This is a genomic window from Achromobacter sp. GD03932 (assembly GCF_029839485.1).
GTDB lineage: Bacteria > Pseudomonadota > Gammaproteobacteria > Burkholderiales > Burkholderiaceae_B > Achromobacter > Achromobacter bronchisepticus_A.
The window spans coordinates 56,937-113,238 of the sequence record NZ_JAOCAT010000024.1; the positions used below are offsets into that span (position 1 = coordinate 56,937).

Below are 56,302 nucleotides of genomic sequence, written 5' to 3' on the forward strand. Positions count from 1 at the left end.
CCTGTCGCAGGACGTCATCCTGCTGATGCGCGAGAAGGACGTTCCGGGGCTGGGCGAACTGGCCGAACGGGCTCCCGGGCTGCGTGCAGAGACCCTGAAGGCCCTGCAATTGCTGCCCAAGCTGTACGGCGGGCCGGAAGTGCTGAAGGAGGCGCGCCGTGAACTGCCCCTGCTGCCGGGCGTCGTGGCGGCGTTGGACGCCCTGCAATTGGTGGTCGACGCCATGCCCAATGTGGCGTTTGGCGTGGACTTGGCCGACGTCGGGGGCTATGGCTACCATTCCGGCGTGAAGTTCGCGCTGTATGCCGAAGGCTGGCGCGATGCGCTGGTCAGCGGCGGCCGTTATGACGATGTCAGCCGTGCGTTCGGCCGGGCCCGCCCCGCCACCGGCTTCAGTCTTGATTTACGCAAGCTGGCGGCGGGTTTGCCGCCGGCGGAAAGGGCGCGTGCGGTACGTGCGCCCTGGGGGCAAGCCCCCGCCCTGACCGAGGCGGTGCGCCGCCTGCGCCGGTCGGGGGAAATTGTCGTTCAGGTATTGCCCGGTCACGAGCAGGATCAGGACGAATTCGTTTGCGATCGCGAGCTGGCGCTGCAGGATGGCGCCTGGACGGTCAGAACGCTGTGACTAACCCCCTCTCGGCAACGAGAGGGCCGCGGGGAGATTTCCGGATTTCCCGAGAAACTCGATATTGATTCGTAACATGAGCAAGAACGTAGTCGTAATCGGCACCCAGTGGGGTGACGAGGGCAAGGGCAAGATCGTCGACTGGCTGGCGGAATCCGTCCAGGGCGTGGTCCGCTTCCAGGGCGGTCACAACGCCGGCCATACGCTGTGGATCAACGGCAAGAAGACGATTCTCCGCCTGATCCCGTCGGGCATCATGCATCCCGGCGTCACCTGCTTCATCGGCAACGGCGTCGTGCTGTCCCCGGAAGCCCTGCTCAAGGAAATCGAAGAGCTTGAGGCCGCCGGTCTGGACGTGCGTTCGCGTCTGCAGATTTCCGAAATCTGCCCGCTGATCCTGCCGTACCACGTCGCCATCGACAAGGCGCGCGAAGCGCGCAAGGGCGACGGCAAGATCGGCACGACCGGTCGCGGCATCGGCCCTGCCTATGAAGACAAGGTCGCCCGCCGCGCGCTGCGCGTGCAGGACCTGTTCAATCCCGCGCTGTTCGACGAAAAGCTGGCCGAAGTGCTGGATTACCACAACTTCGTGCTGACCAAGTACCTGGGCGCCGAGGCGGTTTCCGCCAACGAAGTGCGCGACCAGGCCATGGCGCTGGCTCCGGCTATCGCCCCGATGGTCAAGGACGTGTCGAGCAACCTGTATGCCATGCAACAGGAAGGCAAGCGCCTGCTGTTCGAAGGCGCGCAGGGCGCTTTGCTGGACGTCGATCACGGCACCTATCCCTTTGTCACCAGCAGCAATTGCGTGGCTGGCGCGGCGTCGGCTGGCGCAGGCGTCGGTCCGCAGCAGTTGGACTACGTCCTGGGCATCACCAAGGCCTACACGACCCGCGTCGGTTCGGGCCCGTTCCCCACGGAGCTGGTCGACGAGATCGGCACCCGCCTGGCCACGATCGGCAAGGAATTCGGTTCCGTTACGGGCCGTCCGCGCCGCTGCGGCTGGTTCGATGGCGCCGCGCTCAAGCGCTCGGTCCGCCTGAACGGCATCACCGGCCTGTGCATCACCAAGCTGGACGTGCTGGACGGCCTGGAAACCATCCAGCTGGGCGTCGGCTACCGCGTCAATGGCGAATTCCGCGACGTGCTGCCGTACGGCGCGCATGCCGTGGCGCAGGCGCAACCGGTGCTGGAAGAGCTGCCCGGCTGGAGCGAATCCACCGTCGGCATCACCGAGTACGACAAGCTGCCCCAGGCAGCGCGTCGCTACCTGGAGCGCGTGGCCGAAGTTTGCGGCGTGCCCATCGACCTGGTGTCGACCGGCCCGGACCGCAATGAAACCATTGTGCTGCGTCATCCCCTGAAGGGCTGACATCGGGTTATTATTCGCAAGGCCGCCGCCGGTCTCATACCGGCGGCGGCCTTTTCGTATTTATTAAGCAGGAGATGCTTGCCTATGAGCACGCCGACCAATGATGACAGCCATCTGTGGGTGACGTGGGACGACTACAACCGCCTGATCGAGCGCCTAACCTTGCAGGTGCATCAATCGGGTTGGAAGTTCGACAAGATTCTTTGCCTGGCGCGCGGCGGCATGCGCGTCGGTGATGTTATGTCCCGTATTTTTGACGTACCCCTGGGCATCCTGGCCACGAGCAGCTATCGCGAAGCGGCCGGCACCAAGCAGGGCGACATGGATATCGCCCAGTTCATCACCATCACGCGCGGCACCCTGTCCGGGCGAGTGTTGCTGGTGGACGACATGGTCGATACCGGCAAGACCTTCAGCAAGGTCTACGATCACCTGAAAAGCCAGTTTGCCGACATTACCGAGCTGCGCAGCGCGGTGTTGTGGTGGAAGGGCCATTCCCAGGCGACGCCGGACTACTACGTCGACAAGCTGCCGACGAATCCCTGGATCCACCAGCCGTTCGAAGATTACGACAGCCTGCGTCCGCATCAGCTCGAGGCCTGGATCCGCAAGGGCTCCAAGAGCTGAGCATGGCGTTCCGGCAGGAGAGGGCACTCTGGCCGCCCAGGGCGCCAGACTGTCCCTCCAGTAGTCAAAGTGGCCGTGACCATGCTAGAATCGCTGGTTATCGCTAAACCGAACTTGGCTTGTTACTCTTTGGGTAGTCTTTGGGTAACGGAAACAGCCAGCGGAAATCCGGGATGGGTCTGTGGTTCAGGGCTGCCAAGCAGCGCTGAAGCCGGTCCGGCGCCTGGATTGCGCTTTCAAGGTTCCCCGTTCGCGGTACCTGCCTCTGTTGGTATGATTTCAGTATCGACGAGGCCGTTTACGCGTACCTGGACCCGCGCAGCGTTGCTGGTAAGCAAGCCAGGTTTGTCATCAACTTTTGTTACCCTACAAGCAGGCCAATCACTTTATGCCTATCGTTCGACTGAAGGAAAACGAACCGTTTGAAGCCGCTCTGCGCCGCTTCAAGCGCACCATCGAAAAGACCGGTTTGCTCACCGAGCTGCGTTCGCGCGAGTTCTATGAGAAGCCCACGGCTGAGCGCAAGCGCAAGCACGCCGCCGCTGTGAAGCGCCACTACAAGCGCATCCGTAGCCAACAACTGCCCCCGCGCCTGTATTGATCTTTGATTCCCGAATCTATTGATTCCAGAATCATTCATCCAGGATTTGCTCGCCCGAGTCGACGTCGTCGACATAGTCGGGCGATACGTGCAGTTGAGAAAGGGCGGGGCCAACTTGCTTGGCCTGTGCCCTTTTCATAACGAAAAAAGTCCCTCGTTCACTGTCAGCCCCACCAAGCAGTTCTATCACTGTTTCGGTTGCGGGGCGCATGGCAGCGCCATCACCTTCCTGATGGAACACACGGGCGCCAGTTTCCCCGATGCCGTGCGTACGCTCGCGGCGTCGGCGGGAATGACGGTCCCCGAAGAAAATCGCAGTCCACGCCAGCAGCAGGAATCCGCGCGCCGCAAGGCCGAGGAATCCCGCCACACGCAGGTGCTGGATGCCGCCCAGGCGCATTACCTCAAGCAGTTGCGGGCTTCGCCCGCGGCGATCCGCTATTTGAAGCAGCGTGGCCTGACCGGTGAAATCGCAGCGCATTTCGGCCTGGGATGGTCGGGCACAGACCGCCATGGCCTGTCGCAGGTCTTTCCGAATTACGAGGACCCCGTCCTGGTGGAATCCGGGCTGGTCATCGAATCCGAGGACGGCCGCCGCTACGACCGTTTTCGGGAACGTGTCATGTTCCCGATCCGCAATGCGCGGGGCAGTCTCATCGGTTTCGGCGGACGCATCATCGGCAAGGGCGAGCCCAAGTACCTGAATTCGCCCGAGACCCCGCTGTTTTCCAAGGGGCACGAGCTCTATGGGTTGTGGGAGGCCCGTCAGGCCATACGCCAGGAAGGGCAGGTCATTGTGGTCGAAGGCTACATGGACGTGGTCGGCCTGGCGCAGCAAGGTATCGCCAACGCGGTAGCGACGCTGGGCACGGCCACCACGCCGGACCACGTCAAGAAGCTGCTGCGCGCCAGCGACAAGGTCATCTTCAGCTTCGACGGAGACGGCGCAGGCCGGCGCGCTGCGTGGCGCGCACTGCAGGCTTGCCTGCCGGTGCTGCGCGACGACATTGCGATCCGCTTCCTGTTTCTGCCGTCGGAGCACGATCCCGACTCGTATGTGCGCGAACTGGGCGCGGAAGCTTTCCGGGCATGCCTGGGAGAGGCCGTCGCGCTGTCCCGCTTCCTGCTGGACGAGCTGGCCTCGCGGCACAACATGAACGAAGCCGAAGGGCGGGCCAGTTGCCTGCACGAGGCCAAGCCCTTGCTGGCCGCCATTCCCGAATGCGCGCTGCGTGTGCAGATAGAGCGGGAAATGGCAAAGCTGGTGCAGCTGACGCCGGAGGAAATGGCTCAGGTGCTTGCTCAGCAGCCCGCCAAGCCCTTTGCGCCTGCGCCCAAGCCGGGCGCCGCGGGAGGCGATGCAGGCGCTGCTGCGGCGCCTGGCCACGAGCCGGGCTATCCGGACACGGGCTACGACTTCGCCGGACACGATTTTCATGACATTCCGGCCGATGAGTCCGACTACGCGGACCAAGTTCATCTGCCGTCCCAAAGTTCCGACTTTGGTGGGGCAGGAGCTCAGCGCGGCGGCGGCAAGCAGGAGTGGAAGGGTAAGAGCGACTGGAAGGGCAAGAGCGACTGGAAGGGCGGCAAAGGCGGTTGGAAAGGCAAGCGCGACAACGATGTGGGCGGGTTCGAAGGCCGCCGCACCATGCCGTCGCTGGCCAAGCGCCTGCTGGGATTGTTGCTGGCGCACCCCGAACTGGTCGACTCCATGGGTGACCAGCAGCTTGAAGTCATCGACCACGGCCCCCATCTAGGTCTTGTAAGAGACCTGATCATGCTGGCGCAATCCAGCGGCGCCCGCCACGTCGGCGCTTTGCTGGAAGCCGCGGAGCCGGATTCGGATCTGGCCACGGTGCTGAAGGGCCTGCGGGCCGACATTTTGTCCCAGGAAGACCTGCCTGATCCGCAAACGGAATGGGACGATGCCTTGAGGCGCATCGAGTTTGACTCGGCCAAGCTGGAAATGGCCAAGCTCGCTGCGGCGGGTCTGGCCACGGAAGATGCGCGCAAGCGCTATCAGGAGCTATCCAGCCGCATGGTAGTGCTGAAAGGTGCTGGCGTGCGCTAAATGCGCTAAAATCAAAGGTTGTCCGTTCGCAAAGCGTGTTTTTGGGAGCGGGGCGGATAGAACTGGGCGGGTGTGTGCATTGCGCGAACCTGGCTGATCTGTCTTTTGATGTACGCGGATTGTGGTGCTGGCAGTTGATTGCGGCCTGATTCTTGCTGAATTTGGCGGTAATCCTCGTGCCACGGTGCGCAGGCAACAAGAAATGCATTCGGCGGGCGGAATCTATTCCGGCAGCCGGAATCTAATGGATGTATAGGGTTTGACGCGGTACCGGCGATCCGGACGCGGCGGATGCTCCAGATAATGGAACGTTGGATGCGCAACGGCAGAAATAAAAGCGGATGCGCGCGTCAAATTTGTTACATAGTTAATTAATATAGCTAAGCGGTGAATCAAGCAGTCCGGCGGCGGTTATCTCCGCATGGCGTTAGTGGTTTGGGTGCTGTGTCTACTCAGCTGCTTGGGGCAAAGGCCCGATAAGCAAGCAAAGCCTATTTATAGGCAGGCAGCCCCCCCGACGCCCGGGAGCCTCCGCAGGATGAGGTCATGCACGCAAGGCGCAAGTACGGTATCGCACCGGAACGGCGCCAAGCGGGCTCGCAAGAGTTGGCGCTGCGAACAACGCAGCCGCGTGATCTCCGCTGATTCACCTGATTTACCCGTATAAGCGCCGTGTTGGGCTGCCGTCCAAAGCGGCTTCATGCGGTGCAACATGCCCGAACGGGTTGCGACGACCACGGAAGCGACTATGACCAAATCCACCGGCAAATCCTCCTCTGCAATTGATGCGGCCGAAACCAAGGCCACCACGGCCAAGCGCGTCGTAAGCATGGCAGCGGAAAAGGCGCCCGCCAAGACGGCGGTGAAGGTCGCCAAGCCCGCAGCCAAGACGGCCGCCAAAAAGGCGACCAAGGCTGCCGCGGCTGACAAGCCCGAGAAGGTGACCAAGGCTCGCGCCAAGAAGGCCGAAGACAAGCTTGCCGACCTGGTGGGCAGCGCGCGCCCCGCACCCAGCGGCCGCCGCCCGGGACGTCCCGCCAAGAACGCGAACAACGACTCCGACGGCTTTGACGACACCATGGACGGCGACGGCGAAGTTCTGCCTGATCTGAAGCCGCCCAAGCGCGGCGGCAAGCGCGGCAAGGCCGATCCCAAGGACCTGATCGCCCGCGGTCCCGTCACGCCCGAAGAATACGAAGCGCGCCGCAACCGCCTGAAGCAGCTGATCAAGCTGGGCAAGGACCGCGGCTACCTGACCTACGGCGAAATCAACGATCATCTGCCCGACGACCTGGTCGATGCGGAAGCGATCGACGGCATCATCAGCACGTTCAGCGACATGGGCATCGCGGTCTATGACCAGGCGCCCGATGCCGAAACGCTGCTGATGAGCGAAAACGCGCCGGTCGCGTCCAACGACGACGACGTCGAAGACGAAGCCGAAGCCGCGCTGACGACCGTCGATTCGGATTTCGGCCGCACCACGGACCCGGTGCGCATGTACATGCGTGAAATGGGCTCGGTGGAACTGCTGACGCGCGAAGGCGAAATCGAAATCGCCAAGCGCATCGAAGACGGCCTGAAGCACATGGTCATGGCCATCTCGGCCTGCCCGACCACGATCAACGAGATCCTGGCCCACATCCTTCGCGTGCGTGAAGGTCAGGCCCAGATCGACGAAGTGGTCGACGGCCTGGTCGATCCGGAAGACGGCGAAGAATACGCCGGCGCTGGCGTTTCCGCCGAGGAAGACGAAGGCGATGACGGCCCCGCCGGCGGCATGTCCAGCAAGCAGCTGGAAGACCTGCGCGTGAAGGCCCTGGCCAAGTTCGACGAAGTCGGCAAGCAGTTCGAAAAGATGCGCCACTCGTACGAGAAGGACGGCTACAAGTCGGATGTCTACGTGCGCGCCCAGGAATCCATCCAGAACGAACTGATGGGCATCCGCTTCACGGCCAAGATGGTCGAGAAGCTGGCGGACACCCTGCGTCAGCAGGTCGAGGAAGTGCGCCAGCTCGAACGCGCCGTCCTGCACACGTGTGTGGACCGTGCCGGCATGCCGCGCACGCACTTCATCAAGGTGTTCCCGGGCAACGAAACCAACATGCAGTGGGTTGTCGACGAAGTGGCCGCTGGCCATCCGTACGCCGAAACGCTGGAGCGTCAGATTCCCGCCGTGCAGGAACTGCAGCAGAAGCTCATCGACCTGCAAACGCGCGTCGTGCTGCCGCTGAAGGACCTGAAGGACGTCAACAAGCGCATGGCCACCGGTGAAGCCAAGGCTCGCAAGGCCAAGCGCGAAATGACCGAGGCCAACCTGCGCCTGGTGATCTCGATCGCCAAGAAGTACACGAACCGCGGCCTGCAGTTCCTGGACCTGATCCAGGAAGGCAACATCGGCCTGATGAAGGCCGTGGACAAGTTCGAGTACCGTCGCGGCTACAAGTTCTCGACCTACGCGACCTGGTGGATTCGTCAGGCCATCACGCGTTCCATCGCCGACCAGGCGCGCACCATCCGTATTCCGGTTCACATGATCGAAACGATCAACAAGATGAACCGGATCAGCCGCCAGATCCTGCAGGAAACCGGCGCCGAGCCGGATCCCGCGACCCTGGCGCAGAAGATGGACATGCCCGAGGACAAGATCCGCAAGATCCTGAAGATCGCCAAGGAACCGATCTCCATGGAAACGCCTATCGGTGATGACGACGACTCGCACCTGGGCGATTTCATCGAAGACACGTCCACGCTGGCGCCTTCCGACGCGGCTTTGCACGGTTCCATGCGCGATGTGGTCAAGGAAGTGCTAGACTCTCTCACCCCGCGTGAAGCCAAGGTCCTGCGCATGCGTTTCGGCATCGAAATGAGCACCGACCAGACCCTGGAAGAAGTGGGCAAGCAGTTCGACGTCACGCGCGAGCGCATCCGCCAAATAGAGGCGAAAGCGCTGCGCAAGCTGCGTCACCCCAGCCGGGCCGATAAGCTGAAGAGCTTCCTGGAAGGGCAGTAATCGTTTTCTGGGCCTCTAGCTCATGCCTGGTTAGAGCAGCGGACTCATAATCCGTTGGTGCCGAGTTCGACTCTCGGGGGGCCTACCAAGTAATGGCGCGGGTTTGCGTGTAGTTCACGCAACCCGCGCTTTTCTTTTGTCTGGGGATTCTTTGCCAATCTCCCCGAGCACCATTTTCATCGCGTCGGTCGCCAGGTGCGCATAGCGCTTGGTGCTAGTCGCTTACTGGTGGCCCAGCACCGCTCCCACGGTGTACAGATCCACCTTTGCGTTGATCATCGCGCTGGCGCACACGGTGGTGCGGAGCCAGCCCTCGATGGTCTTGCTGGATGTACAGCAAGCGGTTCCTGGCATTTTTTCGGATGCTAAGTACGAAGAGTGCTACCGGAAGGGGTTCAATTCACTCGCTCGGTTCTCGCTGCTAAGTCGCAATAATGCTCGCACCTGCTTTTGCGTAAGTGCTACTGCATAGACCGTGCGGCAACAAAAGACCGCTCGAGGCGGGCTGTGGGGCGGTCGTGACGCGCTATACATCAACTTCTTTGAGTACTACGCCGAGGCCCCGCATCATCGCAAATGGTTGGGCGGGCTTCTGCGGTTCCCTTATCGCGTTGGCGCAGGACGACAGCGCGCATGCCGTCAGGACGAATTTGTTGGGCAGTGGGCGATTAGGACCAAACCATCGCGGGTTCTGGTCCCTCTCTATGGCCACCAGTTTGTTCACCAGATCGCGTGGGCTGCACCCAGATCCGTATGCTTGGAACTGAGCCACGGCCTGCCGTTACTCCGGAACTTTCGTATTGGCCTTTGCTCTGATCTCTCTTTGTGCACGACTGCAATGGAGAACTCCGATGAAATCCAAAGCCCTGCCTGGTACTGCCCTGGACCCGCTGGCTTTCGAGGCGGAAGCTCTGGCGTGGAGCGGCGTTCGCCCAATGGCGCCTGACATCTCAATGATGTCTCCCAGTGAGCTGATGAGGCATGCCTTGGTGAAGCTGGAAAGTTCGTCCGTTCACCAGACGCCGGAGAAAGTTGCCGCAATCCAATACCTGACCAGTGCATTGAGCATGGTCAGCGTTGTCACATGCAGCTAAGTGGGATCAAGGAACTGCGTCTGCCGCAGGCAAGGGAACAAGGCAGGCAGTGCATCAGTCGATGACTTCCGCGCAAGCATCCGTCGGCGCGGCAGCGACGTCGCCGACGACCGGCACGATCTTGATGGCGGCAGATGCAATGCGGCAAGGGGCGGCGACGACACCGCAGCCGGAAGCGAACATGCATAGCATTGAGACCAGAATCCACTTCATCGGACGTGCTCGGAAAAAATTGATCAAGGCGCGGCCTGGGTACGGGCTGGCGGTGTCGCACGGCGTCGATGCTGGTCATGTTCAGACGCAGATTTGCTTCTGAAGAAAATGTGCACGATGCCTGGCGCAGGCGGCATTCTGCTCTGTGTCTCCCCGCCGATTATTGGGGAAATGCTGGCCAAGTGTAATGACACTTGCTCGTATTGGAACAGGAGGTAACGCAGAGCCCGCTTGCAGGGCGCCAGGGCCGGAAATCCCAGGTAGGATGGTGGCGTTCCTTTCGGGCGTGCCTGGAAGGGGCGTCCAACAACAATAAGGAGCGCTACATGCTTGATACTCTCCCCAAGGCAGGCCGGGCCGGCGTGATCGCCGCGATGCTCGGCGTGGCAAGCCTGGTGTTCACCGGCTGCACCACGACCACCGCCCAATCCTCGGCCACGGCCGCGGAAAAGCGGCAGGAACTCGATACCGCGGCCGACGCGACCCTGACCAAGCTTTATCAGTCCTCGTCCCAGGCCAAGCAATTGGTGGAACGCGCGCGCGGCGTGCTGGTGTTTCCGGGCGTGCTGAGCGCGAGCTTCATTGTGGGAGCCCAGCATGGAACCGGCGTGCTGCGCGTAGGCGGGTCGGATACCGGCTACTACAGCATCACGGGCGGCTCCATCGGCTTGCAGGCCGGCGCGCAGTCCAAGGCGATGGTGGTGCTGTTCATGACGGAGGGCGCCCTGGCCAAGTTCCGGGCCAGCAGCGGCTGGACGGTGGGGGCGGATGCCACTGTCGCGGTGGCTAATGTGGGCGTCAACGGCAGCATAGATACCTACACCGCGCAGCAACCCATCGTCGGTTTCGTCTTGAACAATGGCGGCCTCATGGCCGGAGTGTCGGTGGACGGCAGCAAGATTTCACCGCTGCTGTTGTAAGAGGCGCGCGCGCCTCATAAGCCCATGGCTTGCTCCCAAGGTAATTGGGGCGGCAGGGCTTCCACCATCGCATCTACAAAAGCGCGGATGCGCGGCGACAGGTGCCGGTTCGGCAGATAGACCAGCTGGACCGGCGCGCCGGGCGCCATCCAATCGGTCAGCACCAGTTTCAGGCGTCCGTCCAGCACGGCGGACTCCGCGATGAAGCTGGCCATGCGGGCAATGCCGGCGCCGGCCACCACGGCGTCCAGGATGGCTTCCGGATGGTTCACGTTCAGATTGCCGCCGGGCGTGATCGTGTAGCGCTCATCACCTTTCTGGAAATCCCATTCGTGATATCGGCCGGTCTGCCATTGGACGTAGGCCAGGCAATTGTGCCGTTCCAGCTCGTCGGGCGTGGCCGGTGCACCGTGCGTGGCCAGATAGGCGGGGCTGGCGCAGGTGACGTAGCGCAGCCGGGACAAGGTCTTGGCGATCACGCGCGAATCGGCCGTAACGCCGATGCGTATGGTGGCGTCCAATCCTTCTTCGGCCAGATTGGGCATGCGGTCGCTGAAATCGGCGTTGATCGATAGCTCCGGATAGCGCGCGGTCAGCGACAGCAGCGCGGGCATGATGACCTTTCTGCCCAAGCCGACCGGCGCATGCACGCGCAGCTTGCCGCGCGGGCTCACGCTGGCTCCCGTCACTTCGGCCTCGGCGGCTTCCACTTCCAGCAGGATGTGGCGGCAGCGCTGCAGCAGCAACTCGCCATCGTCGGTCAGCGACAGGTTTCGCGTGGTGCGGTTGAGCAGCTTCACGCCCAACTTGGCTTCAAGCAGCGAAACGCTCTTGCTTACCGCTGCGGTTGAAATGTCGAGCCGGTGCGCCGCGGCCGTGAAGCTGCCGCTGTCCGCGACGCGTACGAAATTCAGAACATGCTTGAGATGGTCTATCAGGATGTACATGGCTGTCGGGCTGATGGGTGCACGCCATCTTAGCCATTCTCGCGCGCAAAGTTAAAAGTGATTTGCCCTAGGGTCCGTTTATCTGCCGCGTTCCTGTCCCTACACTGAGCCGCAATGTTGGCAGGTTGAAAAAGACGACACGACAGGAGGCAAGGGTGGAGATCCAGAGCAGTGCGCAGGCGGCGGGCGGACCCGAGCAGATTTATCTGGAGGGCCTGGCGGCTGGCCGGTTTCAGATCCAACGCTGCGCCGATTGCAGCCTGGCGGTGTTCTATCCCCGCTGCGTATGTCCCCATTGCGGCGGTGCGGCATTGGATTGGTTCAGTCCCACGGGGGAGGGCGTGGTGTACGCCAGCACCACCGTGTATCGCAACACGGAGCAGGGCGGCGACTACAACGTCTGCCTCGTTGATCTGCAGGAAGGCGTGCGGATGATGAGCCGTGTCGCGGAGATCGCGCCCGGGCATGTGCGGATCGGCATGCGCGTCAGCGCCAGAATCGTCGGGGACGGCGAGACGGCGCAAGTGGTCTTCGTGCCTACGGGAGCAGATGCATGACGCTGCGCGATTTGAGAGGCAAGACCGCCGTGGTCGGCGTCGGGCAGGCCGGGCTGGGCCAGGCCCGCGGTTATACCGAGCAGGAAGTGCTGGCGCAGGCCGCCATGGCTGCGATTGCGGACGCCGGCCTGAGCCTCAAGGACATAGACGGCATCACGACCTGCAGTTCCCTGTCGCCCATGTGGGCGATGTCTGTGGTCGAGTATCTCGGCATACGGCCGACCTTCCTGGACAGCACCATGATAGGCGGCTCCAGCTACGTGGCGCATCTGCTGCCCGCCATGCACGCGCTGGCGTCCGGGCAGTGCAACGCGGTCCTCGTCTGCTACGGCAGTACCCAGCGTACCGCCAAGTTCAACCGCGCCGATCTGACCCGCGCGCGGAAATCCCTCGACCCTCAGCCTTACGAAACGCCCTATGACCCGCCCCTGCCGGTGGCGGCCTATGCGTTGGCCGCGAGCCGCCACATGCACCAGTACGGCACCACGCGCAAGCAGCTGTCGGAGGTCGCGGTGGCCGCGCGGAAATGGGCGCAGTTGAACCCCGAAGCCACCATGCGCGAGCCGCTATCGCTGGCGGACGTGGAGGCGGCTCGTCCGGTCTGCGCGCCCTTTACGGTGCGCGACTGCTGCATGGTCAGCGATGGCGCCGGCGCCTTCGTGCTGACCCGCTCGGACCGGGCCCGCGATTGCGCCAGGAAGCCGGTGTACGTGATGGGCAACGCGACCGCGGTGTGGAACCGGCAGGTTTCGTCCATGCATGACCTGACGGTGACGGCGGCGTTTGAATCGGGCAAGCGCTGCTACGAGATGGCCGGCGTCTCCGCGAAGGATATGGACCTGGCCATGCTGTACGACGCCTTCACCATCAACACCATCCTGTTCCTGGAAGACCTGGGCTTCTGCCAGAAGGGGGAGGGCGGCGCGTTCGTGGACGATGGTGGGATCGCGCCCGGCGGGCGGCTGGCGGTCAATACCAACGGCGGCGGCCTGTCCTGCGTGCATCCGGGCATGTACGGCGTGTTTCTCATGGTGGAGGCCGTCAGGCAGTTGCGGGGCGAGTGCGGCGAGCGCCAGTTGAAGGATCCGAACCTGGCCCTGGTGCATGGCAATGGCGGCACCTTGTCCAGTCAGTCCACCGCGATCCTGAGCGCGCTGCCTGCGCTCTGACCGTCCGATAATTCTGCGGTGGAGGCGCCGTGAGCGCGTCTGCCGTCATGGGGTGAGCAATGTTGAACAAGATCGTGCCTTCCCTGGAGGAGGCCGTGGCCGGCGTGGCGGATGGCGCCACGCTATTGATTGGCGGATTCGGCGCATCCGGCGTGCCGACGGAACTGCTGCAGGCGCTGCTGGAGACCGGCGCGCGCGAACTGACCATCGTCAATAACAACGCGGGTAATGGCGAGCAGGGTTTGAGCCAGTTGATCCGCGCGGGCCGGGTGCGCAGGGTGATCTGCTCCTTCGCCCGTTCCTCGAATCCCGAGAAGCCCAATGCCGCCGCGTTCGGCGAATGGTATGCGGCGGGCAGGATCGAACTGGAGGTGGTGCCGCAAGGCACCTTGGCCGAACGCCTGCGCGCCGCCGGCGCGGGCATGGGACCTTTCTTCACGCCCACCGCCTATGGAACGCGGCTGGCGCAAGGCAAGGAAACGCGCTCCATCAATGGCCGGGGCTATGTGCTGGAAGAGCCGCTGCCGGGCGATGTGGCTTTCGTGAAGGCCCAGTACGGCGACTGCGCGGGCAATCTGACCTACCGCTACGCCAGCCGCAATTTCGGACCTGTGATGTGCATGGCCGCAAGGCTCACGGTGGCCCAGGTCGACCAGGTGGTGCCGCTGGGAGCGCTGGCGCCGGAGCAGGTCATGACGCCTGGAATCTTCGTTCAACGCATCGTCGAGTGTCCCAATGAGCATCAATAGGCTGTCCCGCGCGCGCATGGCGCAGATCGTCGCCGACGATATTCCACCCGCCTCGTACGTCAACCTGGGCATAGGCATGCCGACGTCGGTGGCGGATCACTTGAAGCCCGAGCGCGGCGTAGTGCTGCACAGCGAAAACGGCATCCTGGGCATGAAAGGCCTGCCGCCAGGCGCCGAGATCGACAGGGATCTGCTCAATGCCAGCAAGGAGCCCGTCGCGCTGGATATCGGGGCGTCGATCACCGATCACGTAGTGTCCTTTTCGATGATGCGCGGCGGCCATATCGATCTCACCGTGCTGGGCGCCTTCCAGGTATCGGCCGACGGCGACCTGGCCAACTGGGACACGGGGCGCGAAGACTCGATTCCGGCGGTCGGCGGGGCCATGGACCTGGTGGCGGGCGCCAAGCGCATCTTCGTGATGATGCAGCACATGGACCGCGACGGCCGGCCGAAGATCGTGCCCGTATGCACCTACCCCCTTACCGGCAAGGCCGTGGTCGATCGCATCTACAGCGATCTGGCAATTCTGGACATCACGCCAGGTGGCCTACGGGTGCGGGCGATGGTGCGGGGCCTGGATTTTGCGGCGTTGCAGGCGCGGACCGCGGTGGACTTGACGCTAGACGAGGCGTGGATCGAACTGGCGCCCTGAGCCTCAGGCTGGCGCCGTCATGGGAGGAAGTAATGAGCTGGACGCAGGAGTTGGACGAGCTGGCACGCCGCAAGGAGTTTTCCCTGAGCATGGGGGGCGTGGACAAGGTGAAGCGTCAGCATGACGCGGGCAAGCTGGACATCCGCCAACGGATCGAACTGCTGGTCGACGGCGGCTCGTTCGTCGAGGTCGGCGGATTGGCCGGCAGCGGCGAGTATGACGCGCAGGGCCGCCTGGTCCATGTGATGCCCTCGAACGTGATCATGGGGCGCGCGGCGCTGGACCGCAAAAACGTCGTGGTCGTTGGCGACGACTTCACCGTGCGCGGCGGCGCGAACGACGGCGCCGTGGGCGACAAGATGATATTCGCCGAGCAGATGGCGTTCGACCTGCGCATTCCGCTGGTGCGCCTGATCGACGGCACGGGCGGCGGCGGGTCGGTCAAGAACATCGAGAAGATGGGGCATGCGCTGCTGCCGAAAATGAAGATCTGGGCCTATGTGGCGCGCAACCTGGCTCAGGTCCCGGTGGTGTCGCTGGCTCTTGGGTCGGTGGCGGGCCAAGGGGCTGCGCGCGTGGCGGGCAGCCACTATTCCGTCATGGTGAAGGACACGTCGCAGCTGTTCATCGCGGGTCCCCCGGTGGTGGCCAAGATCGGCCAGCATCTGGGCAAGAACGAACTCGGCGGAAGCGCCATCCACACCCGTAATGGCGTGGTCGACGACGAGGTGGGTTCCGAGGACGAGGCTTTCGCCGCCGCGCGGCGCTTCCTGTCGTACATGCCTGCCTCGGTGCACGATCTTGCGCCCAGGGGCGAGGTTCCGGCCGCGGCGGCGGAGCAGGAATGGCTGCGCACGGCCATTCCGAAGGACACGCGCAAGGTTTACAAGATTCGGCCCATACTGGAAACCTTGTTCGATCCCGGCAGCGTGTTCGAAATCGGCCGGCATTGGGGCAAGGCCATCGTGGGCGGGCTGGCTCGGGTGGATGGCTGGCCGGTGCTGTTCGCCGCCAGCAATCCTTATCACTATGGAGGCGGCTGGGACCGGCATACCGCCGAGAAGTTCACCCGCCTGCTCGACCTGGCCGAGACCTTTCACCTGCCGGTGGTGAACCTGGTGGACATCGCGGGTTTCCAGATCGGCCTGGAAGCCGAGAAGGACGGCGTGATGCGCGCCGGCGTGAGGGCGCTGACGGCGGTCTCGCAGTCGACGGTGCCTTGGTTCTCGCTGATCATGCGGCGCGCTTTCGGCGTGGCCGCGGGCGGCCATCAGAATTCCAGCCGCTTCAACTTCCGCTATGCCTGGCCATCGGCGCAATGGGGCTCGCTGCCGATCGAGGGCGGCCTGGAGGTGGCGTACCGTTCCGAGATCGAGGCGGCCGCCGACCCAGAAGCCAAGCGCGCGGAGATCGAGGAAAGAGTGCGGGCCCTGACGTCCCCTTTCCGCAGCGCGGAAGCCTTCGTCATCGAGGACATCATCGATCCGGCCTGCACGCGCGCGCGCCTGGTCGAGTTCGCCAATCTGGCCGCGCCGCTGCGCCAGCCCGGCATGGTCGCCACCGGATACCGGCCCTGAGGGGATGCAGATGAAGAAGATCCTGATTGCCAACCGGGGCGCCGCCGCCGCGCGCATTTTGCGCGCCGTGAAGGCGCTGGGCCTGCAATCCGTGGCGGTGTACTCCGAGGCCGATGCTGACCTGCCATACGTGCGCCAAGCCGATGAAAGCTACTGCATCGGGCCCGCGCCTGCGCGGGCCAGTTATCTCAACCAGGACCTGCTGCTCGAGGTCATGGCGGGTTGTGGCGCCGACGCGCTGCATCCCGGCTACGGATTCCTGTCCGAGAACGCGCAGTTCGCGCGCCGGGTGGAAGCGGCGGGGCATTGCTTCATCGGACCTTCGTCCAGGTGGATCGATGTGCTGGGCAACAAGGCGAGCGCGCGCGAGTTGATGCAACGGCACGGCTTGCAGGCAGGCGGCAGCACCGGCATCCTGCCTCGCGACGACATGGTCGCGGTGCGCCAGGCCGCCGGCGCGCTCGGGTATCCGGTGCTGATCAAGCCTGCGGGCGGCGGCGGGGGCATAGGCATGATCCCCGTCCACGATCCTCAGTCGCTGTCCGACAGCTGGGAACGGGCCAGCGGCATGGCGGAAAAGGCGTTCGCCAATCCCGCCCTGTACATGGAGCGATTCGTGCCATCGCCGCGGCATATCGAATTCCAGTTCCTGGCGGACAGGTTTGGCAATGTCCTGTCCCTGTTCGAACGGGACTGCTCCACCCAGCGCAGATACCAGAAGGTGATCGAGGAGGCGCCGGCGCCGGCCATCGACCGCCAGGCGGTCGCCGCCATGGCCGAGCGGCTGGCAGCCATCCTGGGAGAAATCGGCTACGACGTCATAGGCACGGTGGAGATGCTGTACACGCCGGACAGCGGCTTTTCGTTCCTCGAGGTCAACACGCGCCTGCAGGTCGAGCACGCCATCTCGGAAGCGGTCTCCGGCGTGGACATCGTGCAGGCGCAGATCCGCCTGGCCGCGGGCGAAAAGCTGTCGTCGGTGATCGGCAGGCAACCGGCCGTGGCGGGGCATGCCATCGAGGCGCGCGTGTATGCCGAGGATCCCGTGCGTTTCCTGCCTTCGCCCGGCGTCCTGAAAACGTTCGAGTTACCGCCCTCCCGCCCAGGCCTACGGATAGAAACAGGCTACGCGCAGGGCAACCGGGTTTCCAGCCACTACGACCCCATGGTGGCGAAAGTCATCGCGCATGCAGGCGATCGCGCTGCCGCGATCCGGGAGTTGAGCGGTGCACTGGGCAACATGCGGGTAGAGGGCATCAAGACCAACATTCCGATGATGCTTCAGGTGCTCGCGTCGGAGCGGTTCCAGGCCGGCACGATGACCGTCGACGGCTTGCAGGCAGTGATTTCAACAGAGTCGGTAAAGGAGCTGGCATGAAAAAAATCGTCTCCAACGTCGCGGGCCGCGTGGTCGCGTGTTGCGTGGAAGAGGGCGCACGGATTCAGACGGGCGACGAGGCCTTCAAGGTCGAGTCCATGAAGATGGAGATTCCCGTGGAAAGCGAGGCAGCAGGCCGTATCGCCAAGATTCTGGTGGCGGTTGGCGATGAAGTGGAGGAAGGGCAGGATCTTGCTGTGCTGGATTGAGGCGGACCGCCTCTGAACCTGGATAAAAGAGCGAGGAGACTATGTTCAAGACAATCAAAAAAGACGCGCCCGCAGCTTCTGCGCGCAAGCGTCCCCTGAAGTTCCTGGCATTGCTGGGACTGGCGGCCCTACTGGGCGCTGGCGCGGCGGGCGCGCAGACGGCGCAGGGTTTTCCCAACAAGCCGGTGACGATAAACGTGCCGTTCTCGGCGGGCGGCACGACCGATATCCTGGCGCGCGTGATAGGCCAGCGCCTGAGCGAACGCTGGGGCGTTTCCGTGGTGGTCGAGAACAAGCCTGGCGCGGGCGGCAACATCGGCACCGCGCAAGTGGCGCGCGCGGCGCCGGACGGCTACACGCTGGTGATGGGCACGATAGGCACGCACGCCATCAACCCCAGTCTCTACAAATCGATGCCCTACGACGCGATCAAGGACTTCGCACCGATCACGCGTACCGCCATGGTGCCGAACGCCCTGGTGGTGCCCAAGAATGCGCCGTACGACACCGTGAAGGAGCTGATCGCCTACGGCCGCGCCCACCCGGGCAAGCTCACCTTTGGCTCTTCCGGACACGGAAGCACGCTGCACATGTCAGGCGAGACGTTCAAGATGATGACCGGCGTCGACATGGTGCACGTGCCCTACAAGGGCAGCACGCCGGCAGTGACGGATCTGCTGGGCGGCCAGATCTCCATGATTTTCGACAACCTGCCTTCGGCGCTACCGCACATCAAGGCGGGCCGGCTGAAGGTGCTGGCAGTGACCTCGGCTCAGCGCAGTGACCAGCTACCCGATGTGCCCACCGTGGCGGAGGCGGGCGTGCCCGGCTACGAGGTCGTGTCGTGGTTCGGCCTGTGGGCGCCCGCGAAGACGCCGGATGACGTCGTGTCGGAGATCAACAAGCAGGTGGTCGCCATCATCCAGACACCCGACATGCAGAAGCAGATCCGCGACCAGGGAGCGGTGCCCAATCCCGATACGCCCGCGGAGTTCGCCGCCTTTATCGGCAGCGAGGGCAGGAAGTGGGCCGAGGTGGTGCGCCGCGCCAACGTAACGACCGAGTAGGCAATCGACAGCATTGGGCCTGCCGCAGACAGCCGGCGGGCCCGTTTTGAGGAGACATGGGCATGGAACGCATGATGGAAGGCAAGGTGGCGGTGGTGACCGGAGCCGGAGGCGGCATCGGCCGCGAGATCGCTTTGCAACTGGCGGCCGAGGGCGCCAAGGTCGTGGTCAACGATATCGGGGTTGCGCTCAATGGCGATGACCTGTCGGCCGCAGTGGCGCCCGCGGACGCAGTCGTCGCCGAGATCCGCGGCGCGGGCGGGACGGCCGTCGCCAACTTCGATTCGGTCGCGACGCACGCATCCGCCAACGCCATCATCCAGTGCGCCATGGATCACTTCGGACGCATCGATGGCGTGGTCAACAACGCGGGCAACCTGCGCGACCGCTCCTTTCACAAGATGAGCGAGGAAGAATGGCGGGCCGTCATTGCGGTGCATCTGGATGGCACATTCTTCGTCAGCAGGGCGGCGGCCACGCACTTCCGCGAACAGGAGAGCGGCGCGATGGTGCACATGACCTCGACGTCGGGGCTGATCGGCAACTACGGCCAGGCCAACTACGGAGCGGCCAAGCTGGGCATCGTGGCCTTGTCCAAGATGATTGCGCTGGACATGGGCCGCTATGGCGTGCGCTCCAACTGCATCGCCCCGTCAGCCTGGAGCCGCATGACCAGTTCCATCCCCACCGATACGCCGCAGCAGCGGGACCGCGTGGAAAAACTCAAGAAGATGGAGGCCGGCAAGATTGCGCCGATGGCCGTGTACTTGCTCAGCGATGCCGCGCGAGAGGTCAGCGGTCAGATATTCGCGGTGCGCGCCAACGAGATCATGTTGATGAGCCAACCACGTCCCATGCGTTCCGTGCACTTCAGCGAAGGCTGGACGCCGCAGCGCATTGCCGAGGTCGCCATTCCGGCGATGCAGAAGCACTTCTATCCGCTGGAGCGCTCGCCCGACGTGATGAGCTGGGATCCGATCTGACCCGGACGCCATGGTCATGGATGTGTTTTCGGGACCAAGGGGAAGAATGTCATGCGCTTGAGCCATGAACAACTGTTGAACTATGAACTGCCGGAAATCAGGCAGCGCTACACCGAGCGGGATGTCATGCTGTACGCGCTATCGGTGGGCCTGGGGCAGGATCCCGTGAATGAGTCCGACCTGGCCTACGTGGGCAGGCGGCACGATCCGCTCGTGCTGCCCTACATGGCCGTGGTGCTTGGCTATCCGGGCTTCTGGCTGGATGCGCCCGATATCGGGGCCGATACGGTGCGCTTGCTGCACGGCGAGCAGGGAATGGAACTGTTCCATCCCATACCCGCCGCGGGCGAACTGACGGGCAAGACCCGCGTGGTGGAGGTTGTCGACAAGGGCGAGAAGGGCCTGTTGCTGTATTCCGAAAAAACCTTGACGGATACCGGTACGGGACTGCTCATCGCGCGGACTTCCGCCACCCACGTGCTCAGGGGCGATGGCGGCATGGCGAATGCCGGCAGGCTGGCGCGCCCAGCGCACGCCATGCCCGACGGGCCGCCGGACTGGACCGTGCAGGCGCGCACCCGGCCCGAGCAGGCGCTGGTGTATCGCCTCAACGGCGACTACAACCCGCTGCACTGCGATCCGCAGGTCGCCCAGGCAGCCGGCTTTCCCCGCCCCATACTGCACGGCCTGTGCACGTTTGGCCTGGTGTCGCACACCGTCGCCAGGCAGCTGCAGCCTGCGGGCAATGGGGCGGTGCGTTCCGTGTCGCTACGATTTTCCGGGCCGATGTACCCCGGCGAGACGCTGAGCATAGACGTCTGGGAGGACGGCTCCTTCCGGGCGAAGGTCGTCGAGCGCGACGCAATCGTTATCGACAATGGGGTGTTGCGGGTCGCCTAGCGCCTTGTAGGGCGGGGCGCGTCGGAACTGTTGCCCTGAGGGACGAGCATTTGCGCGCTGCAAAATGGAAGAGCGCCCCAGCTCAAGGTGAGTCTGAGGCGCTCCTGCCCGGCTTCGCACGCGATGGGTGTCAGACAGCCCGGCAACTCAAATCTACTGCTGAGCCATAGGTCGGGCAATAGGGAAAACCCTTGAATATTAAAGGGTTACAAGATTCATGCCGTTTTGCGCGGTGGCCAGCCTGCGCCGGCCGCTGCTGTCCGTGAACTGTCAACGAACCCGTGATCACTTTATCCGCCTCGGCATCCGCGAATAGCGACGCCGGGGGCGGACGCCGACACTGAAGCCTGTCTTCACAGTGCCGGAGAACGGATATGTCAGGGTTGCGCAAGCGTCAGTCGGGACAGGGTATGACGGAATACGTGGTGGTCGTGGCTTTGGTCGCGGTGGCGGCCATCGCGGTGTATCAGTATTTCGGCCAGGTAGTGCGATCGCAGACCGCCGCCATGGCGCGTGAACTGGCCGGCGAAGACGGCGGCGCGCAGAGCCGCGCGGCACAACAGGCGGCGCAAAAGGCGGCGGCGCAGACCAAGGCCCGTTCACTCAAATCCTTCACCGGCAATGCCACGGATGCGAAGTGAACACGCGTTCTTGCGCACCGCTTGCCCACCAGCGCGGCCAGGCGCTGGTCCTGGGCCTGTTGATGGCCGCGGTGGGAGGCATGTCCCTGGTCGTGCTGTACAACTTGGGGCAAACCGTGGGAGCGCGGCAGCGGCTGACGCATGCCGCGGACGCGGCCGCCTACAGCGGGGCGCTGGAGCAAGCGCGCGCGCTCAACGCCCTGGCCTATATCAACCGCACACAGATCGCGCATCAGGTCGCCATGGCGCACCTGGTCACGCTGGCTGCATCGGCGCAGTATGCCCGCACCATGCAGTCGCAGCGCGATCGGCGCAATCCGCCCGCGGGCCTGATCGCCATGTTGTTCGGCCCCGATGTGGGGGCAGCCTACCAAACGGTGCGGGCCGTGCCCGAGGCCGAGCAGAGACTCGCGTCCGCGTTTGGCGAGCATGACAGGGTGGTTCACCAGGTCCTGGAGGCTGCCGCGGCGTCCGCTGTCGCAGGTTTGGCGGCTTCGCGTGAGCGCATCATGAAGAAGGTGCTGTTTGCCAATCTGTCGGACGATGGTCCGTCGCCGGGCGTCGATGTTGCGCATGTCCGGGGCGCGAGCCTGCGGTTGTTGACCGATGAATGGCCTGGGTACGTGGGGCGTCGTCTGGCCACACGCGAGGCGGGTTTGCGGCCGGCCGTCGAGCAAGCGGCGGCACGCTATGGCTTTCTCGACCGCCGCAGCGCCACGCGCCGCAATCCGTGGATGGTGCATCCGCTATGCCCTTTGTATCGCCACGAGTTGCGGCGCCGGGGTTCCACCTGGTTGGGGCCGGATGGACGGTGGGGCGCTCTCGATACCCAGTCCTACCATGCGCTGCGTTTCAATCGCTGGAGAGGCTGCTACTTCCGCGAATACGCCATGGGCTGGGGCACGGCGCAAGGCCAGAAGATCAAGGCGCCCGAAGGCTTGATGTACGTGGAAGAGCCGCCGTTCGATTTTTCCGAGCAGGATTTCTGGCGCTGGGTGGAGCTGTTGGCCAGATGGGACCTGCTCGACGACGTCACCAATCCGTTGGCCAACTCGTACGCCATGGCAGCCGTTCAGCGCTGGCCGGGGCGGGGTCTGCCAGCTTATCGCGACATCGCCTTGCCACGCAGCAGCAGTCCCCTGCGTTTCGCGGTGGCCGTCGGGCTTGCCGGTTCATCCTTGAAAACCACGAATGGCGACAGCGCAGTCCGCACGCCCTTGGGGGCGTTCCGCTATGGCGCGCTGGGACCGGAAGACGCCGTCACCGTCACTTCTGCGGCGGAAACCTACTTTGCGCGGCCGGAACGCCGGGCCGATGGCCGTGATGAACTTGCCACGCTTTTCCGCCCTTACTGGCAGGCGCGCTTGTCCGCCGTCAGCGCCGCAGAGGCCGCGCAGGCAAGGCGGGCGCCATGAACCGGATTCCCGCGCGCCAGCAAGGGCAGGCTCTGGTCGAAGCGTTGCTGATGCTGCCGCTGCTGGCCCTGCTGCTTTGGGCAGCGTCCTGGATTGGCGGATTGCAGTTCACGGCGCAGGAAATGGCGCAGGCCAGCCGCAAGACCGCGATGGCCGGCGCCTTGGGACAACCCGTGCGGAATTCGTCCGTACCCGGCGGCATGGCGCTCTCGGGCAGGGCCAGCGCGTTATCGGGTATCGCGCCGGCACAGGTCAAGGCCTTGCAGGACGAATGGTTCGGCGCGGATCTGAAACTGCTGTCGGTAACGGCAAGCGCTGCGCGCTTCGATCGGGATAGCGCGGCCTGGTTGCGCATCGCCCGCCGCACGCATGTGGCAAGCGGCGCCGGCTATGCGCACGGCGATACCGACACGCAGCGCAGGATCGGCCGGGCGCCTACATCCTGGAACAGGGCGGAACGAGCCTCCCTGGCCGAGGCCCGACGCTTGAAGCCTGTTGTCGATCGCCTGGACGGACCCTGGCGCAGGCCCGGCCTGTCGCTGGACTGGTTGTCCGAATGGGCGGATGTGGTGCCCGGGGAGCGGCTTGTCAGCCGCAAGGGAGCGGGCAAATGATCGGACTGCGCTGGTCTGCGTCTCTTGCCGGTTCGGCCCTGCAGAGGGAAGACGGCCGGCGAAACTTGGCCATGGCAAAGACGCTGCGCCTATTGATGGCCGGCGCCCTGGCTGTCGCGGCGGTAGGGGGGCGCAATGTCGCGGCAGCTCAGGATCTTGCGACGGGCGGCGGGGAGTTCGGGGGCGGTGGCAGAAACCGGCCAGGCGTTGCTGCGCTGGAGGCATTGCGTCTTCCGGCAGGTTCGCGTCGCGGATTGTTGGCGGAGAGCATCTGGCTGCATGGAATCCCGGCGCGCGTGTTGGTATTCGATGCGCCGCTCAGCACGCCGGAGCTGATCCGCTATCTGTCCGCCCAGCAGCCGGCCTTGGCCAATCTCAACGTGTTTTCCGGCCAGGCCATCCTCTCGGGGCAGGTGGGGCAGGAGCAATGGGTCGTCCACCTTGAAGGCCTGGGCTCGCGTCGGACAGCCGGAAGCATTTCAGCGGTCAGCCTGCTGGCTGCGCCTGACAGCGCTACCCCTGCCTGGCTGCCCGCCGGGGGGCGTCTCAGATTGGACGTTGCTTTGACGGAGGAGGGCGTGCGCGTTTCCGAGCGAATCTGGCAATACGCGCAGCCCCCGGGACAGTTGGCTGCACAGCTGGAGGAGCGTCTGCTTCAGAACGGCTGGCGTCGCCTGCCCGTCTCCGAGGATTCGGCGCATTGGTGGGGCCGCTCTGGCTCGCGCATGCGGCTGTCGCTGGTGCCGTTGGACGGCGGCAGCGGGCTTCTGGTCAGCGGAAGAGCGCCATGACGAACTGGATCACCCAGGTCGTGCCGCGCCTGCGCCGAATGGGCGTGTATGCCATTGCGCTGATCGCGGGTCTGGTATCCGCGTGGGCGGTGCGGGAACACGTGCAGCAGCGGGTCCAGGCGCTGGAGGCGGAGGCGCGCACGCCGATGGTCAGCCGGCTGGTCGCGGCGTACGACCTGCCCGCTGGCACGCAACTCGAAGAGGTGCACCTGGCCGTGCGCGAGATTCCGCAGCCTTGGGTGTCCCGGGCCAGCATCGATCCCCTGGATCTTTCCAGCCTGCTTGGCGCCACCTTGCTCGCCGATGTCGCCAATGGCGAGCCCTTGCTGCGGGGGCACTTGACGTTCAGTCCTCCGGCCCCTGCCTTGGCGTCCCGCTTGCGCAGCGGGCAACGCGCGCTGACGGTGGCGGCGACGGACCTGGGCGGCTTGGCGGATGTATTGCGCGTGGGCGATGCCATCGATATCTACGTGAGTTTTTCGCATCGGCAGCGGGAGCTGACGGTGCCTCTCTTGCAAGGCATGCGTGTGCTGATGGTGGGGGGCGACGCCGAGGGTGAAACCAAGGGCGGCAATATCACCTTGGCCGCAACGCCGGATGAGGCCATGCGATTCGTGGCGGCGCGGCAGAGCGGGGCGCTGACAGCGATGTTGCGCCATCGCGACGATGCCGCAGTGGTCAGCGGTGCAGCGCAGGGCGACCTTGCCTCGCTGGTCGGACTGGACCAGGAACCCCGGAATGCGCCGGGTGTGGCCATCCTGTACGGAGACAGGCTGGACCCCTCGGCAGGCGCAGGAGCAATGGATGTGGAAAGTGCAGTCGCGGCTCGACTTCAACGGGAGCGGCCATGAGACGCGTCGTCGTCAGGATGCTTGCCTGCGTGCTCTGGCTGGCCAGTCCCGCAGTGCGCGCGGAGGATGAGGCAATCGAACTTCAGGTGGGTGAAACGCGGATTCTGTCGCACCCCGGGGTCAAGCGCGTGGCGATAGGCAATGGCCAGGTAATCGGCGCCATCGAGGCCGAAGGGCGCGAGGTCGTGGTCTTTGCCCGTGCCGAGGGTGTTTCGTCCCTGCACGTCTGGGCGAATGGCGGGCGCGCCAAGGCCTATGAACTGAGGGTCGTGCCGGCCGGAGCGCCGCGTCTGCGCGCGGAGGTCGAGGCCTTGCTTGCCCGCATCCCCGGCGCGCGCAGTACCGAGGTGGGCGGCCGCATCCTGATCGAAGGCGACGACCTGTCCGACGATGATCGATTGCGCATCACGGCCCTGGCGGACCGCTATCCCGCCGTACTGGACTTTACCGGGCAAGTGGGCTGGGACCGCATGGTGCAGCTGGATGTGCAGGTCGTGGAAATCCCCACCTCAAGGCTGAGGGATCTGGGCGTGCGCTGGGACGGGCTGTCCCAAGGCGGCATCAACGCTGGCCTGGCCTGGGATGCGGGGTCGCGGGGGCGGATGAACCGTCCGGGCGAAGGGATCATAGAAACAGTGGGTCCGGTCTCTTCGGCGGCTGGCTATTTCGGCGTCAATGCGCTGCTGTCGTCCCGGATAGCGATGTTGGCGCAAAGCGGGGAGGCCGTCATGCTGGCTCAACCTCAACTGCTTGCGCGCAGCGGGGCCAGCGCCACCTTCCTGGCCGGTGGAGAGGTTCCCTACGCGTCGACCGACACGCGCGGCAACTCGACCACGATGTTCAAGCCCTATGGCGTCATGCTCAGGATCACCCCTCGCATCGACCGCAACGGGGTCATCCGATCCTTGATCGAGGTAGAAGCGAGTTCGGTGGACAACGCGCTGAGCGTGCCGGGCGGACCGGCGTTGCGCACGCGCCGCGCATCCACCGAGTTCAACGTGCGCTCCGGCGATACCCTGGTCATCGGTGGCTTCCTGTCGCGCGAGCGGGACGAGACCAGCGACGGTCTGCCATGGCTGAAAGACATCCCGGTCCTGGGAGCCTTGTTTTCGTCCCGGCGCTATCAATTGCGGGAAACCGAACTCGCCATATTCGTGACGCCCAAACTCATTACGCAGGCAGAGCCCGCCATGGCAGACCGGGTGCGGCGAGGACGTGGCGTACTTGAAGCGGCTTTTCCCGTGCCGCCTCGCCTGGGCACCGCCGTGCCTGCCGCGGCAGGGTGGGATGCCCACGCCGGCGCCGGTTCGCAGTGGGGCTCGCCGCAAGACGGCGCGCCGATTTTTTCTTCGGAGACTCGGCCATGATCAACGTGGAAATGATGTTCGAGGACGCCTCCGTGCACAGATCCACGGTGGCTGCTCCCTTGTTGATCGGAAGGGGCGCGCATTGCGGCGTGCGCATCGTGAACTGGAGGGTGGGGCGTCAGCACGCCCGCCTGTCGCGCGAAGCGGTCGGGATCGTGCTCGAAGACCTGGGCACGTTGGGCGGAACCCTGGTGAACGGAACGCGGATCGTGCGCCACGCGCCGGTGTTGCCCGACGACGAAATACTGATCGGGCCCTGCCGGCTGCGGATGTCGTTGGCGGACGTCCCGGAGCGCGCCGGGGGATCGGGCGGCGCGGCGGCTGGCGGCGCGGCTCGCGACACGGCTGCCGTGCAGGAATCGCCGATGTTGCCCGCGGCCTCGACGCCAGTGCCGGTTCTGCCGCTGCCAAATCCGCTGCAGGAGCGCCGGCGCCTGCATGCGGCGCTGTTGGCGGCGCTGGATCTGCGCCGCCTCGACGTGGCCGGCATGAGCGACAGCATGCTGCGCGCCGAGGCCGAACGGCTGTTGACGCTCATCGTCGCCACGGACACCGACTTGCCGCCCGGGGCGGACCGGGCCGCGCTTTGCCGCGAGGTGCTCGACGAAGCGGTTGGCCTGGGGCCGCTGGAGCCCTTGCTCGCCGCTGCCGACATCACGGAGATCATGGTCAACCGCCACGATGAGATCTATGTCGAACGTGCCGGCCGCTTGTCGCGCCATCAGGCGACCTTTACCAGCGAGCAATCGCTGCGCTGGGTCATCGAGCGCATCGTCACGCCCTTGGGGCGACGCATCGACGAAAGCTCTCCCATGGTGGATGCGCGCCTGGCTGACGGGTCCCGGGTGCACGCCATCATTCCGCCGGTGGCTCTCAGGGGCGCCAGCCTGACCATACGCAAGTTTCCGCAGCGGCGCCCCGGAATGTCCGATCTGATCTCTGCGGGTTCGCTGAGTGGCGCCATGGCGCAATTCCTGGCGCTCTGCGTGAGGATGCGCAGGAATCTGGTGGTATCCGGAGGCACCGGGGCGGGAAAGACGACGTTGCTCAACATCCTGTCCAACGAGATTCCCGACGGTGAGCGCGTGGTGACCATCGAGGATGCGGCGGAGCTGCGCCTGAACCACGATCATCTGGTGGCGTTGGAGGCGCGTCCGGCCAACCAGGAGGGGCGCGGACGCATCGACATTCGCGAGCTCGTGCGCAACGCATTGCGCATGCGGCCAGACCGGATCGTCGTGGGCGAGTGCCGCGGGGCGGAGGCATTCGACATGTTGACCGCCATGAACACCGGGCACGAAGGCTCCCTGACGACGCTGCATGCCAACTCGCCGCGCGACGCGCTGGGGCGCCTGGAATCGATGATTCTGATGGCGGGACTCGATCTGCCTCTGGCTGCGGTGCGCGAACATATCGCAGCCAGCGTGGACATCGTGGTGCAGCAGGCGAGGCTGGGCGACGGGCGCCGCGTCGTGACGTCGATAGCGGAGATCACGGGCATGGAAAGCGGACGCATACAGCTCCAGGATCTGTTCCGCTACGACCGCGTGCGCGGCTTCACCGGCTGCGGGGCCTTGCCCGGCTTCATGCGCGAATGGACGCAGGTCGAGGAGGCCTTCGATCCCGCCTGGTTCTCCAACACCGAGCAGGCGGCGCCGGGGACCGCTGTCTTTGCGCAAGGAACGGCATGATCTGGCTATCTGCGGGGGCCGCCATGGTATGCGTGCTGCTACTGGCGTGGCGTGCTCAACACTGGTTTGCGCCGGCGCTGCGCCGCTACCGCGAGGTCTACACGCAGGAGGCGGGCCTGCGTCTGAGCGAGGTGTTTTTGTTCATAGACCCAGCCCAATTGTGGGCAGGCGCGGTGGCTTGCGCGGCGATGGCGGCGGCACTGGCCTTCGCCGCGACGGGCAGCGGCTTTGTCGCCACCGTCGCTGCGGCGCTTGCTTCGCGCCTGCCTCGGACGCTGGTGAATGCGTTGCGGCGCCGGCGTGCCCGGCGGTTCGAGCAACAACTGCCGATGGCGCTGTTGATGCTCGCCTCTGCCTTGCGCGCGGGGGTGGCATTGACCACAGGCCTGCGCCACGTCGTCGAGCAGAGCAGCGCGCCCTTGGCTCAGGAGTTGGGCCTGATGTTGCGTGAACAGCGCATGGGAGTGCCATGGGACAGCGCGCTTGAGAACCTGCGTGGCCGCATGCCGGCCGATTCGACCGCGCTCGTCGTAGCGGCCATGCGCATTGCGGCGCAGACGGGCGGCAACCTGGCAGAGGCGCTGGAGAGTATCGCGCAGACCTTGCGCGCCCGCCTGCAGTTGCAGGCGAAGCTGCAGGCGCTGACCTCGCAAGGACGCATGCAGGCCTGGATCGTGGGGGCTTTGCCTTTGCTGCTGCTTGCCGTGCTCGACCGCCTGGAACCGGAAATCATGGGCTTGCTGTGGCATACGCCCGTGGGTTGGGGCGTGTTGGCCATCGTGGCGGTACTGGAGACCGCGGGCATGCTGCTGATCCGGCGCATTGTCCGGATCGATATCTGACGGGAGCAGATGCGATGTGGCTGTACTTGAGCCTGTTGACGGCCGCGCTGGCCGCGGGATGGCTGGCGTGGGTGGTTTTGAAGCCATTGTCGTTGGATGGCGAGGGCGCTTCGTCTGCCTTGCCTTGGTGGTGGCGAGCGGCCTGGCCCTGGATTTCGGCGGTGGCGCCCGTGGCGGGGCCTTTATGTTCCTGGCGTTGGCGCATACGGCTGACTCGCGCCATCGAGCGGGCGGCATTGCCCGCCGGCATCAGCTACGCGCATGTCGCGGCGCTGTGCTGGAGTGCGGCCGCGGCTGCCGGAGGGGTGACGGCGGCGGCAGCCATCCTTCTGGCGCAATCGCCGTCCTGGGAGTGGATTCCTTGGATGGTAGCGTCCGCGCTGGCGGCAGGCGCCGCGCCCGGGCTTTGGCTGCGCAGTCTGGGCCGCAACCGGCGGCGCAGCATCGAACGCGACTTGCCTTTCGTGTTCGACATGATGACTTTGTGCGTGGAGGCGGGGCTGAGCGTGCACGGGGCATTGCAGATGGCAGCCCAGAGCGGGCCGGAGGGCATACTGCGGGATGCCCTGGCCGACGCATTGGCGGAGATGCGTGCGGGAGTCTCCAGGACCGCGGCGATCAAGGCCTTGGCGGAACGCAGCAATAGCCCGCTTGCGCGCAACTGGGCGGCCGCCCTGGCGCAGGCCGAAGCTCTCGGGATAAGCCTGGGGCCAGTGTTGCGCGCACAGGCGGCGCAAGCCCGCAGCGATCGCCACGTGCGGGCGGAACAGCTGGCGATGCAGGCTCCGGTAAAGATGCTGCTGCCGCTGATCGGCTGCATCTTCCCCTGCACGTTCATCGTGCTGGCCTTTCCTGTGATGGTGCAATTGCTGCAGAGCGTGCAATGACTGGCGGCCAGCCGCCGGCGCCGCGCAGCGGACTCAGGCTGCTCAAAGTCGCCAGCTGCTACGGCCGCGCGCGGGGCCTGCTGGGACGCAAGCCGCCTGGGCCGCGGTCCGGCATCTTGTTGATGCCTTGCGCCGCGGTGCATACCTTTGGCATGCGCTATGCCATCGACGTGGCATTCATATCGCGGCAGGGAAGGGTGCTTGCGGTGCGCAGGGCGCTGGCGCCCTGCCGCGTGGCGTCATGCCTGGGCGCCGCTGCCGTCGTCGAGATGCGCGCTGGCGTTCTCGATACCGAACACGGAGGTATAGGCAGGATAGAAGCTGCAGTACAGCACGCCACCCGCGGCGATATTGAACGGAATCTGCAGCGTGCCGGCAAGCTGGGGTGACAGACCGATGGCGACCAGGAGGCCGGCGCAGAGGTCAATGAAAAGAAACACCAGGATCCAGGTGGCGCCGTAGACCAGGAAAGGCAGTTTGTTGCGCCAGCAGGCGATGCCGGAGAAGAACAGGGCCTGGATCAGCCGCAGCCCATGCCAGGCGACCAGGACGGGAGCGTGCCAGAACAGTGCGGCGATTATGACGTACACGATCGCGAACAAGGTCAGCGGAACGGCCATGGCAGACAGGATGGGTTCCATGGACTTTTCCACGGAGGCAATGCGCATGCCTTCGACCATCGCGTCCGTGAACGGCAGGAAGATGATCAGGCCGGTCGCAATGCAGAGCGCTGCGTACAGCAACCCCATCAGGAACAGTTTCCGGAACACGCCGGGCTGCTTGAGTGGCTTGGCCCACATCGAGGGCAGCATGATGCGGTCGGCTTCGACGTGCTTGCACGCCGATAGCGTCATCAGCGTGATGATGGGCATCAGCGCCACCACCAATATGGGGCCGACCGGCGGCGTCGCCGTGGCGAAGATGACCAGGAGGCTGATGGCCATGGCCCAGGTGAACATGGCCAGTGGTTGCTTGCGGAACAGACGGAAACCGTCTCGGACCCATTGCCAGCCGGATGTCGCGGGGAGGAATGCTGCTTGCATGGCTCTTTAAAGGGGGGTGATCTCTCAAAAAGGGACGTTCTAGCCCCATTATGGGGGGAGCAACGGTTACGGCAATATTGGCAGGCCCGGGCGGTGGCGCGCTTGCAACACTCTTTCGAAATGCCGGGGGTCGTGCGGTTTGAGGGTCTGAGCCGGCCGCGGCAGGAAAAAGTCGTACAGGCGCGATATCCAGAAGCGCAGCGCGGCGGCACGCAGCATCAGCGGCCAGGCCTCGCGTTCCGCATCGGTGAACGGGCGCACGGCCGCATAGGCCGCCAGCCAGGACTCGACCAGTTCGGGCACGAATTCGCCGGTGTCGCGTTCGATGCACCAGTCGTTGACGCTTACCGCCACGTCGAACAGCCAGGTGTCGCAGCCGGCGAAGTAGAAGTCGATGATGCCGCCCATGAGCGGATCCTCGAAGGTGCCGGCGAACAGGACGTTGTCCCGGAACAGGTCGCAGTGGGCCGGACCGGTCTGCAATGCCTGCCAGGCCGGCGTCGCGGCGGCGGCTTGCTGGTCGGCCAGCTCTGACGACAGCAGCTGAGCCTGCGCCGGTTCCAGGAAGGGCATGACCTTGGGGGCCGTTTCCAGCCACCAGGACAGTCCGCGCAGGTTGGGCTGGTGCAGCGGAAAGTCGCGTCCGGCCAGGTGGGCGCGGGCCAGCGTGGCGCCGGCCAGGGCGCAATGGGCGGCGCCGGGCGCGGGTTCGTAGCCGCCCGGCAGGCGCGAAACAATGGCGCAGGGCTTGCCGTGCAGGGTGGTCAGGCGGGTGCCGTCGCGCAGCGTCTGGGGCCGGGGCACGGGAATGCCGCGCTCGGCCAGGTGGTACATCAGTTCGATGTAGAACGGCAGTTGGGCCTGCGTCAGCACCTCGAACAGCGTCAGCACATACTCGCCGCGGGTCGTGTACAGGAAGTAGTTGGTATTCTCGATACCCGCCGTAATCCCCCGAAGCGAGACAAACTCGCCCAGATCGAAATGCGCCAGTAGGGCGCGAGCGTCGTCTTCGGAGACAGGGGTGAATACGGCCATTGATGTGCGGGATTTAGGGGTTGACGGGCGGGTTGACCGGCGCGCGTGCAAGCCTGTTTCGGCTGCGGCGGCGCAATTTTAGACCACATGGCGGATCAGTCCGTCCGCCATCCGGCGGAGCGGACGCAGCCGCCTGCCAGACACAAAGCCGCCAAGCACCGTAAAATACCGCATCCCCTTGTTTTGTAGAGTGATTCTTGGACTCCCCCGACTGGCGGCTGTGCGTCGCCCCGATGATCGATGTGACCGACCGCCATTGCCGTTATTTCCACCGGCTGCTGGCGCCGCGCGCACGCTTGTACACGGAAATGATTACCACCGGCGCGTTGCTGCACGGCAATGTCGAGCGGCACCTGGACTTTGACGAGGCCGAGCATCCCGTGGCCCTGCAATTGGGCGGCAGCGAACCCGACGCGCTGGCGCATTCGGCCAGGCTGGGCAAAAAATGGGGTTACGACGAGATCAACCTGAATTGCGGTTGCCCGTCGGAACGGGTGCAGAAGGGCGCGTTCGGCGCCTGCCTGATGGCGGAACCGGCCCTGGTGGCCGATTGCATGAAGGCCATGCAGGACGCCGTGGATATCCCGGTCACCGTCAAACACCGGCTTGGCCTGGATTATGACGAGTCCTACGCGTTTGTCCGTGATTTCGTCGGCAAGATCTACGACACCGGCTGCCGGGTGTTCATCGCCCATGCCCGCAATGCGGTACTGAAGGGTCTGACGCCCAAGGACAACCGCGAGATTCCGCCCCTGCGCTATGACGTGGTGCGCCAATTGAAGCGCGACTTTCCGGATTGCACGTTCGTGCTCAACGGCGGTCTGGCCGACGCCGAGCAGTCCGTGCGCGCCGCGGGCGACTTCGATGGTGTCATGCTGGGCCGGGCTGCCTGGCACACGCCGCGGGTGCTGTCCGAGGTGTCTCTGCAGCTATGGCCGTCGCTGCGGTTGCCCAGTGATGCGCAGGTGGTGGACGCGATGATGGGATACGCAACGCGGCAGGTCGCGCGGGGCGTGCCCCTGCGGGTGATGACGCGGCCCATGCTGGGGCTGGTGAACGGCCAGTCCGGTGCGCGCCGTTGGCGTCGCATGTTGTCCGATCCGGCGTTGCTGGCCGCGAACAACCCTGAACTGATCTATGACGCCTGGCGCAGCCAGCGGCATGCGCCGGATATGCGCGGCGCCGCGATCGAAGCGGCGCCGGCTGGGGTTTGACTGGGGGCCAGCAGCGCTGGCCGCGGGCTCAGGACTTGGCCGGTTCGGCGCTTTCCGTGGGCCAGTCGCGGATATAGGCCTTCAGCATGTTGTTTTCGAACTGCTGGGCCGCGACGATGGCCTGGGCCATGTCGTAGAACGAAATGACGCCCATCAAGGTGGGGCCATCCATGACCGGGATGTAGCGCGCGTGTTTTTCGAGCATCAGGCGCTGCACTTCGTCGGCGCTGGTGTTGGGGGACACGCTGACCGGGGCATCGTCCATGATGGAGCGGATGGTGGTGTCGCCGGCGCCGCCATGCGCATGCATGTGGCGGATGATCTCGCGGAACGTGAGCATGCCGGTCAGCGTCCCGAATTCCATGATCACCAGCGAGCCTATGTCCTGCTCGCTCATTGTTTGCACGGCCTGGGACACAGGCATGTCGGGCGACGCCGTATAGAGCGTATCGCCCTTGACGCGCAAAATCTCGCTGACCTTCAACATCGGTTCCTCCTGGGCGGACTGCGCCCTGATCCTATTTGCTAATTTTTTTTCGCTTCCAGCTGCAGCACGGGAGCGATTCCATTTTCGGTATTTTGCGCTTCTCCGCAGACTTCTTCCAGCGTGGGCGCATTTTGCTGGGAAATCACGGCCGATGCGACTCGCAATATTTCCGGGTCATTGCGGACCCGGGGCTGGCCGCGGTCCAGCAGAAAACGGTCCACCACGGGTTCCATCGAGGTTTTGCGGGCGTCGCAGGTCAGAACCCAGAGGCCTTCGGGACTGCGCGTCGCCAAGCCCATTTCAGCCAGTGTTTCCAGGACTTCGTTCAGTTCGTCCTGGTGCAGACGCAATTGCGCGGCCAGCAGATTGGCGGGCAGGCCTGGCGGATTGGCCGTCTGCGCCTGGCGCAGCGTGCGCAGCGCATCCACGGCGTCCACGAAGGGAGCGCCGGGATAGCGGTTGATTTCCCAGCGGCCCAGGCGGATCAGCGGTGCGCTCGACGCCAGGATCGCTCCCAGCAGCACGGCCAACCATGACAGGTAGATCCAGAGCAGGAAGATGGGCAGGGTGGCGAATGCGCCGTAAATAATGGTGTAGGTGGGAAAGCGGGTCAGGTAGTAGGCGAAAGCCGACTTCATGATTTCCAGCACGATCGCGGTCACGCAGCCCCCGACCAGGGCATCGCGCCAGAGCACCTCGCGGTTCGGGACCATGACGAACAGCGCGGCAAAACCGAGCGCGGTCAACACCAGCGGGATGAACGACACCGCGACGCTGACGGCTTCGGGCACGTCCCGGACCAGCCCCAGCGATTCGCGAGCCACGAACGAGGTCGCCCAAAGACTGGCGCCGGCCACGACCGGTCCTAGCGTGATGATGGCCCAGTACACCAGCGCGCGCTGCCGCAGCGGACGTTGGCGCGTCACGTGCCAGATGTCGTTGAACGCCTTGTCGATCGTCATGATCAGCAACAGCGAGGTGATCAGCAGGAACGCGCCGCCGATGGCGGTCAGGCGCGAAGCCTGGCGCGCGAACTGGTTCAGGTAGTCCATGATGTTGTCCGACACGGACGGCGGCATCAGGCTGTTGGTCAGGAAATCCTCGAGCGCGACGCGGAATTCCTGGAATACCGGGAAGGCGGTGAACAGCGACAGAACCACGGCCAGCATCGGCACGATGGCCAGGACGGTCGTGAAGGTGAGGCTGGACGCGACTTGCAGCAGTTTCTCTTCGCTGGCGCGTTCGGCGCTAAAGCGCACAACACGTCCGGCCCTCGCGATCCATGAAGAGCGCGAGGTCGAGTGCTCGGTGGCCGCCGGCGTCGTGGCGGCAGGCTCGGCAGGGCGATTCATCAGGCGATAATAGCAGCATGAACCCTGAACTCAACCCCCGCTTGCGCCTGTTGGCCTCGGTTTCGCTGTTCGCCCTGATCGTGCTTTGCGTCACCTGGGAGACCGTGGTGGCGCCGTTGCGGCCGGGCGGTTCCTGGATGCTGCTCAAGGCCCTGCCGCTGGCGTTTCCGCTGCGCGGCATCCTGCGCGGCAATCTCTATACCTACCAGTGGGCGTCGATGCTGTCGCTGCTCTACCTGATGGAGGGGGCGGTGCGGGCCATGTCGGATCCGGCTCCGCTGTCCGTATTGATGGCCTGGGGAGAGATCCTGCTGTCGGCCATTTTCTTTTTTAGCGCCATTTTCTACGTGCGGCCCGCCAAGCGGGCTGCCAGGAGGCAACGCGCATGAGCGCCCGTACGCTGTCCGACCTGCGCGTCGTCAACTCGTTTGCCGCCTTGCCTGCGGCCTTTTATACCCGGCTTGCGCCCCAGGCCTTGAACAATCCGCGCCTGCTGCACGGTAACGCGGAGGCGGCGGAACTGATCGGCCTGGACCCGTCGCTCCTGTCCACGCCCGAGTTCCTGAGCGTGTTTTCCGGGGCCCAGCCGCTGCCGGGCGGCGACACCCTGGCGGCGGTCTACAGCGGCCATCAGTTCGGCGTCTGGGCCGGCCAGTTGGGCGATGGCCGTGCCCATCTGTTGGGCGAGGTCGAGGGACCGCGGGGCAGTTGGGAGTTGCAGCTCAAGGGTTCGGGCATGACGCCGTATTCGCGCATGGGCGATGGCCGCGCGGTGTTGCGTTCGTCGGTGCGCGAGTACCTGGCCAGCGAGGCCATGCATGGGCTGGGCGTGCCCACGACGCGGGCGCTGGCGCTGGTGGTTTCCGACGACCCGGTCATGCGGGAAACGGTGGAAACAGCCGCCATCGTGACGCGCATGTCACCCAGTTTCGTGCGCTTCGGCTCTTTCGAGCATTGGTCTTCGCGGCGCCAGCCCGATATGCTGAAGACGCTGGCGGACTACGTCATAGACCGTTATTACCCGGAATGCAGGGAAGCCGGAACGGGCGAGTCCTCGAACGAGGCGCTGCCCTATATCAACCTGCTGCGTGCCGTCACCCGGCGCACGGCGCTGCTGATGGCGGACTGGCAGGCGGTGGGCTTCTGCCATGGCGTGATGAATACCGACAATATGTCCATACTGGGACTGACGTTGGATTATGGTCCCTACGGTTTCATGGACGGTTTCCGGCTGGGCCATATCTGTAATCACTCGGACTCGGAAGGGCGCTATTCCTGGAACCGCCAGCCGTCCGTCGCTCTCTGGAACCTTTATCGCCTGGGCGGCAGCCTGCACACGCTGGCGCAGGATGTGGAAGGCCTGCGGGCCGTCCTGGATGAATTCGAGCCGGTCTTCACGCGCGCCTTCCATGACCGCATGGGCGCCAAGCTGGGGCTGGCCGCCTGGACGCCGGCCGATGAACCGCTGCTGGACGACCTGCTCAAGCTGATGGACGCCAATCAGGCTGACTTCACGTTGACCTGGCGTCGCCTTGCCGATGCCTTGTCCGGCCAGCGCAGCGCGTTCGAAGACCTGTTCATCGACCGGCCCGCGGCAGGAGCCTGGCTGGATCGCCTGATGGCGCGGCACGCACAGGACGGCAGGTTGATGCAGGATGTAACCGCCGGCATGAATCGCGTGAATCCGCTCTACGTGCTGCGCAATCACCTGGCGGAAGAGGCGATCCGGGCGGCCAAGACGGGCGACGCCAGCGAGATCGATACCTTGATGAAGCTGTTGCGCAACCCCTACGAGGCCCAGCGGGGATATGAGCGGTATGCGGGTTTACCGCCGGATTGGGCGGGCAGTCTGGAGGTCAGCTGTTCGTCTTGAAACCGGCCGCCAGCCGTACAACTGGGACATTTGCGAAAGCGATTTTCCTGCGATTTACGGGAAAATAACCGTTTGGACAAGGAATATCGCAGTTTTTTTCCTTGCAATCATTCGTTTCCATTGTAAAAGACGTAAGATTGTCGCCAACGGAATACCCGGGACGCTGCGTCCGCGGGGCATTTGTCGATAATCTTCAAAATAAAGCACTCTAAATATGGCTGGCGCAGATGGTTTGCTGTGTATCGGTCTGCTTGAGGATGACGCCGACTTCCGGGAGGAGTTGGCGTTAGGCTTGGGTGGCTATGGTTTCCGGGTGGCATTCGCCTGTGATAATGCCGCGGCGTTTTATCGTCGGTTGCAGGAACAGCCCTGCGACATCGTCATTCTTGACGCCCACCTGCCCGGGGAAGACGGTTTCTCCGTGGCGACCCGCCTGCGCGCCCTCAGCCCCGTCGGTATCGTCATGCTGACAGGCCGTAGCGCGCTGGAAGACCGGGTGCGCGGCCTGGAAGGCGGCGCCGATGTCTACATGACCAAGCCTGTGGACCTGCTGGAACTCAGTTCCGTCATCCGCAGTTTGGCACGCCGGATGCGCCTGGCGAAGGCTCCGCGGCCGGTGGATGCGGAAACGCGCGCCACCGCCGACACGTCGTGGTCTCTGCAGGACGGAGGCTGGATCCTGGTTGCGCCCGATGGCGCCTCGCTGCACCTGAGCGCTCAGGAACGGACCTTCCTGGTCGCCCTGATGGATGCAGCCGGCAGCGCGGTCAGCCGTCAGGTCCTGGCGGAATTGTTCCTGCCGGACAGCCCGGGCGGTTTTGAATTGCGCCGTATCGACGTGCTGGTCAGCCGTTTGCGCGCCAAGGCGCAAAGCGCGGGCCTGAAGCTGCCCGTGTTGTCGGTGCGCGGCCAGGGTTACGTGTTCGCGGCCTGAAGACGCCAGGGGCGGTCAAGCCGCCGGAGCGCTGGCGGGCAGGGTGACGACGAAACGCGTGCCCACGCCGACTTCGCTTTCCACGGTCAGTGTGCCGCCCTGGTTCTCGCAGATGCGCCGGGCCAGGTAGAGCCCGATACCCATGCCCTGGGTTTCGCGGTGCGCCGTGCGCCGGAAATGCGGCTCGAAGATCTTGGCTTGCTCCTCCAAGCCTATGCCCGGGCCGCGGTCGGTGACGGCGACCCACGCCATGGGAATGGCTCCCACCCGGGCTTCACCGGTTTCTATGCGCACGGGCTCATTCGCCGGCGAATATTTGATGGCATTGTGGATCAGGTTGCGCACTACCACGCTGGTCAGCGGGCGGTCGCAGTAGACCGGCAAGGAGGCGCTGGCTTGCACCATCAGCGCATGCGCGGTGTCGGGCTGCATGGCGGTGACGACATCGAGCACCAGATCCGCCATGTCCGTTTGCTCTCCGCGCGGCGTCCAGGCCTGTTCGCCCAGCCTGTCCTGGTTCAGCAGCTGATCCATGAGTTCGGTCATGCGGGTGACCGACCGATGTATGCGCGCCAAGCGGTTGTCCACGGCCTCGCCGCTCTCGGCAAGTATCATGTCCAGGGACTGGGCTGCCGCGCTGACGGTGGCAAGCGGCGCGCGCAGTTCGTGCGAGATCAGTGCGTTCATCTGGCGCTGCGTATCCAACGCGCCGGCCAGTTCGGCCAGCCGCAGCTCGCCCTGGGCCAGGTGTTCCGCGTCGGTGTGTTCGTGGTCTTTGCGTTTCGATCCCTGTTGCGGGTGGCCCTGTTGATTGATCGCCAGCAGGATCAAGGCGCTCGACACCAGCAGCAACCGCGCCAATTCGGCGAACGTTCCCGCCGCGGCCTGCGGCTGCCAGGCGTCCTGCCCCAGCAACCAGGCCGAGATGCCATAGGCGCCGGCCAGGGCCAGCGCGACCGCTCTTGCTGGCGACGGGCTGGCGGCGCGGACCATGAGCCAGGTGGCCAGCGGCAGACTGGCGATGGCGCAGGCCCCGGCGATCGCGGCGGACATGACACCGTTGCCTGGGTCGTACGCGAGGATCAACGCCAGTATCGCCACTATCATCAAGGCCAGGCTGGCCCAGCGGCAGGCTGTCGCCAGCTTGTCGGCGGCTGTTTCTTTTAGGATGGGTGCAGTGAGCGCCAGCAGGGCGGCGTAGGAGCCGGCCTGTAGCGCCGCCGCCGGCAACAGCGCGGGTATGGAGCGGAACACTCCCTCGACCAACATGAAGGCCAGTCCCGCGCCGAAAATGGCATTGCGGGTGGCCGCCCATGCGACCGCGCAGGCTACGGCACAGGCCGTGGCGACACCGGCGGTCAGGCCCAGATGCAGGTCTTCGTGTGAAACGCCCATGCCGTAGGCCAGGGCCGCGTCGGGACCGAGCAGGGCGCATAGCAGCATCCCCCCGCGAGGCAGCATGGCTTGCCGAACCGCGGAGGCGTTACCGGTGCGCCGCAGGCGGGACGGCCAGAGAGCGCGAAAAAGCCAACAGATGCGAAGCAGCATGCCTTCCGTCAACTGGAAACCCATGGATGAGCAGGCGCGAGATCGTGCGCCTGGGCGGAGTTTACGACAGGCCCGCGCATGGCATGCACGCCCAGGCCCGCCAGGACATTCTGCGTGGCAATGTCTGGCACGTCCTCGGCGTAGACCGCGATATTCAGTGCGGCCGCCGTGGCCACCACCGTGGCGGCGAGGTGTTGGCTGCCCGGGCTGTGAAGCAGGCCGGTGATGAAGCCGCCACATAGCTTCAGATAGGACAAGGGGAATTCGTGCAGGTGCTCGATGGCGCCGAACTGGTATGACAGTCGGCTTACGCCGACGCGGGCGCCTGCAGCCACGACGATGTCGCAAAGCGGGTGCAAGTCGGTTCCCTGCGCGGCCAGGGCCGCCGCGTCGATTTCAACGATCAGGCGCGCGCTCAGCGCGGGGCGGTCGGCCAGCATGCGTTGGAGCCTGGACTGGAACGAAGGCTGGGCGATCGATGCCAGCGAAATTGGCACTGCCAGCGCGCCGGGGCGCGCGTACAGCCAGTCCAGCCCCAGGCGGATGGCTTGTATGTCGCATTCCGCGGACAGGCCGAGGCGGACGGCGGGAGGCATGAAGATCGTAGCCGGCACGGGATCCGCGTCGCTGGTGTCGTGCAGGGTCAGGCTGGCTTCCTGGTGCAGCAGGCTGCCGGAAAGATCGTGCAGAGGCTGCACGGACAAGGAGAACCTGTGCTGTTCGAGCGCGGTGACCAGCGCGTCATGCCAGCTGTATTCGCCGATGTGCGTGCTGTCCGGCGCGCGGCTGGCCGGGGCGATCTGGTCGTCGTCGGCGCTTTCGGCGCACATCAGGGCATGGTCCAGCCGCGCCAGCGTGTCGCTCATGCCGTCTCCTGGCGCGTAGGAGGCCATCGCCAAGGCCCAGCGGCAGGATTCGTGCTTGTCCATGGGCACGCGCAGCGAGCGCAGTTCGCGCCGCACCCGCTCGGCCAGCAGGCTGGCTTGAGGCGCCGAGGCGCGGGGCAGCAGCAGCGCAAAATCCGAACCGCTGATGCGCGCGAGCATGGCTCCCGGACCGCCGAATTCAGCGACCAGCTTGCGCAGCCGGTCGGAAGACGAGCGCAGCCACTGGTCCGTGAAGGCGCGCGAGAGATGCCGGTTGATCTGCGCCAAGTCGCGTTGCCGGAACATCAGCAGATGGCCGCCCGCGTCAGGGTCCTTGTCCGCCAGCGCCAATCTGAACTGGTCGACAAAATACTTGCGGTTGTGCAGCCGGGTGACGGGATCCCTGTAGATTTCGCTCTGTAGCGATTCGATCCGCGCATTCTGTTCCTGGACCGTGGCGGCGACTATGCGTTGCGCGTCCACCAGCGCCTGGTCGACGCCCGCCAGTTCGCAGGCGCCGTTCAATGTGTTGCGGTTGCCCGGCGCCAGCGCGCGCACGCGCTCACAGATGTCGCGCGAGGTGCGAGCTTCAATCCGCCGCGCCAGGTTCACGGAGAACAGGACCCATAGCAGGCCCGCGGCCAGCATCAATCCGAGGACCCGCACGCCGCCTTGCCATAGCGTATCGCGAGCAGTCCGCGAATCCGCTTGTACGGTCACGACACCTCGTGAACTGCCGTCCGGGGCCGAGTAGGGCCGCGATACGACGGGGGCGACCATGTTCAGCCAAGCGTCACGCCAATCGTACTCTCTGGTCTGCGGATCGGTTTGCGGTGTTTGGCGCTCGATGACGGGCGCGCCCCTGTCGTCCGTGATGCGCACCAGCGCATAGTCCCCTCCCGCGAACATTTCATCCGCCAGCGCAGTCCGTTCATCGGGGGTGGCAGTCGCATGCGACAAGGCCCAGGCCAGCGCGTTGGCGCCGTCGTCGCTCTGCTGCGCCAACTGCGCGCTCAGATAGCGGTGCGCGGCCAGCATCCCCACCGTCTGTGCGCCGAGCAGAACCAGGCCGATCAGGAGGGCAGTGAAGAAAAGGAGCCGGCGGAAAGTGGACATGTATTTGGAGGTTCCCTTCCTGGCCATTGCGTGGCCTGAACTGAGGACTGCCAGTTGTCCGGATGGAATGGCGTCGGATCGCGATCAGCGCTAGAGGGCCTGGATACGGGTGTGATACGAGTCACTAATACATCAGTGGTACAGCAATTCTACATGTCACAGAACGTGCCGAATATTACTAAATTCGTGCCGTAAGGGGCCAAGCTGTGCAATTATTTCGAAGCTGTCTGATTTTGAATGACAACTATCGAGACACGGTGTATTAATTTTTCGGGTGTAGCTGTCGTAAGTAGTAGGCGAGCATGGCGCGAGGGCCGGCGCCAGTCTGCCGTGGCTCATCCCGAAGCCCTCCGTGAGCAACCAAAGTAACCGTAGGAATACAGGGAAAAGAGGTGCGTTGCCTCTGAAGTGTGGCGTTTTTTGCGAAAATAATGCATATTTTAAAAAATGTTACAGCCCTTGGGTTCCCTTTCGAACCGCAACGCCAGGGGCTTATGGATAGGGGGCTTCGTGCGTGAGAGTTACCTGCTCGCACTGTGCCTGACGCTTGCGGGCGCACTTGTAGCGATATGCTGGGTCTTCGTACGCAGGGAACGCCTGCTGCGTCAACGCCTGACGCGCGATGAACTGACCGGTGTCCTGAATCAGCAGGAATTGCACCGGCGCGCCCGCGCCTGGCTCAACAATGCAGAGGGCCGCTCGCGCCGCGGCGCGTTCTTCCTGGTGAGCTTCGAGCAATATGCCGAGATCAGCGCCATGTTGCGCGCGGGCGAAGATCAAGCCCTGCTGGTGCAGGTGGCCAATCGCCTGGGGTTGATCTGCCGGTCGATGGGCGGCATGGTGGCGCGTTCGGGGGCGGATGCTTTCACGGTCTGCGCACCCGATGTGGATGAGGCGGGGGCGGCCCAGGTGTCGGCCAAGCTGCTAGAAGCCCTGAGCGTACCCTACGAGCTGGGCGGACGTCCGCTGATGGCCATGTTCCGCGTCGGCGCCGCCTTGTATCCCGAGCACGGCCGCAGCGTGGAAGAACTGCAGCGCTGTGTCCAGGTGGCCCTGCTGCCGCTGAAGGAGCGCGGCGGCCCAGGCTGGAACTTGTTTGATTTCCGCATGCTGGCGCGCCAACGCGACCAGCAGGGGCTGGAAAACGACCTGCGGCTGGCGCTGACCACGCCGGACATGGATCAGTTCGAACTGTATTACCAGCCGGTCTGTGACAGCGGCACCGGCATGGTGCAGGGCTGCGAGGCGCTGCTGCGCTGGCATCACCCCGTGCTCGGCAGCGTCTCGCCCGCGGTGACCATCGAATTGGCCGAGCGCAGCGGCCTGATCGTGCCGTTGGGAGCCTGGATATTGGAGCGGGCATGTACGCAGGCGGCACTATGGCCGGCGACCTGGCGCGTGCACGTAAACCTGTCGGTCAAGCAGATGAACGAAGATGGCTTGGTCGAACTCGTGTCGAATGCGCTTGCGGCCGCAAACCTGGCCCCGCGCAAGCTGGTGCTGGAGATCACGGAATCCCTCTTCATCCTGCATTACGAACGGCATGTGAAGATCCTGAACACGCTGCGTGCGATGGGCATCGGCGTGGCGTTGGACGATTTCGGCTGCGGCTATTCCAGTCTGAACCATCTGCGTTGCCTGCCGATCGACTGGGTCAAGATCGACCGCAGCTTCATCTCCGCGCTGGAATCCGATGCCGGCAGCCGCGAAGTGGTCTCGGCGCTGTTCGGCCTGTGCCAGGCGATGCATCTGCCGGTGGTGGCCGAAGGCGTCGAAACCGAGGGACAGCGCGAGATCCTGAAGTCGCTGGGATGCCGGGTGATGCAAGGTTTCCTGTTGGGACGCCCCGCGCCGGCGTCCGAAATCCAGGTTTTGGCCTCGGCGGTGTCATAATCGGGGTTGCTTGCAAACCCCACCTGTTGACTCCCTATGCCCGGCAATACCCTAGGTACCCTCTTTACCGTCACCAATTTCGGCGAATCCCACGGGCCGGCCATCGGTTGCGTCGTGGACGGCTGTCCTCCGGGACTGTCGCTGGACGCTTCCGACATTCAGCTCGAATTGGACCGTCGCCGTCCTGGCACGTCACGTCACGTCACGCAGCGCCAGGAAGCAGATCAGGTGGAAATCCTGTCGGGCGTCTACGAGGGAGTGACGACGGGTACGCCCATCGGCCTGCTTATCCGCAACACGGACGCGCGCAGCAAGGACTACTCCAACATTGCCGACACGTTTCGGCCGGGCCACGCCGACTATGCCTATTGGCGCAAGTTCGGCGTGCGCGATCCGCGCGGGGGCGGCCGTTCCTCCGCGCGCTTGACGGCGCCGACCGTGGCGGCAGGCGCCATCGCCAAGAAATGGCTGGCGGAACAATACGGCGTCAAGGTGCGCGGCTACATGAGCCAGCTCGGCCCCATTGCGATCCCCTTCGTTTCGTGGGAAGACGTTCCCAGTAATCCGTTCTATGCGCCAAACGCCGCGGTCGTTCCCGAACTGGAAGCCTACATGGACCAGTTGCGCCGCGACGGCGACTCCGTGGGCGCCCGGATCGAGGTCGTGGCCGAGAACCTGCCCGCGGGCTGGGGCGAACCGATCTACGACCGCCTGGACGCCGACATCGCACACGTGATGATGGGCCTGAATGCCGTGAAGGGCGTGTCGATCGGAGCGGGCTTCGACAGCATCGCGCAGCGCGGCTCGGAGCACGGCGACGAAATTACCCCGGACGGTTTCCTGACCAATAACGCGGGCGGAGTGTTGGGCGGCATTTCCACTGGCCAGCCAGTCACCGTTTCGCTGGCCATCAAGCCGACCTCCAGTATCCGGGTCGAGCGCCGCTCCGTGAACCGCGCCAATGACCCGGTCATGGTGCAGACGCTGGGCCGTCATGATCCTTGCGTCGGCATCCGCGCCACGCCCATCGCCGAAGCGATGCTGGCGCTGGTCTTGATCGATCATGCCTTGCGCCGCCGCGGCCAGTGCGGCGATCCGGTAGTCTGATACGCTGTTGCTCTTCGAATTGTCTGGGAGGTCCGTCATGAACCGGAAACGTCATCTGCTGCGCAACGCGGGCGCGGCGCTCGCGCTGGCGGCCCTGGCGGGCTGCACCGGCATGAATACCACGCAGTCGGGCGCCATCGGCGTCAACCGGACCCAGTACATGTCCAGCATGGTGCCTTCGCAGGCGCTGGAACAAGAGGCGACCCAGCAGTACGCCGACATACTCAAGCAGGCGCAAGCCAAGGGCCTGCTGGACCGCGACCCTCAACAGGTGGCGCGGGTCCGCACCATTTCCCAGCGGCTGATCGCGCAGGCAGGAGTCTTCCGACCTGACGCCGCCAACTGGAAATGGGAAGTGCATGTGTTGTCCAGCAACGAGATCAACGCCTGGTGCATGCCGGGCGGCAAGATTGCGGTCTACACGGGCTTGCTGGCCAAGATCAAACCCACGGACGATGAGCTGGCGGCGGTGCTGGGCCATGAGATTTCGCACGCCTTGCGGGAGCATGCGCGCGAGCGCGTATCCCAGCAGATGGCCACCAACCTGGGGTTGTCGGTGCTGGCGATCGCCACCGGATCTTCCGCGGCGTCCGACCTGGGCGAACAGTTCACCAGCGTCATGTTCACGCTGCCCAACAGCCGCACGCACGAAACCGAAGCCGACCGCATGGGTGTGGAGCTGGCGGCCAGGGCGGGATACGATCCGCGCGCCGCCGTGACGCTGTGGCAGAAGATGGGCGCGGCGGATCAGGGCAGCGCACCGCCCGAAATCCTGTCGACCCACCCGTCTGCCGCATCGCGCATCAGCGATCTGCAGGCCGCAGCCCAGCAGGTGCTGCCGCTGTACGAACAGTCCAAGGGTAAAGCCGCCCGCTAAGGCGGCTGCGGCGGCCGTGATTTTTACGGCCGCCTCTTGAATCGCTGCCTTATGACGCGGCTGTCCTGACGCCGGGACCGCGCATGACAGCGATGCCCAGCCTGGCCAGGATGCGCTGCGTTTCGGCATCCGGCACATCTTCGGCATAGACCGCTATCTTCAAGCCGCGCGCGGTTTCCAGCACCGATGCCGTCAACTGTTGGCTGCCGGGGCTTTGCGACATGCCGCCGACGAAACCGCCGCCCAGTTTCACGTACGACAAGGGCAGGGTGTGCAGCTGCGCAACTGCGCCGAACTGCTGAGCCAGGCGGCGCACGCCGATATGCGTGCCGAACTCCGATGCGACGCGGGCCAGCGTGGCGATCTGCTCGTGGCATTCCACCAGGCCGTGCGCGTCGATTTCCAGGTACAGACGGCGCGCCAGAGGCCGGTGTTCGGTCAGCAGCAGGGCCAACTGGCGGAAGAACTTCTGGCCTCGCAACGAGGGCAGGGCCACCCGCACAGCCAGTTCGCCCGGGTTGGCGGCCAGCCAGTCCAGCCCCAGGCTCACGGCTTCCAGGTCGCAATCAGCCACCAGATCCAGGCGCACGGCCGGCGGGATGAACAGCGTGGCGGGGATCGGCACCTGGTCGGCCGCGGTCCGCAGCATCAGCATCGCTTCGGTACGGACGGTGCTGCCATCGGTGGCTCGCAGGTCTTCCGTGGCCAGCTCGAAACAATGTTCTTCCAGGGCGGATTGGATCGCGTCCTTCCAGGCGCGTTCACCCGATTCCGAAGGCGACTGCATGTCGGTCGCTCCGGCGATCACGACATGGTCGTTGCCGGCGCTTTCCGCCCGCATCAAGCCGAAATCCAGGCGCGCAAGCACCGGCCCGGCCTGGCTGCCGTGGCCATAGTCGGTCATGGCCTGCGCCCAGCGGCACAGATGTCCTTCACCCACGGGAATGCGGGAAGCGTGCAGGTCGGCGCGCACCTGCTCGGCCACCATCATGGCCTGGGGCGCCGCGCAGCCCGGCAGCAGCAAGGCGAAATCCGAGCCGTTCAGGCGGGCCAGCAGGGGCGAGGCCACGTGCATGCTCTTGAGCGTGCCGCGGATGCGCTCGCAAGCCGTGCGCAGCCATTGGTCGATGAACTCGCGCGGCATATGGCGATTCAGGTCCGCCAGGTCGCGTTGGCGGAACACCAGAACGTGGCCGCCGTCGATGCCACGGCCGCTTGTGAGGGCAGGGGCCTCCAGCGCGCGGCGGAACTCGTTGACGAAGTACTTGCGGTTCGGCAGGCCCGTGACCGGATCCTGGTTCAGCTCCAGCTCCAGCGACTCGATCTTGGCGTTCTGTTCTTCGACGCTGGCATGGATGCGTTCGCGGGTCTGGTTCAGCGCCTGCACCACCCCGGACAGTTCAGGCACGCGCGCCTCGACCTGTTCCGTCGGGGAGTCCTGGCCGATACTGCGCACGTGGTCGCTGATTTCACGCAGCAGGCGGTTCTTGATCCAGCCCACCAGCATGAAGGCGAACACGGCCCACAGGATGCCGGCGCCCACCACCAGGGCGATCATCTTGAGGCTGCTGCGCCACAGGGCTTCCCATGCATAGGCGTCGTTGGCGATCAGTGTGACCTCGCCGATCTGGCGCCAGCCATCGCTGACGGCATGGCTGGCCGATTGCGTAGTCAAGGGGGCCAGCGCCTGAAACCAGGCCGGAACCGACGCCGCGGTGGCCGTGGATTTCCGTTCGATCAGAACCTTGCCTTCCGGATCGCTCAAGCGCACCAGCGAGAAATGCCCGCCGTCATACAGCGCCGACACCAGCAGCTCTTGCACGACCGGGTCGTTGTTCGCTGGCTGCGAGAGCGACAGCGCCAACGACACGGCGGCGTCCGTGCTCTGCACCTGCAGTTGGCCGGACAGGTACTCCCGAGCGGAATTCACGCTGAGCGCGAGCGTGCCCAGCAGGATGACGCCGATGGCGAGGGTAACGCTGAGCAATAGCTGTCGAAGTATGGACATAGTCTTATTTCCGGACATCAGGGGCGCACGCCTTCCCGTTCCATGCGTTGAAGTAGATCACGCCAGCGGCTGAGACGGTCAACCGGCGCGGCGGGCTTGCCGTCCACGTAGACGCCGTCGGCATTGAAACTGAATACCGGCGTCAGGTCGCGACGCTGCGTGGCGGGCAAAATGGTCGAGATCAGGTTGTCCAGCACCAGCGGCACGGCATTGGGGGTTTCGTAATAACCCAGCACCATGTGGGCGATCTGGGTGCTGCTGGCCGCGCCGCCGATGCGCGCGCGGACATAGATGAATCGCAGCTTGTTGGCCGGCACGCCCAGCGCCAGCAGCGTGAAGTACTTGCCGATGACGTAGTCTTCGCAGTCGCCGGCGCCCCTGCCCAGCGATTCTAACGGCGTGGCCCAGTAATCGGCCTGTTTCCAGATGGTGATGTCCTCGCCGGACATCAGGGAGCGGTTCCAGAAATCATTGGCCTGTGTCAGCGCGCCTCTTTCCTGGGCAGAGGGGGGACTGCGCATCAATTGCAGCCATTCCGATACCGCCTTGGAGCCTTTTGCGCCATAGCGACTGGCCGACAGGCTTTGCAGCCGGTCAGCATTCACTTCCAGGGCGGAACTTCCGCCCCAGCCGCAAGCCAGGCATAGCAAAGCCAATCGGCACAGATTCAGCGTGCGGCGGAAACGGCGGGACGATGGCATGAAACGGATTTTCACATTTTTCCGGGCATCTTAGACGCGCCCTGGGAAAAAATGCGTCATGCGGGGGCGGGAAGATCCGTTGCGGATCTCCCCGGGAGCTATTGTTCAGGCGTGGTCGACGGTTAGCTTACCTTTCTGCAGCAGGTCATTGATGATGGCCTGGTTGCTCATGGACTGGCCGTAGGTATCGTGGGTGAGATCCACGTTTGCCAGCACGATCTTTTGGTCCGCGCCCTGGGTACCCAGCTGGCCGTGGGTGTTCACATCGATGACCGTGTCGTTGTCTTCCTTGCGGAAGCCCAGGTAGTTGGTTAGGTTGCCGTCGTTTTCGCCGACGAGTAGTTCCTGCAAGTCAAGAATGTCGCCGCCGTCGGCTTGCTTTTGAATCGAGAAGTCCATGATCCTATCCACAGCAGGGGCGTCCGTGGTGCCCTGGTCATTGAGTCCCCACTTGAACGTGTCGCTGTTGTCGTCATATCGGACGCCATTGCCGTCGCCGTACATGAGGTCATTACCCATGCCACCTATCAGAACATCACTGCCTGCATCGCCTTCGAGATAGTCGTTGCCTGTGCCGCCCGACAGGATGTCGCGGCCATTGCCACCGTACAAGGTGTCGTGGCTACCTTGGCCGTAGAGGATGTCGTCGCCATCGCCGCCGTGTAGGATATCGAAACTACCGCGCGTATCTCCATGCACTTCTAGGATTTCATGGTTTTCCGAGATGAACTTGTGCAGATCTACATCCGTAGGCGGCACGCCAACCTTCAGAAACAAGAATTGCTTGAGCGCCTCCAGGCCCAACCCGTCGTGCAGACCTTCAGGCCTGGCGGGATTGCCATCGATGCCCCAGGGTAACTGATCGGTGTTGATCGCATCGCCGAACAGGATGTCTGAACCCTTTCCTCCGGAGATCCAATCTGTGTCCGGCAAGGCCAGTACATGGCCTGGCAAGTCGCCGGCCTCAGCTTCTCGGCCTTGAGAAATCCAAAAGTCAGCAGGTTTTGGGGGAGGAGGGGGAAGGCCGAGCATGCCTCCGTGGTCGCCTAGTATCACGTCATTGCCGTCTCCGCCGTACCAATTGTCGATGATCTGGGCTCGGTTGTAATCGTCGTCGCCACCGACGATGAGCTGGCCTACGTTGATTTTGAATGTCTGCTGATGGGATAGGTCGTCGCCTCCGTTGGAAGTGCCACCGTTATCTCTGACGCGAAAGTCGAAGGACGATGAAGTATTGTTTCCGTCGAAGGTCACAGCGTCGGGTTGGAACACTAACTTTCCGCTGGCCAGATCTTCAGTGCTGATTTCTTGTCCTTGCACAATCGCTTTGCCATTCAAGAGCAGCCGACCGTGTTGGGGTAGAGAGTCGATGATCACCGACTTCATCGATTGTCCCTCCCCTGGGTCGGAGAATGGGAAGTCATTCAGACTGAACGTGTAGCGGCCGCCTGCCACGACGTTGCCAGAGGCGTCTTGCGATACCGAGGCATCGTTGACGGACAGAACTCGAACGTTCAAGGTGGATGAGGTCGTGAGCGTGCCGTCCGTCACGGTGTACGTGATCTGCGGGACGTTTCCGTTCCAGTTTGCGTCCGGTGTGAACACATAATTGCCGTCGGCTTTCACGAGGATTGAGCCCACGCCCTCCATGTACGCAGTGATGCCGGCGGAGTACGTTGTGCCATTGAGGGTGAACGTTGTGACAGTCAGCGCGTCGTTGTCGACATCGATTGCCCCGATGAGCACGTTGCCGGATGCCGCGTGGTCCTCTAACACCTGGTTGTCGTGTGCCTGGAGGATCGGCGCGTCGTTGGCGCCCGTGATTTCAACGGTCAAGACGGCCGAGCTGGTACCGCCCTCGCCATCGGAGACGGTATAAGTGATCGAACTGTAGGCTTTCTCGCCGACGCCGAGGTGTTGAAAGGCAGAGCCTGGGTCGAAGCTGTAGGAGCCATCGGCGTTCAGTGTGAACGTGCCGCCGTTGGATCCCGCGATGGCGGCGCCTACGTCGGCTGTGTTGCCGTTCACTTGCGAAACGACAAGTGCGTCGCCGTCTGGGTCGTTGTCGTTTGCCAACACGCCGTTTTGAGCACCGACGTCGAGAGTCGAGTCCTCGCTGACAGCGCCCGAGTCGCCAGCCGCCAGGGGGGCGGGATTGGCAATGGCCCAGTCGAACTTCTGCGAGGTTGTCGCGCCAGAGGGGTCTGTGGCGGTGATGGTGACGTTGTATACGCCGATACTGCCGCCTTGCGACGCCGATGGATCGATATCACCGTTAATGATGCCGGTGCGCGGATCGATGCTCAGGCCGGGCGGCAAACCGGTTGCGGTGTAGGTAGGCTTGTCGCTCGCGTCCGGATCCGAGAAGCGGCTAGAGATGTCATAGCTCACAAGAGTCTGGCCATCCAGGCTGGAGGTATCGGAAATGGCGGTGGAGACTGGACCGTCGTTGGTGCCAGTGATCGTGACGACGGCGGTTGCCGTGGAGGTGGCGCCGCTGGGATCCGTGATGGTGTACGAAATGGTGCTGGTAGTGGTTTCGCCCGCGGCCAGGCGGTCAAACGCGTTTCCCGGCGTGAAGACATAGCTGCCGTCGGGCAGAACAGTGAACGTGCCGCCATTGCTGCCCGCGGCTGCAATGCCGTCCGAGGTCATCGGCCGGCTACCCACCGACGCTATCGTCAGGGGATCGCCGTCCGGGTCTGAGTCGTTCGAGAGCAGGTTGCCGCGCACCTGGCCGTTTTGATAGCCTTGCCCTGCATCGTCCCGCGCGGCGGGCGCATGGTTGACGCTGATGGGCGTGGGTGCTTCGTCGTCGCCGTTGATGGGGCCAATGCCGGACATGCGTGACAAGACCGCATCATCGCGAGCGGGATTCGAGTAGGCCAGGTCAAGCGGGCTGGTGGTTTCAAGCAGACGGGCCAGGCGGACAAAGCTGCTGCCGCCTCCGCCTCCGCCGCCAGCCACGACGGCGGCGGTGGGATCGAGTTCGTCGAACAGGTCGCGGCCGTCGCGCAGGGCAGCCAACAATCGGTCGGAGTCGGTGCCAGTGGGCGGCGCTACCGCCGCTTCGGACGCATCATCCAGAATGCCGGTCATTTCGCTGGTCAGCGCAACTTCGCGGCCCTCGCCGATGATGATCGGGCTGCCGTTTTCAACCTGCAGGGAAACCGTGGCGCCCGAGGCCGTGACGACGTCACTGCCGGGTGGGACCTTGCTGCCCATGTGCAGTTCGGTCAGGGATCCGTCGCCGTGGCGCAGCCATGCGCGACCAGAGATTTCGTTGACGATTGCGGCAGGAGTGTTGGCCATGTTGGTCCCGATCAAGAGCGTTGTCCAAGATGGTTCGATACTAGTGGGGGCCGCTGCCGCTCGATACTGCCAATACTAATAGTGCTAAGCAAAAGCGTAGCGACTTGATGGAAAGGGCATCATGCCGAGAAGGCCATTGCGAGCCTTTTTGGGGCTTGCTGCTTAGCCGTGGTCAACGTTCAGCTTACCCTTCTGCAGCAAGTCGTTGATGATGGCCTAGTTGTTCATGAACTGGCCGTAGGCATCGTGGGTGAGGTCGACGTTCTCCGGCACGATCTTCTGGTCGGCGCCCAGTGTGCCCAGCTTGCCCGGGTACTCACGTCGATGACCGTATCGTTGCCTTCCTTGCGAAAATTGAGATACCGGACCAGTGATCCGTCATCCTCGCCGACCAGCAACCCCTGTAGATCCAGAACGTCGCGGCCTTCGGCGGGCTTCAGGATCGAGAAGTCCTTGATCGTGTCGACGGCCGGCGTGCCTGCGGCGCCTTGGTCGTCGAGCGCCCACTTGAACGTGTCACTGCCCGAACCGCCGTAACGGATGTCGTTGTCCTTGCCCCTAAGCAAAAGATCGTTGCCGGCATCGCCAAACAGCGTGTCGTTGCCGGTGCCGCCAGACAGGACGTCGTTGCCCTCGTCGCCGTGGAGTAGGTCGCTTCCGCCCTGGCCGTAGATAATGTCGTTGCCCGCGCCGCCATGCAGTTCATCGTTGCCGCCACGCGTATCGCCCTGCACGTCGAAAAGCGCGCGGTTGTCCGAGATGAACTTGTGTAGATCAGCGTCGGCGGGCTGGACGCCATACTTCAAAAATAGGAATTGATCGAGCGCTTCCAGACCGGACCCGTCTGCCAGATCGGCCGGTTTGGGTGAGTTGCCGTTGACGCCCCAGGGCAGGAGATCGGTGTTGATCGCGTCGCCGAAAAGAATGTCCAAGCCGTCACCACCGAGGATGGCGTCGTTGCCGAGCGGAGCCGGTTCGTTGGTGGTATTGCCCCCGGCCAGCGCCGCTTCCAGGTCTGAGGGATCCTGTACGAGTTGCGAGTTTCCCGTGCGGCCAACATCGCTGCCAGCACGTCCCGATTTGTTGCCAGGGGTGCGCGGGGTCCAAGTGCGGATACTGTCGATATCTACGCGCAGTTCACTATTGGTCGAGGTGCCATCGTTGAGAACGAACTGGTACAGGTAGTCGCCGGGGCCGTGGTGCCTGCTTCTGGTGTTGGCAGCGGTCCCCGACTCTGCCTCCATCCACCCCCGGATCGGAGAAATGGATGGAGACGTCATAGCGCACGCCGGTCTGGGCGTCGATCCCTGACGTGCCGGAAATGGTGGTGGAACCGGTGCCGCTGTTGCCGCCGACGACGGGCGGCGTGGAGGTCTCGTCGTCTAAGCCGGCCGCAGCGGCACTGTGCACGCGGGGCAGGATATCGTCCCCGCGGCCGAGCGGAGAGTAGGACTGTTCCAGCGGATTGGTGGTTTCAAGAATGCGGGCCAGCCGGACAAAGCTGTTGCTGCTGGTATCGCCACCGGCCGTGACGGCCGCGGTAGGGTCCAGTTCATCGAAGGGGGCGCGGCCGTCGTCCAATGCCGCCAGCAGGCGTTCGGAGTCGGTTCCCGAGGGCAAGGCCACCGCGGCTTCGGATGGATCGGCCAGGGCGCCGGCGACGTCGCTGGTGAGCGCGAACTCGCGGTCTTCGCCGATGACGATCGGCACGCCATTCCCGACTTGGAGGGAAACCGTGGCGCCCGACGCAGTGACGACGTCGCTGCCGGCGGGGACCTTGCTGCCTTGATGGAGTTCCGTCAGGGATCCGTCGCTGTTGCGCAGCCACGCGCGACCGGAGATTTCGTTGACGATCGCGGAAGAAGTTCTGACCATGTTGGCCCCCTTTCAAAGGGTTGTCCAAGATGGCCAGATACTAGAGGGCGCTGCTTCGGCCCGATACTGTTGATGTTGATAGGGTTAAGAATTCCCAGCCGTTGCTTGCAAGGCCAGTCAGGACGGATTCCGCGTGACAGAGGCGTTTGACTCAGATGTACTTTCTGGTTGTTCCAGACGCCTGGCGAGAAGTGCGCAATGCAAAGCAGGGAAGGCCGTCGTCGGCCTTCCCTGCAAGTACTGCCTGGCTGTAGCTACTGCTTAGCTGTGGTCGATGTTCAACTTCCCTTTCTGCAACAGGTCGTTGATGATCGCCTGGTCGGTGGCGAGCTTGCCGCCGTTGGTCAGGTCCACATTTTCCAGCACGATCTTCTGATCCGCACCTTGGCTGGCAATCTTGCCCTGGGTGTTGATTTCGATGACCGTGTTGTTGCTATTGGCGGGGTCCTTGGTGAAATGCAGGTACTGCGTCAAGGTGCCGTCCTTCTCGCCTTGCAGCAGTTCCTTCAGATCGAGGATGTCTCCGCCATCAGCCGGCTTCAGGATGGAGAAGTCCTTGATCGTGTCCACGCTCGGAGCGCTTACTGTGCCCTGGTCGTTGAGTTCCCACTTGAACGTGTCGCTGCCTGCGCCGCCGATGAGGGTGTCATTGCCCTTGCCGCCGACCAGCAGGTCGTTGCCTGTGCCGCCATACAGCACGTCATTGCCTTCGCCGCCATACAGTTTGTCGTCTCCACCCATGCCGAACAGTATGTCGTTGCCAGCGCCGCCCCTGAGGACGTCGTTGCCGTCGGACGTGCTGGACTTGTCGAACTCAGCACTGTGCTGCGTGATGTACTGATGGAGATCCTGGTTGGTGACATCGGTCACGTTCTTGCCGAGCTGGGCTGCGACATACGCTTCCAACCCGGATACACCATTGCCGTGGCTGCCGAAACTAAGGGCATCGCCAAACAGAATGTCGTGACCAGTGCCGCCGTCGATGGTGTCGGCGCCGGAAGGCAGTACGTTCTTGGTGCCCAAAATCGCTCCGGCCAAGTCGGAAGGATCGAGGTTGGCCAGGACATTGCCGTCGCTGTCGAAGTTCTTCAGGTCGGTGGTATTCAGTTCCTTGCCCAAACCGATGGCTTCAACCGTGGATTTGGTCGCGAGTTCGGCATAGGCCTTGTTGGAGTCACTCAGCGTATCGCCGCTCGTGGAGGAACCAGTGCCGCCCAGCGGGCGATAGACATACCGGCCATTCTCATCGATGGTCATGACACCAACGATGCTACGGTTCCAGCCGCTATCTGCATAGACGTGGCCGTCCTTGTCAATAATGGTCGTGCCCCAGCGTGAGACGACGTCGCCCATCTTGTAGTTCGTCAGGAAGGAACTGAGCTTCGAACCGTTGTAGACGGTCGGGTCGCCAGTGCCATTCGTCGAGTAGTGGAACGTCGGCTTGCCGTCGGTAATGAAGTAGGTCAGGTTCTTCGCATTCGTGTTGCCAGTCGCCTGGGATCCATTGAACCAGTTGGTGGCCGCCTGGAACGCTGCTTCATAGTTCGTCCCGCCTCCGGACTGCATCGAGTCGAGGACAGCCATGAGCTTGGTGAGCGCTTGCGGGTCCTTCAGGTCCACACCGATGTTGGCTTTCAGGCCCGAGTCAAAGTCGAGCAGGAACACGTTCACCTTGCCCGCATTGCCCTGCTTTGCGCTGTCGATGAGCGCCTGGAACACGGTGATGAGCGATGCGCGGGCGTCCGCCACGGCCTGGTCGCCCATACTGCCTGAGGTGTCCACCATGAAGGCCAGGTTGTAGTTCTGTCCTTGGACGATCTGGAGACCCTGCGTGTCGGCGATGATGATGTCGTTGCCGTCGGATCCCGTCAAAGTGTCGTTGTAGGTCGAACCCGTGAGCACGTTGTAGGAGGTAACACCGATTTCCGTGTCGACCGTGGCGCTGTCTCCGCCCACGCTCTCCGTGGAGGTCACCTTGGCATGCAGGTCGAAACTACCAGTACCCAGCGGCACCGTCATCTTCAGCGTACCCAGGTCCTGCTGGTTAATGGTCCAGCCGCCCTTGCCGTCAGATTGGCCGTGATTGAACGTCACGCCCGCGGGGAAACCGGTGAGAGTGACCGGAGACAGGGATTCGCTGCCATCCTTGTCCGTCAGTTCGACCGCTATTTGCACATCGTAGGTCTCATAGCCGGTAAGCACGTTCTGGACGACAGTACTACCGTCGTTGCTGAAAGAGCTGCCGTCGCCAAAGACTATGTCTTCAATGTTGTTGATCGGTCCAAAGGTGACACCTGTCTCCTTGTCCGTGATCATGACGCCGTCATACCCGCCACCGGTGGCGCGATGATCGCTGGCATAGGTGATGGTGTAGTTGCCCTTCGGCAGGCCGAGGTAGATGTAGTCCTTGGCATCACTGAGCTTGGAACCGTTACCATCGATACTCTTCGGGCGCGTGGCATTGGTAAGGTGGCCGCTGGCGTCACCCAGGACGAAGATGTCGCGCACGTTGGCGCTGCCGTTGAGATTTCCGCCGTTCTCGGTCGCGCTCGTCCAGATCTTCGAGCCGCTGCCGGCAGTGACCTTGCCGTTCTCCACCGTGAACCCGGAGCCCGAAGCGCCGCCGTCGACGACGATCACGGTACCGGTAGTGGTTTGCTCGGGCTTGCCCAGATTCAGGCTGATGGTGGGCGCATCGGCGGCAGGGTTGATGTCCACCGTCAACGTGGTTTCCCGTCCGGTGTTCTGCCCGTCGACCGGCAGGAACTTGATGTGAGCGTAGTCGTCATGCATGTTGCCCACGCCCGGCTTGTTGTAGCCGTCGGCACCGGATTCGTTGGCAGCGGGGACGAAGCGCAACTTACCGCTGTCGATATCGGCCTTGCTGATGGTCTGTCCTTGGGTCACCGAAACCCAATTCCCGGATGCGTTCTGATACTGGAGCGTGCCATTAGCCGGCAAGCCGGTGATCTTGACACCCAGGCGGGATTCGGGGGAGTCGTCGGTGACCTTGAAGTCATTCCACTTGATGGCAAGTGCAGTATCTTCCTTGCCCGTAATGGTGCTGCCAGCAGCTTCAGGGGCCGTGTCGACGCTGTACGGCTTGTCGGCCTCAGCGGTCTTGCTGTTGCCCGCGTCATCGGTGGCGGTGACAGTGGCGTGGACATTGCTGTCGGCAGCCAGATCCGAGCCCGGAACGTTGATGCTGTAGCCCAGCGAGCCATCCGGCCGA

General features: G+C 64.1%; 49 protein-coding genes, 1 tRNA gene and 1 pseudogene (1 of these 51 running past the window's edge). 36 read left to right on the top strand and 15 right to left on the bottom strand.

Annotated features, from left to right (window positions below; translation table 11 throughout):
• From N5C88_RS21490 to N5C88_RS21520, 7 genes are all read left to right on the top strand, one after another.
• A protein-coding gene (locus N5C88_RS21490; protein WP_118933164.1) for an ATP phosphoribosyltransferase regulatory subunit crosses the window boundary here: on the top strand, positions 1-625 show its 3' portion. Its footprint begins 533 nt before the window's first position; only the last 625 of its 1,158 coding nucleotides appear in the window; its start codon lies off the left edge, out of view; the stop codon is at positions 623-625.
• A gap of 76 nt (positions 626-701) precedes the next feature.
• Positions 702-1,997 carry an adenylosuccinate synthase gene (locus tag N5C88_RS21495; RefSeq protein WP_042792859.1) on the top strand — a complete coding sequence of 432 codons (1,296 nt, stop codon included), beginning with the start codon at positions 702-704 and terminating at the stop codon, positions 1,995-1,997.
• Positions 1,998-2,081: 84 nt separating this feature from the next.
• Positions 2,082-2,624 (top strand): phosphoribosyltransferase family protein, encoded by a 543-nt coding sequence (locus N5C88_RS21500; protein WP_042792860.1) that lies wholly within the window; start codon positions 2,082-2,084, stop codon positions 2,622-2,624.
• A gap of 388 nt (positions 2,625-3,012) precedes the next feature.
• Positions 3,013-3,225, top strand: a complete 213-nt coding sequence (gene rpsU, locus N5C88_RS21505; protein WP_006218592.1) for a 30S ribosomal protein S21 — start codon at positions 3,013-3,015, stop codon at positions 3,223-3,225.
• A gap of 19 nt (positions 3,226-3,244) precedes the next feature.
• Positions 3,245-5,299: a DNA primase gene (gene dnaG, locus N5C88_RS21510; RefSeq protein ID WP_059378968.1), complete on the top strand. Its 2,055-nt coding sequence runs from the start codon at positions 3,245-3,247 to the stop codon at positions 5,297-5,299.
• 748 nt (positions 5,300-6,047) lie between these two features.
• Positions 6,048-8,312 (top strand): RNA polymerase sigma factor RpoD, encoded by a 2,265-nt coding sequence (rpoD, locus tag N5C88_RS21515; protein WP_059378969.1) that lies wholly within the window; start codon positions 6,048-6,050, stop codon positions 8,310-8,312.
• A 9-nt stretch (positions 8,313-8,321) separates the two neighbouring features.
• A tRNA-Ile gene (locus N5C88_RS21520) sits at positions 8,322-8,400 on the top strand.
• A gap of 134 nt (positions 8,401-8,534) precedes the next feature.
• Here the strand turns inward: N5C88_RS21520 and N5C88_RS21525 are convergent.
• Positions 8,535-8,666, bottom strand: coding sequence for a hypothetical protein (locus N5C88_RS21525; RefSeq protein WP_280016188.1), 132 nt, complete (start codon positions 8,664-8,666; stop codon positions 8,535-8,537).
• 497 nt (positions 8,667-9,163) lie between these two features.
• Between N5C88_RS21525 and N5C88_RS21530 the strand changes: the two genes are divergently transcribed.
• Entirely contained in the window at positions 9,164-9,406 is a 243-nt protein-coding gene (locus N5C88_RS21530; protein WP_251877022.1) for a hypothetical protein, read from the top strand.
• A 54-nt stretch (positions 9,407-9,460) separates the two neighbouring features.
• Here N5C88_RS21530 and N5C88_RS21535 read toward each other — a convergent pair whose 3' ends face one another.
• The gene (locus N5C88_RS21535; protein WP_054458630.1) at positions 9,461-9,619 is read right to left on the bottom strand and encodes a DUF6726 family protein; all 159 of its coding nucleotides are present in this window, start codon (positions 9,617-9,619) and stop codon (positions 9,461-9,463) included.
• 326 nt (positions 9,620-9,945) lie between these two features.
• Between N5C88_RS21535 and N5C88_RS21540 the strand changes: the two genes are divergently transcribed.
• Positions 9,946-10,539: a YSC84-related protein gene (locus N5C88_RS21540; protein WP_059379036.1), complete on the top strand. Its 594-nt coding sequence runs from the start codon at positions 9,946-9,948 to the stop codon at positions 10,537-10,539.
• 14 nt (positions 10,540-10,553) lie between these two features.
• Here the strand turns inward: N5C88_RS21540 and N5C88_RS21545 are convergent, their stop codons facing one another.
• The gene (locus N5C88_RS21545; RefSeq protein ID WP_059378974.1) at positions 10,554-11,486 is read right to left on the bottom strand and encodes a LysR family transcriptional regulator; all 933 of its coding nucleotides are present in this window, start codon (positions 11,484-11,486) and stop codon (positions 10,554-10,556) included.
• A 155-nt stretch (positions 11,487-11,641) separates the two neighbouring features.
• On the opposite strand from N5C88_RS21545, the gene N5C88_RS21550 reads away from it, so the two are divergent.
• The 20 genes and pseudogenes from N5C88_RS21550 to N5C88_RS21645 all read left to right on the top strand — a co-directional run.
• On the top strand, positions 11,642-12,043 hold the full coding sequence (locus tag N5C88_RS21550; protein ID WP_280016189.1) for an OB-fold domain-containing protein: 402 nt from the start codon (positions 11,642-11,644) through the stop codon (positions 12,041-12,043).
• On the top strand, positions 12,040-13,212 hold the full coding sequence (locus N5C88_RS21555) for a thiolase (RefSeq protein WP_059378977.1): 1,173 nt from the start codon (positions 12,040-12,042) through the stop codon (positions 13,210-13,212). The genes N5C88_RS21550 and N5C88_RS21555 overlap by 4 nt, the downstream gene beginning before the upstream one ends.
• 59 nt (positions 13,213-13,271) lie before the next feature.
• Entirely contained in the window at positions 13,272-13,961 is a 690-nt protein-coding gene (locus N5C88_RS21560) for a 3-oxoacid CoA-transferase subunit A (protein WP_059378978.1), read from the top strand.
• The gene (locus tag N5C88_RS21565; RefSeq protein ID WP_251877014.1) at positions 13,948-14,616 is read left to right on the top strand and encodes a 3-oxoacid CoA-transferase subunit B; all 669 of its coding nucleotides are present in this window, start codon (positions 13,948-13,950) and stop codon (positions 14,614-14,616) included. Before N5C88_RS21560 ends, N5C88_RS21565 begins: the two co-directional genes overlap by 14 nt.
• Positions 14,617-14,648: 32 nt before the next feature.
• Positions 14,649-16,193, top strand: a complete 1,545-nt coding sequence (locus N5C88_RS21570) for a carboxyl transferase domain-containing protein (RefSeq protein ID WP_280016190.1) — start codon at positions 14,649-14,651, stop codon at positions 16,191-16,193.
• A 10-nt stretch (positions 16,194-16,203) separates the two neighbouring features.
• Positions 16,204-17,571: a biotin carboxylase N-terminal domain-containing protein gene (locus tag N5C88_RS21575; RefSeq protein WP_280016191.1), complete on the top strand. Its 1,368-nt coding sequence runs from the start codon at positions 16,204-16,206 to the stop codon at positions 17,569-17,571.
• Positions 17,568-17,780 (top strand): acetyl-CoA carboxylase biotin carboxyl carrier protein subunit, encoded by a 213-nt coding sequence (locus tag N5C88_RS21580; RefSeq protein ID WP_059378983.1) that lies wholly within the window; start codon positions 17,568-17,570, stop codon positions 17,778-17,780. Before N5C88_RS21575 ends, N5C88_RS21580 begins: the two co-directional genes overlap by 4 nt.
• Positions 17,781-17,821: 41 nt before the next feature.
• A complete protein-coding gene (locus N5C88_RS21585) occupies positions 17,822-18,847 on the top strand; it encodes a tripartite tricarboxylate transporter substrate binding protein (protein WP_118933157.1) in 1,026 nt (341 codons plus the stop codon).
• Between the two features lie 62 nt (positions 18,848-18,909).
• On the top strand, positions 18,910-19,830 hold the full coding sequence (locus tag N5C88_RS21590; RefSeq protein ID WP_280016192.1) for an SDR family oxidoreductase: 921 nt from the start codon (positions 18,910-18,912) through the stop codon (positions 19,828-19,830).
• A gap of 51 nt (positions 19,831-19,881) precedes the next feature.
• Positions 19,882-20,730: a MaoC/PaaZ C-terminal domain-containing protein gene (locus N5C88_RS21595; RefSeq protein WP_280016193.1), complete on the top strand. Its 849-nt coding sequence runs from the start codon at positions 19,882-19,884 to the stop codon at positions 20,728-20,730.
• 374 nt (positions 20,731-21,104) lie between these two features.
• Positions 21,105-21,371 carry a hypothetical protein gene (locus tag N5C88_RS21600; protein WP_054458606.1) on the top strand — a complete coding sequence of 89 codons (267 nt, stop codon included), beginning with the start codon at positions 21,105-21,107 and terminating at the stop codon, positions 21,369-21,371.
• Entirely contained in the window at positions 21,368-22,786 is a 1,419-nt protein-coding gene (locus N5C88_RS21605) for a pilus assembly protein TadG-related protein (protein WP_280016194.1), read from the top strand. Before N5C88_RS21600 ends, N5C88_RS21605 begins: the two co-directional genes overlap by 4 nt.
• Positions 22,783-23,400: a pilus assembly protein gene (locus N5C88_RS21610; protein ID WP_280016195.1), complete on the top strand. Its 618-nt coding sequence runs from the start codon at positions 22,783-22,785 to the stop codon at positions 23,398-23,400. The genes N5C88_RS21605 and N5C88_RS21610 overlap by 4 nt, the downstream gene beginning before the upstream one ends.
• The gene (locus N5C88_RS21615) at positions 23,397-24,191 is read left to right on the top strand and encodes a hypothetical protein (RefSeq protein ID WP_280016196.1); all 795 of its coding nucleotides are present in this window, start codon (positions 23,397-23,399) and stop codon (positions 24,189-24,191) included. Before N5C88_RS21610 ends, N5C88_RS21615 begins: the two co-directional genes overlap by 4 nt.
• The gene (cpaB, locus tag N5C88_RS21620; RefSeq protein WP_280016197.1) at positions 24,188-25,042 is read left to right on the top strand and encodes a Flp pilus assembly protein CpaB; all 855 of its coding nucleotides are present in this window, start codon (positions 24,188-24,190) and stop codon (positions 25,040-25,042) included. Before N5C88_RS21615 ends, cpaB begins: the two co-directional genes overlap by 4 nt.
• Before the next feature lie 17 nt (positions 25,043-25,059).
• Positions 25,060-26,409 (top strand): pilus assembly protein N-terminal domain-containing protein, encoded by a 1,350-nt coding sequence (locus N5C88_RS21625; RefSeq protein ID WP_251879498.1) that lies wholly within the window; start codon positions 25,060-25,062, stop codon positions 26,407-26,409.
• A complete protein-coding gene (locus N5C88_RS21630; protein WP_280016198.1) occupies positions 26,406-28,100 on the top strand; it encodes an ATPase, T2SS/T4P/T4SS family in 1,695 nt (564 codons plus the stop codon). The genes N5C88_RS21625 and N5C88_RS21630 overlap by 4 nt, the downstream gene beginning before the upstream one ends.
• Positions 28,097-28,942 (top strand): type II secretion system F family protein, encoded by an 846-nt coding sequence (locus tag N5C88_RS21635; RefSeq protein ID WP_280016199.1) that lies wholly within the window; start codon positions 28,097-28,099, stop codon positions 28,940-28,942. Before N5C88_RS21630 ends, N5C88_RS21635 begins: the two co-directional genes overlap by 4 nt.
• A gap of 14 nt (positions 28,943-28,956) precedes the next feature.
• Entirely contained in the window at positions 28,957-29,829 is an 873-nt protein-coding gene (locus N5C88_RS21640; protein WP_280016200.1) for a type II secretion system F family protein, read from the top strand.
• 122 nt (positions 29,830-29,951) lie between these two features.
• Positions 29,952-30,062 (top strand): annotated as a pseudogene (locus N5C88_RS21645) (DUF192 domain-containing protein); the annotation flags it as partial.
• 6 nt (positions 30,063-30,068) lie between these two features.
• Here the strand turns inward: N5C88_RS21645 and N5C88_RS21650 are convergent.
• The gene (locus tag N5C88_RS21650) at positions 30,069-30,872 is read right to left on the bottom strand and encodes a BPSS1780 family membrane protein (RefSeq protein WP_223283399.1); all 804 of its coding nucleotides are present in this window, start codon (positions 30,870-30,872) and stop codon (positions 30,069-30,071) included.
• Positions 30,873-30,938: 66 nt separating this feature from the next.
• Positions 30,939-31,907: a homoserine kinase gene (locus N5C88_RS21655; RefSeq protein WP_059379000.1), complete on the bottom strand. Its 969-nt coding sequence runs from the start codon at positions 31,905-31,907 to the stop codon at positions 30,939-30,941.
• Positions 31,908-32,104: 197 nt separating this feature from the next.
• Between N5C88_RS21655 and dusA the strand changes: the two genes are divergently transcribed.
• Entirely contained in the window at positions 32,105-33,121 is a 1,017-nt protein-coding gene (dusA, locus tag N5C88_RS21660) for a tRNA dihydrouridine(20/20a) synthase DusA (RefSeq protein ID WP_082401337.1), read from the top strand.
• A gap of 28 nt (positions 33,122-33,149) precedes the next feature.
• Here dusA and N5C88_RS21665 read toward each other — a convergent pair whose 3' ends face one another.
• Positions 33,150-33,608 carry a CBS domain-containing protein gene (locus tag N5C88_RS21665; protein WP_054458582.1) on the bottom strand — a complete coding sequence of 153 codons (459 nt, stop codon included), beginning with the start codon at positions 33,606-33,608 and terminating at the stop codon, positions 33,150-33,152.
• Positions 33,609-33,646: 38 nt separating this feature from the next.
• Entirely contained in the window at positions 33,647-34,960 is a 1,314-nt protein-coding gene (locus N5C88_RS21670; RefSeq protein ID WP_280016201.1) for a YihY family inner membrane protein, read from the bottom strand.
• 17 nt (positions 34,961-34,977) lie between these two features.
• On the opposite strand from N5C88_RS21670, the gene N5C88_RS21675 reads away from it, so the two are divergent.
• From N5C88_RS21675 to N5C88_RS21685, 3 genes are all read left to right on the top strand, one after another.
• Positions 34,978-35,349, top strand: a complete 372-nt coding sequence (locus N5C88_RS21675) for a DUF2069 domain-containing protein (RefSeq protein WP_118933146.1) — start codon at positions 34,978-34,980, stop codon at positions 35,347-35,349.
• Positions 35,346-36,833 (top strand): protein adenylyltransferase SelO, encoded by a 1,488-nt coding sequence (locus N5C88_RS21680; protein WP_118933145.1) that lies wholly within the window; start codon positions 35,346-35,348, stop codon positions 36,831-36,833. Before N5C88_RS21675 ends, N5C88_RS21680 begins: the two co-directional genes overlap by 4 nt.
• Positions 36,834-37,047: 214 nt before the next feature.
• Positions 37,048-37,767, top strand: coding sequence for a response regulator transcription factor (locus N5C88_RS21685; protein WP_054458575.1), 720 nt, complete (start codon positions 37,048-37,050; stop codon positions 37,765-37,767).
• A gap of 15 nt (positions 37,768-37,782) precedes the next feature.
• On the opposite strand, the gene N5C88_RS21690 is transcribed toward N5C88_RS21685, so the two are convergent.
• Both N5C88_RS21690 and N5C88_RS21695 read right to left on the bottom strand, forming a co-directional pair.
• A complete protein-coding gene (locus N5C88_RS21690) occupies positions 37,783-39,228 on the bottom strand; it encodes a HAMP domain-containing sensor histidine kinase (protein WP_280016202.1) in 1,446 nt (481 codons plus the stop codon).
• Between the two features lie 95 nt (positions 39,229-39,323).
• Complete coding sequence (locus tag N5C88_RS21695; RefSeq protein WP_059379008.1) at positions 39,324-41,297, bottom strand: EAL domain-containing protein; 1,974 nt, start codon at positions 41,295-41,297, stop codon at positions 39,324-39,326.
• A gap of 510 nt (positions 41,298-41,807) precedes the next feature.
• Between N5C88_RS21695 and N5C88_RS21700 the strand changes: the two genes are divergently transcribed.
• The 3 genes from N5C88_RS21700 to N5C88_RS21710 are packed head-to-tail and all read left to right on the top strand — an operon-like array spanning position 41,808 to position 45,174.
• Positions 41,808-43,190: a bifunctional diguanylate cyclase/phosphodiesterase gene (locus N5C88_RS21700; protein WP_280016203.1), complete on the top strand. Its 1,383-nt coding sequence runs from the start codon at positions 41,808-41,810 to the stop codon at positions 43,188-43,190.
• A 36-nt stretch (positions 43,191-43,226) separates the two neighbouring features.
• Entirely contained in the window at positions 43,227-44,297 is a 1,071-nt protein-coding gene (aroC, locus tag N5C88_RS21705) for a chorismate synthase (protein WP_280016204.1), read from the top strand.
• Positions 44,298-44,334: 37 nt separating this feature from the next.
• A complete protein-coding gene (locus tag N5C88_RS21710) occupies positions 44,335-45,174 on the top strand; it encodes a M48 family metallopeptidase (protein ID WP_059379015.1) in 840 nt (279 codons plus the stop codon).
• Between the two features lie 49 nt (positions 45,175-45,223).
• Here N5C88_RS21710 and N5C88_RS21715 read toward each other — a convergent pair whose 3' ends face one another.
• From N5C88_RS21715 to N5C88_RS21740, 6 genes are all read right to left on the bottom strand, one after another.
• The gene (locus N5C88_RS21715; protein ID WP_059379017.1) at positions 45,224-47,182 is read right to left on the bottom strand and encodes a LapD/MoxY N-terminal periplasmic domain-containing protein; all 1,959 of its coding nucleotides are present in this window, start codon (positions 47,180-47,182) and stop codon (positions 45,224-45,226) included.
• Between the two features lie 17 nt (positions 47,183-47,199).
• Complete coding sequence (locus tag N5C88_RS21720) at positions 47,200-47,883, bottom strand: transglutaminase-like cysteine peptidase (protein WP_187523989.1); 684 nt, start codon at positions 47,881-47,883, stop codon at positions 47,200-47,202.
• A 105-nt stretch (positions 47,884-47,988) separates the two neighbouring features.
• Entirely contained in the window at positions 47,989-51,195 is a 3,207-nt protein-coding gene (locus N5C88_RS21725; protein ID WP_280016205.1) for a retention module-containing protein, read from the bottom strand.
• Between the two features lie 224 nt (positions 51,196-51,419).
• A complete protein-coding gene (locus N5C88_RS21730) occupies positions 51,420-52,439 on the bottom strand; it encodes a calcium-binding protein (RefSeq protein WP_280016206.1) in 1,020 nt (339 codons plus the stop codon).
• On the bottom strand, positions 52,336-53,070 hold the full coding sequence (locus N5C88_RS21735; protein WP_280016207.1) for a retention module-containing protein: 735 nt from the start codon (positions 53,068-53,070) through the stop codon (positions 52,336-52,338). Before N5C88_RS21735 ends, N5C88_RS21730 begins: the two co-directional genes overlap by 104 nt.
• Before the next feature lie 261 nt (positions 53,071-53,331).
• Positions 53,332-56,302, bottom strand: a 2,971-nt coding sequence (locus N5C88_RS21740; RefSeq protein ID WP_280016208.1) for a type I secretion C-terminal target domain-containing protein, incomplete at its 5' end; no start/stop codon positions are given.

What these genes read in the sequence shown, in the direction of transcription:
- N5C88_RS21495 (WP_042792859.1), top strand. Translation starts at nt 702, where the DNA reads ATGAGCAAGAACGTAGTCGTAATCGGCACCCAGTGGGGTGACGAGGGC.
- N5C88_RS21500 (WP_042792860.1), top strand. Translation starts at nt 2,082, where the DNA reads ATGAGCACGCCGACCAATGATGACAGCCATCTGTGGGTGACGTGGGAC.
- rpsU (WP_006218592.1), top strand. Translation starts at nt 3,013, where the DNA reads ATGCCTATCGTTCGACTGAAGGAAAACGAACCGTTTGAAGCCGCTCTG.
- rpoD (WP_059378969.1), top strand. Translation starts at nt 6,048, where the DNA reads ATGACCAAATCCACCGGCAAATCCTCCTCTGCAATTGATGCGGCCGAA.
- N5C88_RS21525 (WP_280016188.1), bottom strand. Translation starts at nt 8,666, where the DNA reads ATGCCAGGAACCGCTTGCTGTACATCCAGCAAGACCATCGAGGGCTGG.
- N5C88_RS21530 (WP_251877022.1), top strand. Translation starts at nt 9,164, where the DNA reads ATGAAATCCAAAGCCCTGCCTGGTACTGCCCTGGACCCGCTGGCTTTC.
- N5C88_RS21535 (WP_054458630.1), bottom strand. Translation starts at nt 9,619, where the DNA reads ATGAAGTGGATTCTGGTCTCAATGCTATGCATGTTCGCTTCCGGCTGC.
- N5C88_RS21540 (WP_059379036.1), top strand. Translation starts at nt 9,946, where the DNA reads ATGCTTGATACTCTCCCCAAGGCAGGCCGGGCCGGCGTGATCGCCGCG.
- N5C88_RS21545 (WP_059378974.1), bottom strand. Translation starts at nt 11,486, where the DNA reads ATGTACATCCTGATAGACCATCTCAAGCATGTTCTGAATTTCGTACGC.
- N5C88_RS21555 (WP_059378977.1), top strand. Translation starts at nt 12,040, where the DNA reads ATGACGCTGCGCGATTTGAGAGGCAAGACCGCCGTGGTCGGCGTCGGG.
- N5C88_RS21560 (WP_059378978.1), top strand. Translation starts at nt 13,272, where the DNA reads ATGTTGAACAAGATCGTGCCTTCCCTGGAGGAGGCCGTGGCCGGCGTG.
- N5C88_RS21565 (WP_251877014.1), top strand. Translation starts at nt 13,948, where the DNA reads ATGAGCATCAATAGGCTGTCCCGCGCGCGCATGGCGCAGATCGTCGCC.
- N5C88_RS21570 (WP_280016190.1), top strand. Translation starts at nt 14,649, where the DNA reads ATGAGCTGGACGCAGGAGTTGGACGAGCTGGCACGCCGCAAGGAGTTT.
- N5C88_RS21575 (WP_280016191.1), top strand. Translation starts at nt 16,204, where the DNA reads ATGAAGAAGATCCTGATTGCCAACCGGGGCGCCGCCGCCGCGCGCATT.
- N5C88_RS21580 (WP_059378983.1), top strand. Translation starts at nt 17,568, where the DNA reads ATGAAAAAAATCGTCTCCAACGTCGCGGGCCGCGTGGTCGCGTGTTGC.
- N5C88_RS21585 (WP_118933157.1), top strand. Translation starts at nt 17,822, where the DNA reads ATGTTCAAGACAATCAAAAAAGACGCGCCCGCAGCTTCTGCGCGCAAG.
- N5C88_RS21590 (WP_280016192.1), top strand. Translation starts at nt 18,910, where the DNA reads ATGGAACGCATGATGGAAGGCAAGGTGGCGGTGGTGACCGGAGCCGGA.
- N5C88_RS21595 (WP_280016193.1), top strand. Translation starts at nt 19,882, where the DNA reads ATGCGCTTGAGCCATGAACAACTGTTGAACTATGAACTGCCGGAAATC.
- N5C88_RS21600 (WP_054458606.1), top strand. Translation starts at nt 21,105, where the DNA reads ATGTCAGGGTTGCGCAAGCGTCAGTCGGGACAGGGTATGACGGAATAC.
- N5C88_RS21610 (WP_280016195.1), top strand. Translation starts at nt 22,783, where the DNA reads ATGAACCGGATTCCCGCGCGCCAGCAAGGGCAGGCTCTGGTCGAAGCG.
- N5C88_RS21615 (WP_280016196.1), top strand. Translation starts at nt 23,397, where the DNA reads ATGATCGGACTGCGCTGGTCTGCGTCTCTTGCCGGTTCGGCCCTGCAG.
- cpaB (WP_280016197.1), top strand. Translation starts at nt 24,188, where the DNA reads ATGACGAACTGGATCACCCAGGTCGTGCCGCGCCTGCGCCGAATGGGC.
- N5C88_RS21625 (WP_251879498.1), top strand. Translation starts at nt 25,060, where the DNA reads ATGCTTGCCTGCGTGCTCTGGCTGGCCAGTCCCGCAGTGCGCGCGGAG.
- N5C88_RS21630 (WP_280016198.1), top strand. Translation starts at nt 26,406, where the DNA reads ATGATCAACGTGGAAATGATGTTCGAGGACGCCTCCGTGCACAGATCC.
- N5C88_RS21635 (WP_280016199.1), top strand. Translation starts at nt 28,097, where the DNA reads ATGATCTGGCTATCTGCGGGGGCCGCCATGGTATGCGTGCTGCTACTG.
- N5C88_RS21640 (WP_280016200.1), top strand. Translation starts at nt 28,957, where the DNA reads ATGTGGCTGTACTTGAGCCTGTTGACGGCCGCGCTGGCCGCGGGATGG.
- N5C88_RS21650 (WP_223283399.1), bottom strand. Translation starts at nt 30,872, where the DNA reads ATGCAAGCAGCATTCCTCCCCGCGACATCCGGCTGGCAATGGGTCCGA.
- N5C88_RS21655 (WP_059379000.1), bottom strand. Translation starts at nt 31,907, where the DNA reads ATGGCCGTATTCACCCCTGTCTCCGAAGACGACGCTCGCGCCCTACTG.
- N5C88_RS21665 (WP_054458582.1), bottom strand. Translation starts at nt 33,608, where the DNA reads ATGTTGAAGGTCAGCGAGATTTTGCGCGTCAAGGGCGATACGCTCTAT.
- N5C88_RS21670 (WP_280016201.1), bottom strand. Translation starts at nt 34,960, where the DNA reads ATGAATCGCCCTGCCGAGCCTGCCGCCACGACGCCGGCGGCCACCGAG.
- N5C88_RS21675 (WP_118933146.1), top strand. Translation starts at nt 34,978, where the DNA reads ATGAACCCTGAACTCAACCCCCGCTTGCGCCTGTTGGCCTCGGTTTCG.
- N5C88_RS21680 (WP_118933145.1), top strand. Translation starts at nt 35,346, where the DNA reads ATGAGCGCCCGTACGCTGTCCGACCTGCGCGTCGTCAACTCGTTTGCC.
- N5C88_RS21685 (WP_054458575.1), top strand. Translation starts at nt 37,048, where the DNA reads ATGGCTGGCGCAGATGGTTTGCTGTGTATCGGTCTGCTTGAGGATGAC.
- N5C88_RS21690 (WP_280016202.1), bottom strand. Translation starts at nt 39,228, where the DNA reads ATGCTGCCTCGCGGGGGGATGCTGCTATGCGCCCTGCTCGGTCCCGAC.
- N5C88_RS21695 (WP_059379008.1), bottom strand. Translation starts at nt 41,297, where the DNA reads ATGTCCACTTTCCGCCGGCTCCTTTTCTTCACTGCCCTCCTGATCGGC.
- aroC (WP_280016204.1), top strand. Translation starts at nt 43,227, where the DNA reads ATGCCCGGCAATACCCTAGGTACCCTCTTTACCGTCACCAATTTCGGC.
- N5C88_RS21710 (WP_059379015.1), top strand. Translation starts at nt 44,335, where the DNA reads ATGAACCGGAAACGTCATCTGCTGCGCAACGCGGGCGCGGCGCTCGCG.
- N5C88_RS21715 (WP_059379017.1), bottom strand. Translation starts at nt 47,182, where the DNA reads ATGTCCATACTTCGACAGCTATTGCTCAGCGTTACCCTCGCCATCGGC.
- N5C88_RS21720 (WP_187523989.1), bottom strand. Translation starts at nt 47,883, where the DNA reads ATGCCATCGTCCCGCCGTTTCCGCCGCACGCTGAATCTGTGCCGATTG.
- N5C88_RS21725 (WP_280016205.1), bottom strand. Translation starts at nt 51,195, where the DNA reads ATGGCCAACACTCCTGCCGCAATCGTCAACGAAATCTCTGGTCGCGCA.
- N5C88_RS21730 (WP_280016206.1), bottom strand. Translation starts at nt 52,439, where the DNA reads ATGGAGGCAGAGTCGGGGACCGCTGCCAACACCAGAAGCAGGCACCAC.
- N5C88_RS21735 (WP_280016207.1), bottom strand. Translation starts at nt 53,070, where the DNA reads ATGGTCAGAACTTCTTCCGCGATCGTCAACGAAATCTCCGGTCGCGCG.